General features: G+C 68.9%; 59 protein-coding genes (1 of these 59 running past the window's edge). 30 read left to right on the forward strand and 29 right to left on the reverse strand.

Annotated features, from left to right (window positions below):
* Nucleotides 1-91 precede the first annotated feature (91 nt).
* The 4 genes from QO010_RS21985 to QO010_RS22000 form a co-directional block, all read right to left on the reverse strand.
* Complete coding sequence (locus tag QO010_RS21985; RefSeq protein ID WP_307352743.1) at nt 92-502, reverse strand: VOC family protein; 411 nt, start codon at nt 500-502, stop codon at nt 92-94.
* An 8-nt stretch (nt 503-510) separates the two neighbouring features.
* Nucleotides 511-1,512 carry an NAD(P)H-dependent flavin oxidoreductase gene (locus QO010_RS21990; RefSeq protein ID WP_307352744.1) on the reverse strand — a complete coding sequence of 334 codons (1,002 nt, stop codon included), beginning with the start codon at nt 1,510-1,512 and terminating at the stop codon, nt 511-513.
* Between the two features lie 70 nt (nt 1,513-1,582).
* Nucleotides 1,583-2,194: a glutathione S-transferase family protein gene (locus QO010_RS21995; protein ID WP_307352745.1), complete on the reverse strand. Its 612-nt coding sequence runs from the start codon at nt 2,192-2,194 to the stop codon at nt 1,583-1,585.
* Nucleotides 2,191-2,631, reverse strand: a complete 441-nt coding sequence (locus QO010_RS22000) for a lysozyme inhibitor LprI family protein (protein ID WP_307352747.1) — start codon at nt 2,629-2,631, stop codon at nt 2,191-2,193. The genes QO010_RS21995 and QO010_RS22000 overlap by 4 nt, the downstream gene beginning before the upstream one ends.
* Nucleotides 2,632-2,788: 157 nt before the next feature.
* Here QO010_RS22000 and QO010_RS22005 point away from each other — a divergent pair, with 157 nt between their 5' ends.
* Nucleotides 2,789-3,667, forward strand: a complete 879-nt coding sequence (locus tag QO010_RS22005; protein WP_307352748.1) for a CPBP family glutamic-type intramembrane protease — start codon at nt 2,789-2,791, stop codon at nt 3,665-3,667.
* Here the strand turns inward: QO010_RS22005 and QO010_RS22010 are convergent.
* The 9 genes from QO010_RS22010 to QO010_RS22050 all read right to left on the reverse strand — a co-directional run bounded on the left by QO010_RS22010 (nt 3,660) and on the right by QO010_RS22050 (nt 13,012).
* Entirely contained in the window at nt 3,660-4,745 is a 1,086-nt protein-coding gene (locus QO010_RS22010; protein ID WP_307352749.1) for a hypothetical protein, read from the reverse strand. The genes QO010_RS22005 and QO010_RS22010 overlap by 8 nt on opposite strands.
* Before the next feature lie 70 nt (nt 4,746-4,815).
* Nucleotides 4,816-5,853: a hypothetical protein gene (locus tag QO010_RS22015; RefSeq protein WP_307352750.1), complete on the reverse strand. Its 1,038-nt coding sequence runs from the start codon at nt 5,851-5,853 to the stop codon at nt 4,816-4,818.
* A gap of 35 nt (nt 5,854-5,888) precedes the next feature.
* Nucleotides 5,889-6,851 carry an acetyl-CoA carboxylase carboxyltransferase subunit alpha gene (locus QO010_RS22020; RefSeq protein WP_307352751.1) on the reverse strand — a complete coding sequence of 321 codons (963 nt, stop codon included), beginning with the start codon at nt 6,849-6,851 and terminating at the stop codon, nt 5,889-5,891.
* A gap of 37 nt (nt 6,852-6,888) precedes the next feature.
* Nucleotides 6,889-7,842, reverse strand: coding sequence for an L-histidine N(alpha)-methyltransferase (gene egtD / locus QO010_RS22025; RefSeq protein ID WP_307352752.1), 954 nt, complete (start codon nt 7,840-7,842; stop codon nt 6,889-6,891).
* Nucleotides 7,839-9,089 carry an ergothioneine biosynthesis protein EgtB gene (gene egtB / locus QO010_RS22030; RefSeq protein WP_307352753.1) on the reverse strand — a complete coding sequence of 417 codons (1,251 nt, stop codon included), beginning with the start codon at nt 9,087-9,089 and terminating at the stop codon, nt 7,839-7,841. The genes egtD and egtB overlap by 4 nt, the downstream gene beginning before the upstream one ends.
* A gap of 191 nt (nt 9,090-9,280) precedes the next feature.
* On the reverse strand, nt 9,281-9,727 hold the full coding sequence (locus QO010_RS22035; protein ID WP_307352754.1) for an acyl-CoA thioesterase: 447 nt from the start codon (nt 9,725-9,727) through the stop codon (nt 9,281-9,283).
* Between the two features lies 1 nt (nt 9,728).
* A complete protein-coding gene (locus tag QO010_RS22040) occupies nt 9,729-10,778 on the reverse strand; it encodes an HpcH/HpaI aldolase/citrate lyase family protein (RefSeq protein ID WP_307352755.1) in 1,050 nt (349 codons plus the stop codon).
* Between the two features lie 54 nt (nt 10,779-10,832).
* Nucleotides 10,833-11,738, reverse strand: a complete 906-nt coding sequence (locus tag QO010_RS22045; RefSeq protein WP_307352756.1) for a site-specific tyrosine recombinase XerD — start codon at nt 11,736-11,738, stop codon at nt 10,833-10,835.
* On the reverse strand, nt 11,735-13,012 hold the full coding sequence (locus QO010_RS22050; protein ID WP_307352757.1) for a hypothetical protein: 1,278 nt from the start codon (nt 13,010-13,012) through the stop codon (nt 11,735-11,737). Before QO010_RS22050 ends, QO010_RS22045 begins: the two co-directional genes overlap by 4 nt.
* 75 nt (nt 13,013-13,087) lie before the next feature.
* On the opposite strand from QO010_RS22050, the gene QO010_RS22055 reads away from it, so the two are divergent.
* From QO010_RS22055 to QO010_RS22070, 4 genes are all read left to right on the forward strand, one after another.
* Entirely contained in the window at nt 13,088-13,648 is a 561-nt protein-coding gene (locus QO010_RS22055; protein ID WP_307352758.1) for a shikimate kinase, read from the forward strand.
* Entirely contained in the window at nt 13,645-14,757 is a 1,113-nt protein-coding gene (aroB, locus tag QO010_RS22060; protein ID WP_307352759.1) for a 3-dehydroquinate synthase, read from the forward strand. The genes QO010_RS22055 and aroB overlap by 4 nt, the downstream gene beginning before the upstream one ends.
* Complete coding sequence (locus QO010_RS22065) at nt 14,754-16,043, forward strand: HlyC/CorC family transporter (protein ID WP_307352760.1); 1,290 nt, start codon at nt 14,754-14,756, stop codon at nt 16,041-16,043. Before aroB ends, QO010_RS22065 begins: the two co-directional genes overlap by 4 nt.
* Nucleotides 16,044-16,147: 104 nt before the next feature.
* The gene (locus tag QO010_RS22070; protein WP_307352761.1) at nt 16,148-16,516 is read left to right on the forward strand and encodes a response regulator; all 369 of its coding nucleotides are present in this window, start codon (nt 16,148-16,150) and stop codon (nt 16,514-16,516) included.
* Nucleotides 16,517-16,816: 300 nt separating this feature from the next.
* Here QO010_RS22070 and QO010_RS22075 read toward each other — a convergent pair whose 3' ends face one another.
* From QO010_RS22075 to QO010_RS22095, 5 genes are all read right to left on the reverse strand, one after another.
* Entirely contained in the window at nt 16,817-18,025 is a 1,209-nt protein-coding gene (locus tag QO010_RS22075) for a serine hydrolase domain-containing protein (protein WP_307352763.1), read from the reverse strand.
* A gap of 135 nt (nt 18,026-18,160) precedes the next feature.
* Nucleotides 18,161-18,664, reverse strand: a complete 504-nt coding sequence (locus tag QO010_RS22080; protein ID WP_307352764.1) for a CarD family transcriptional regulator — start codon at nt 18,662-18,664, stop codon at nt 18,161-18,163.
* A gap of 303 nt (nt 18,665-18,967) precedes the next feature.
* The gene (fdxA, locus tag QO010_RS22085) at nt 18,968-19,312 is read right to left on the reverse strand and encodes a ferredoxin FdxA (RefSeq protein ID WP_307352765.1); all 345 of its coding nucleotides are present in this window, start codon (nt 19,310-19,312) and stop codon (nt 18,968-18,970) included.
* Between the two features lie 91 nt (nt 19,313-19,403).
* On the reverse strand, nt 19,404-19,688 hold the full coding sequence (locus QO010_RS22090; RefSeq protein WP_307352766.1) for an RNA-binding S4 domain-containing protein: 285 nt from the start codon (nt 19,686-19,688) through the stop codon (nt 19,404-19,406).
* Nucleotides 19,685-22,213, reverse strand: a complete 2,529-nt coding sequence (locus QO010_RS22095) for a helicase-related protein (RefSeq protein WP_307352767.1) — start codon at nt 22,211-22,213, stop codon at nt 19,685-19,687. Before QO010_RS22095 ends, QO010_RS22090 begins: the two co-directional genes overlap by 4 nt.
* Before the next feature lie 326 nt (nt 22,214-22,539).
* On the opposite strand from QO010_RS22095, the gene QO010_RS22100 reads away from it, so the two are divergent.
* The 4 genes from QO010_RS22100 to thrS are packed head-to-tail and all read left to right on the forward strand — an operon-like array spanning nt 22,540 to nt 25,674.
* Nucleotides 22,540-23,004 carry an SRPBCC family protein gene (locus QO010_RS22100; RefSeq protein WP_307352768.1) on the forward strand — a complete coding sequence of 155 codons (465 nt, stop codon included), beginning with the start codon at nt 22,540-22,542 and terminating at the stop codon, nt 23,002-23,004.
* Nucleotides 23,001-23,462, forward strand: a complete 462-nt coding sequence (locus QO010_RS22105) for an iron-sulfur cluster assembly scaffold protein (protein ID WP_307352769.1) — start codon at nt 23,001-23,003, stop codon at nt 23,460-23,462. Before QO010_RS22100 ends, QO010_RS22105 begins: the two co-directional genes overlap by 4 nt.
* A gap of 56 nt (nt 23,463-23,518) precedes the next feature.
* Nucleotides 23,519-23,758 (forward strand): membrane protein insertion efficiency factor YidD, encoded by a 240-nt coding sequence (gene yidD, locus QO010_RS22110; protein ID WP_307352770.1) that lies wholly within the window; start codon nt 23,519-23,521, stop codon nt 23,756-23,758.
* Nucleotides 23,755-25,674 carry a threonine--tRNA ligase gene (thrS, locus tag QO010_RS22115; RefSeq protein ID WP_307352771.1) on the forward strand — a complete coding sequence of 640 codons (1,920 nt, stop codon included), beginning with the start codon at nt 23,755-23,757 and terminating at the stop codon, nt 25,672-25,674. The genes yidD and thrS overlap by 4 nt, the downstream gene beginning before the upstream one ends.
* Nucleotides 25,675-25,925: 251 nt before the next feature.
* On the opposite strand, the gene QO010_RS22120 is transcribed toward thrS, so the two are convergent.
* Both QO010_RS22120 and QO010_RS22125 read right to left on the reverse strand, forming a co-directional pair.
* Nucleotides 25,926-26,834 carry a hydroxymethylglutaryl-CoA lyase gene (locus QO010_RS22120; RefSeq protein ID WP_307352772.1) on the reverse strand — a complete coding sequence of 303 codons (909 nt, stop codon included), beginning with the start codon at nt 26,832-26,834 and terminating at the stop codon, nt 25,926-25,928.
* Nucleotides 26,831-28,606 carry an ArnT family glycosyltransferase gene (locus QO010_RS22125; RefSeq protein WP_307352773.1) on the reverse strand — a complete coding sequence of 592 codons (1,776 nt, stop codon included), beginning with the start codon at nt 28,604-28,606 and terminating at the stop codon, nt 26,831-26,833. Before QO010_RS22125 ends, QO010_RS22120 begins: the two co-directional genes overlap by 4 nt.
* Nucleotides 28,607-28,677: 71 nt before the next feature.
* Here QO010_RS22125 and QO010_RS22130 point away from each other — a divergent pair, with 71 nt between their 5' ends.
* The 3 genes from QO010_RS22130 to QO010_RS22140 all read left to right on the forward strand — a co-directional run bounded on the left by QO010_RS22130 (nt 28,678) and on the right by QO010_RS22140 (nt 30,607).
* Nucleotides 28,678-29,451 (forward strand): glycosyltransferase family 2 protein, encoded by a 774-nt coding sequence (locus tag QO010_RS22130; RefSeq protein ID WP_307352774.1) that lies wholly within the window; start codon nt 28,678-28,680, stop codon nt 29,449-29,451.
* A 294-nt stretch (nt 29,452-29,745) separates the two neighbouring features.
* Nucleotides 29,746-30,186 (forward strand): hypothetical protein, encoded by a 441-nt coding sequence (locus tag QO010_RS22135; RefSeq protein WP_307352776.1) that lies wholly within the window; start codon nt 29,746-29,748, stop codon nt 30,184-30,186.
* Nucleotides 30,187-30,307: 121 nt separating this feature from the next.
* A complete protein-coding gene (locus tag QO010_RS22140; RefSeq protein WP_307352777.1) occupies nt 30,308-30,607 on the forward strand; it encodes a helix-turn-helix domain-containing protein in 300 nt (99 codons plus the stop codon).
* Here QO010_RS22140 and QO010_RS22145 read toward each other — a convergent pair.
* Nucleotides 30,604-30,861, reverse strand: coding sequence for a hypothetical protein (locus tag QO010_RS22145; protein ID WP_307352778.1), 258 nt, complete (start codon nt 30,859-30,861; stop codon nt 30,604-30,606). The two genes, QO010_RS22140 and QO010_RS22145, sit on opposite strands and share 4 nt — an antisense overlap.
* A gap of 41 nt (nt 30,862-30,902) precedes the next feature.
* Nucleotides 30,903-31,514 carry a polyhydroxyalkanoate synthesis repressor PhaR gene (phaR, locus tag QO010_RS22150; protein ID WP_307352779.1) on the reverse strand — a complete coding sequence of 204 codons (612 nt, stop codon included), beginning with the start codon at nt 31,512-31,514 and terminating at the stop codon, nt 30,903-30,905.
* Nucleotides 31,515-31,732: 218 nt separating this feature from the next.
* On the opposite strand from phaR, the gene QO010_RS22155 reads away from it, so the two are divergent.
* The 3 genes from QO010_RS22155 to QO010_RS22165 all read left to right on the forward strand — a co-directional run bounded on the left by QO010_RS22155 (nt 31,733) and on the right by QO010_RS22165 (nt 34,598).
* Complete coding sequence (locus QO010_RS22155) at nt 31,733-32,920, forward strand: acetyl-CoA C-acetyltransferase (protein WP_307352780.1); 1,188 nt, start codon at nt 31,733-31,735, stop codon at nt 32,918-32,920.
* A gap of 39 nt (nt 32,921-32,959) precedes the next feature.
* Nucleotides 32,960-33,685, forward strand: coding sequence for a beta-ketoacyl-ACP reductase (locus QO010_RS22160; RefSeq protein ID WP_307352781.1), 726 nt, complete (start codon nt 32,960-32,962; stop codon nt 33,683-33,685).
* Nucleotides 33,686-33,818: 133 nt separating this feature from the next.
* Entirely contained in the window at nt 33,819-34,598 is a 780-nt protein-coding gene (locus tag QO010_RS22165; protein ID WP_307352782.1) for a DUF4908 domain-containing protein, read from the forward strand.
* On the opposite strand, the gene QO010_RS22170 is transcribed toward QO010_RS22165, so the two are convergent.
* Nucleotides 34,595-35,017: a cupin domain-containing protein gene (locus tag QO010_RS22170; protein WP_307352784.1), complete on the reverse strand. Its 423-nt coding sequence runs from the start codon at nt 35,015-35,017 to the stop codon at nt 34,595-34,597. The two genes, QO010_RS22165 and QO010_RS22170, sit on opposite strands and share 4 nt — an antisense overlap.
* Complete coding sequence (gene gloB, locus QO010_RS22175; RefSeq protein WP_307352786.1) at nt 35,014-35,775, reverse strand: hydroxyacylglutathione hydrolase; 762 nt, start codon at nt 35,773-35,775, stop codon at nt 35,014-35,016. Before gloB ends, QO010_RS22170 begins: the two co-directional genes overlap by 4 nt.
* A gap of 76 nt (nt 35,776-35,851) precedes the next feature.
* On the opposite strand from gloB, the gene QO010_RS22180 reads away from it, so the two are divergent.
* Genes QO010_RS22180 through QO010_RS22190 form a run of 3 tightly spaced genes read left to right on the forward strand, consistent with a single transcriptional unit; the run spans nt 35,852 to nt 38,649 of the window.
* Nucleotides 35,852-36,679: a class I SAM-dependent methyltransferase gene (locus tag QO010_RS22180; protein WP_307352787.1), complete on the forward strand. Its 828-nt coding sequence runs from the start codon at nt 35,852-35,854 to the stop codon at nt 36,677-36,679.
* Nucleotides 36,676-37,020, forward strand: coding sequence for a P-II family nitrogen regulator (locus QO010_RS22185; protein WP_307352788.1), 345 nt, complete (start codon nt 36,676-36,678; stop codon nt 37,018-37,020). Before QO010_RS22180 ends, QO010_RS22185 begins: the two co-directional genes overlap by 4 nt.
* Nucleotides 37,021-37,068: 48 nt before the next feature.
* Nucleotides 37,069-38,649 carry a phospholipase D-like domain-containing protein gene (locus QO010_RS22190; RefSeq protein ID WP_307352789.1) on the forward strand — a complete coding sequence of 527 codons (1,581 nt, stop codon included), beginning with the start codon at nt 37,069-37,071 and terminating at the stop codon, nt 38,647-38,649.
* Here the strand turns inward: QO010_RS22190 and QO010_RS22195 are convergent.
* From QO010_RS22195 to metX, 3 genes are read right to left on the reverse strand one after another with little or no spacing between them, the layout of a single operon-like run.
* The gene (locus tag QO010_RS22195) at nt 38,567-39,316 is read right to left on the reverse strand and encodes an endonuclease/exonuclease/phosphatase family protein (protein WP_307352790.1); all 750 of its coding nucleotides are present in this window, start codon (nt 39,314-39,316) and stop codon (nt 38,567-38,569) included. The genes QO010_RS22190 and QO010_RS22195 overlap by 83 nt on opposite strands.
* The gene (gene metW / locus QO010_RS22200) at nt 39,313-39,966 is read right to left on the reverse strand and encodes a methionine biosynthesis protein MetW (protein WP_307352791.1); all 654 of its coding nucleotides are present in this window, start codon (nt 39,964-39,966) and stop codon (nt 39,313-39,315) included. Before metW ends, QO010_RS22195 begins: the two co-directional genes overlap by 4 nt.
* A complete protein-coding gene (metX, locus tag QO010_RS22205) occupies nt 39,963-41,090 on the reverse strand; it encodes a homoserine O-acetyltransferase MetX (RefSeq protein ID WP_307352844.1) in 1,128 nt (375 codons plus the stop codon). The genes metW and metX overlap by 4 nt, the downstream gene beginning before the upstream one ends.
* 134 nt (nt 41,091-41,224) lie before the next feature.
* Here metX and QO010_RS22210 point away from each other — a divergent pair, with 134 nt between their 5' ends.
* The 4 genes from QO010_RS22210 to QO010_RS22225 all read left to right on the forward strand — a co-directional run bounded on the left by QO010_RS22210 (nt 41,225) and on the right by QO010_RS22225 (nt 44,673).
* Nucleotides 41,225-41,728, forward strand: a complete 504-nt coding sequence (locus QO010_RS22210) for a SixA phosphatase family protein (RefSeq protein ID WP_307352793.1) — start codon at nt 41,225-41,227, stop codon at nt 41,726-41,728.
* Nucleotides 41,725-42,060 carry a DUF952 domain-containing protein gene (locus QO010_RS22215; RefSeq protein WP_307352794.1) on the forward strand — a complete coding sequence of 112 codons (336 nt, stop codon included), beginning with the start codon at nt 41,725-41,727 and terminating at the stop codon, nt 42,058-42,060. Before QO010_RS22210 ends, QO010_RS22215 begins: the two co-directional genes overlap by 4 nt.
* Entirely contained in the window at nt 42,057-43,100 is a 1,044-nt protein-coding gene (locus QO010_RS22220; protein ID WP_307352796.1) for a quinone-dependent dihydroorotate dehydrogenase, read from the forward strand. The genes QO010_RS22215 and QO010_RS22220 overlap by 4 nt, the downstream gene beginning before the upstream one ends.
* 70 nt (nt 43,101-43,170) lie before the next feature.
* A complete protein-coding gene (locus QO010_RS22225) occupies nt 43,171-44,673 on the forward strand; it encodes a sensor histidine kinase (RefSeq protein WP_370873844.1) in 1,503 nt (500 codons plus the stop codon).
* 201 nt (nt 44,674-44,874) lie between these two features.
* Here QO010_RS22225 and ggt read toward each other — a convergent pair whose 3' ends face one another.
* Nucleotides 44,875-46,599, reverse strand: a complete 1,725-nt coding sequence (gene ggt, locus QO010_RS22230; RefSeq protein ID WP_307352798.1) for a gamma-glutamyltransferase — start codon at nt 46,597-46,599, stop codon at nt 44,875-44,877.
* 151 nt (nt 46,600-46,750) lie between these two features.
* Nucleotides 46,751-48,178 carry a metalloprotease TldD gene (tldD, locus tag QO010_RS22235; RefSeq protein ID WP_307352799.1) on the reverse strand — a complete coding sequence of 476 codons (1,428 nt, stop codon included), beginning with the start codon at nt 48,176-48,178 and terminating at the stop codon, nt 46,751-46,753.
* Nucleotides 48,179-48,417: 239 nt separating this feature from the next.
* On the opposite strand from tldD, the gene coxB reads away from it, so the two are divergent.
* The 8 genes from coxB to QO010_RS22275 all read left to right on the forward strand — a co-directional run.
* On the forward strand, nt 48,418-49,329 hold the full coding sequence (gene coxB / locus QO010_RS22240; RefSeq protein ID WP_370873845.1) for a cytochrome c oxidase subunit II: 912 nt from the start codon (nt 48,418-48,420) through the stop codon (nt 49,327-49,329).
* A 17-nt stretch (nt 49,330-49,346) separates the two neighbouring features.
* On the forward strand, nt 49,347-51,002 hold the full coding sequence (ctaD, locus tag QO010_RS22245) for a cytochrome c oxidase subunit I (RefSeq protein WP_307352801.1): 1,656 nt from the start codon (nt 49,347-49,349) through the stop codon (nt 51,000-51,002).
* Nucleotides 51,003-51,084: 82 nt separating this feature from the next.
* A complete protein-coding gene (cyoE, locus tag QO010_RS22250; RefSeq protein WP_307352802.1) occupies nt 51,085-52,086 on the forward strand; it encodes a heme o synthase in 1,002 nt (333 codons plus the stop codon).
* The gene (locus QO010_RS22255) at nt 52,086-52,238 is read left to right on the forward strand and encodes a cytochrome c oxidase system small membrane protein (protein WP_307352803.1); all 153 of its coding nucleotides are present in this window, start codon (nt 52,086-52,088) and stop codon (nt 52,236-52,238) included. The genes cyoE and QO010_RS22255 overlap by 1 nt, the downstream gene beginning before the upstream one ends.
* Nucleotides 52,239-52,287: 49 nt before the next feature.
* Complete coding sequence (locus QO010_RS22260; protein ID WP_307352846.1) at nt 52,288-52,809, forward strand: cytochrome c oxidase assembly protein; 522 nt, start codon at nt 52,288-52,290, stop codon at nt 52,807-52,809.
* A gap of 62 nt (nt 52,810-52,871) precedes the next feature.
* Nucleotides 52,872-53,753, forward strand: a complete 882-nt coding sequence (locus QO010_RS22265) for a cytochrome c oxidase subunit 3 (protein ID WP_307352804.1) — start codon at nt 52,872-52,874, stop codon at nt 53,751-53,753.
* Nucleotides 53,750-54,112, forward strand: coding sequence for a DUF983 domain-containing protein (locus QO010_RS22270; protein WP_307352847.1), 363 nt, complete (start codon nt 53,750-53,752; stop codon nt 54,110-54,112). Before QO010_RS22265 ends, QO010_RS22270 begins: the two co-directional genes overlap by 4 nt.
* Nucleotides 54,102-54,227, forward strand: partial view of an SURF1 family protein gene (locus tag QO010_RS22275; protein WP_307352805.1) — the beginning only. The gene runs 594 nt beyond the window's last position; only the first 126 of its 720 coding nucleotides appear in the window; its start codon is at nt 54,102-54,104; its stop codon lies beyond the right edge, outside the window. Before QO010_RS22270 ends, QO010_RS22275 begins: the two co-directional genes overlap by 11 nt.

A 54,227-nucleotide genomic window follows, 5' to 3' on the forward strand; every position in this document is an offset into this window, starting at 1 on the left:
GCCACCCGATACGATCGACGAGCCATACACTTCCTGGCCTTCACTCACCTCGCCGCAATCGTCATCTGGCTACGCTGAATGTCGATACGACCTAGCCCTGGTATTCCGTCTCTTCGGGCTGGTCGGTTTCGCTCTCGAACTCGACCCGATAGCCGTCCGGATCGGTGAAGCCGGTGACCCAAAGCCCATTGCCGACGAACGGCCGGTCCGGCTGCAGGCCCCGGCCGAGCGCCTCGTGATAGATGGCCAGGGCGTCGTCGCAGAAGATGACGATGGAGACGCCCAGGCCGCGCTCGCCCGCCGGCGGGTGCGAGATCCCGTCATCGTGGCGATAGTCCTGCAGCATCAGAGCCAACCCGTCCCGTTCGATCCGGCACCAGCGGATCGAGCCTTGCGGCGTCCAGCTGATCGCGACCTCGAAACCCAGGCCGTCGCGCCAGAAGGCCAGGGCGCGCTCCATGTCGAGCACGCGCAGGAACGGGACGGTCTGACGCAGCGCCATGGCCCGGCCTATTCGACCGCCACGCGGGCGCTGGAGCTGACCATGCCTTCCAGCCGGCCACGGATCAGCACCTCGGCCTCGCTGACGATGCGGTCGATCAGCTCCTTGCAGGTCGGGATGTCGTGGATCAGGCCCTGGATCATCCCGGCCGACCAGATGCCGCCATCGGTGTCGCCGTTGGCCAGGGCGTCGCGGCCACGGGTGCCGGCCACCAGATGCATGACGTCCTCGAACTTGGCCCCGCCGGCCTTCTCGATGGAGACGACCTCCTGGCTGACGGCGTTGCGCATGACCCGGGCGGTGTTGTGCAGGGTGCGGAAGATCAGGTCGGTCTGGCGCTCGTCGTTGGCGACCATCTGCTCCTTGAAGGCCATCGGGATCGGGGCTTCCTGGGTGACGCAGAAGCGGGTGCCCATGTTGATGCCGTCCGCGCCCAGGGCCAGGGCGGCGACCAGGCCGCGCGCATCGCCGAAACCGCCCGAGGCCAGCATCGGGATCTTGATCCGGTCGGCGGCGGCGGGGATCAGGATCAGGCCGGGGATGTCGTCCTCGCCCGGGTGGCCGGCGCATTCGAAGCCGTCGATGGAGATGGCGTCGACCCCCATCCGCTCGGCCGAGGCGGCGTGGCGCACGGCGGTGCATTTGTGGATGACCTTGATGCCGTGTTCCTTGAAGTGGTCCACATGCTCCTGCGGCTTGTAGCCGGCGGTCTCGACGATCTTGATGCCCGCATCGATGATGGCGGCGCGATACTCCGCATACGGCGGAGGCTTGATGGCCGGCAGGATGGTCAGGTTCACCCCGAACGGCTTGTCGGTCAGGTCCTTGGTCCGCTGGATTTCCTTGGCCAGGTCCTCGGGGGTCGGCTGGGTCAGGGCGGTGATGAAACCCAGCGCCCCGGCATTGGCCACCGCCGCCACCAGTTCGGCCTTGCCGACCCACTGCATGCCGCCCTGGGCGATGGGATGCTCGACCCCGAACAGCTCGGTGAAGCGGGTGCGAATGGCCATGGACGTCCTCCCAAACGGTCGTTTGACAGCACTATGGGAAGATCACGCGACGTCAGGCAAGACGTGGATTTCAGGTGACGTCGAACAGCGCTCCGGCCCGGCTTCGCAGCCGCTCGACATAGGCCAGGACCGCCGGCAGGTCCGGATGCTCGATCGGCGTGCGCAGCCAGCGGTTGGCCGAGAGGCCCAGCCCGATGTCGGCCAAGGTGAAGGCCCCGCCCACGGCGTAGCCGCCGCCGGCGGCCAGATGATCCTCCAGGATGGCCATGGTGGCGTTCCATTTGGCGGCCGCCTCGGCGATCTGGACCGGGTCGGGATTGGGCGGCTCGCCCCGGGCCAGGGCCGGGAAGACATAGCGCCAGGACATGTTGAGGTCGGTGGCCTGCCAGTCCATCCAGCGCTCGACCTGGGCCCGCGCCCAGGGCTCGGCCGGCAGCAGGTCCTCACGCCCTTCGCGGGCGGCGAGATAGCGGCAGATGGTGTTGGATTCCCACAGCACCCGATCCCCCTCGATGATCACCGGCACCTGGGCGTTGGGGTTGAGGGCCAGGAAGTCCGGCGTCTGGGTCGAGGCGAAGCCCTTGCCCCAGTCCTCGCGCTCGAAAGGAAGGCCCAGTTCGGCGCAGGTCCAGGCGACCTTGCGGACGTTGATCGAGGAAATCTTGCCCAGCAGGCGGATCATTCGTCTGTGTCTCCGGGCTCCGGATAGCCCTCGAGGTCGATGGTCCGCTCCACCGTGCGGCGCAGCACGCAGGCGTTGGCGGTGATGCGAGAGAGCGTGCCCCAGTCCTCGTCCTGGCGGCTGGCGCAGTCGGCGTCGCGGAAGGCCAGCCACGCCCGCTGAGCGGCGCGGAGCCGGGCCTTCTGGCGGTCGTTCAGGTCGCCCATCGCCCTGGCGTAGGCGGCGTTCAGCGCCTTGTCCTGCACCGTCAGCTCCTCGCCGATGCAGCCGATCATGCCGGCGGTCGACTGACCCTCGGGGCTTTCCAGGCATTGGTCGTAGGCGGGGCTGTAGCGGGCCTGGACGGGGTCGGCGTCGGTGTCGCCGGCCAGCGCCGTTCCTGCCGTTCCCACGAGGAGGAACAGGGCCGCCAGGATCGGGAGACGCTTCACGGTCATGGGAATCCTTCGGGGAGGCGGTGATCCGGGGCTGCAAGTCTGGCCCCAGGTCCGACGGCGGCGCAAGGGCGTGCGGCCCACTTGCATTGGCCCGAGTAATTAGCTACCTAACGAATTAGTTTATGCACTAATAAGTGAACTCGCTAAGGAGCTGACCATGACTGAGCAGCCTGCCGTTGCCTGGGGCCGCGTCGCCTGGTTCGTCGTGCTGGCCTTCGGCCTGGCCTGGACGGCCGAATTCTGGGGCATCGCCCAGGGCATGAAATTCGACAGCCTGGATATCAAGGCCACCCTGCTGCTGGGCGGGGTGATGTTCACCCCGGCCCTGGCGGGACTGATCATGCGGTTGGCCGGGCGCGAGGGTTTCGCCACCGCCGGCCTGAGGTTTGGACCCTGGCGCTACTACCTGGCGGTCTGGCTGGGCGCGCCGCTGCTGATCGTGGCCATCTATGGCGCCACCCTGGCGCTGGGCCTGGGGCGTCTGGACCCCACGCTGTCGGGGCTGATGGCCAGGATTCAGGCGATGGGCGGCGTGGCGCCGCCCGCCCACCTGCTGGGGCCGGCGATCCTGGCCCAGACCCTGACGATAGGCCTGTTGATCACCTCGGTGGCGACGTTCGGCGAGGAGTTCGGCTGGACAGGCTATCTGCTGGTCAAGCTGCTGCCGCTGGGACGCTGGAAGGCGGCGCTGATCTACGGCTTCATCTGGGGCGCCTGGCACGCGCCGGTCATCGCCTTCGGCTTCAACTATCCGGGCTATCCGGTGCTGGGACCGCTGATGATGTGCGGACTGGCCATGGCCTTCGCCCTCACCCAGACAGCCCTGCGCCTACGCGCCCGCAGCGTGCTGCTGACCAGCTTCGCCCATGCCAGCCTCAACTCCCAGGGGCTGGGCCTGGCGCCAGTGCTGGTGGTCGGAGTCTCGCCCGTGCTCGGCGGCGTCACCGGTCTGGTCGGCATAGCCGCGTTCGGGATCGTCGGGGCGATCCTGCTGGCGACGACGCCCGCCGCCGCTCAGACCAATCGGGTCATTTGAGGCGCTCATCTAGATTGGGGTCGTTTTCGAAATCGATTGTCCGTGCGTCCGATGGCTTGGTCTGGGTGCTGCCGACGGGCGACTGGTAGGCGCGGGCGCTGACCGCCTGAATCTCCGCCAGGATCGAATTCAGCTTGGTGGCGTGGGCGTTGTAGGCCTTCAGGTCGGCGTCGTTGGTGAAGGTCATGGCGTCCCCACGCAGCGACCAGCGCCCGTTGGGACGGCGCAGCTGTCGGATCATCTGCTGCATCTCGAAGGCGCTCGAATAGAGCAGGTCCCAGTAGCGGGTCCGGTCGAAGCGGGCCGTCTCGACCAGGCTGTCATAGTCGCTCAGCACCTTTTCCCTCAGCGAGGACCTGATGGTCAGGGCCTCCAGCCCCGCCCGCGCCTGGGCCAGCCGCATATCTTGGCGGGCCCGGAACTGCTCGATCAGGACCTTGATCCTGACGACCTTCTGCTCCGACTTCGGCAGGACGCCGGGAACGGCCAGGGCCGCCGGTTTGACGAAGTTGGGAAAATCCAGGTCTTTCAGCGCGGTCTGCAAGGCCTTCTCGTCGGCGATCCGCCCGGCGATCAGCGTGCGCAGAACCCGTTCGATCTGGCCGGTGTCGCCACCGGCCCGAGGGGTGGTGCTCAAGGCCGGCCCGTTCGGACCAAGCGCGGCCTGGACATCGGCGGTCATGGACCGCTCGGCCGTCTGGATCGGGCCCGCGCCGAAGGTCAGCATCGCGCCAACGATGAGGAGGGGAGCAGCCGAGCCCAGGAGGGCCGCCAGCCAAAGGATGCCCAGGTTGCGGCCGGCCCGATCTTCCTTGACCTTGCGCAGGAAGACAAAGGTCATAACGACCCATACGACCATGGCGGCCAGGGTCACCTGCAGCAGGGCGCCGCCCAGCCAGCCGGCCACGAACAGGTCCAGATTGCCCCCGGCCAAAGCGCTGCCCAGTTCGGCGCCTTGCCCCGGCTTGACGATGGTCCGCCATGCGCCCCAGGCGCCGACCACCAGGCTGGCGATGATGACCTGTGGCCAGGTATTGACCTTGCGCCTTGGCGGCCTGGCCTGCCCGAATTCCGTCACGCTGGATCCCCCCTCTACTGCGGAGCGGGAACTTCACCCGGCCGGCCCTCGCAGGCAAGGCTCACCATGGCTAGGGCGTCGAGCGCGCCTTGATGGAGGCCTGCATATCGCGCTTGATCTGGTCGGTCTCCGCGCCCATCGCTCGGATCTTCAGGATGTGCTGGTTGAAGACGTCGAGGTCGGACTGGCGGCTGAAGACAATCCTGTCTCCGGACGGCCCCCATCGTCCTCGCGCCCGGGCCAGGTCTTCGATGGCGCTCTGGAGTTCGACGATGGTCGCGGCGTCCAGCGTCCATACCCGCTCGCCGCGTTCACGGGTTTCCTCGAGGCTGCGGTCGATGCCCGCCAGGACCTGCCGCTTGTGGCGCTCGGTCAGAACGCTGCTGGCGCGCACCGCGGCCTTGAACTCCTCCAGACGCTGCTGGTTCAGGGTGCGATACTTGGCGACGGTCTTGAGAGCCTCAGCCAGACCAGCCCGGCTCTTGTTCAGGCTCCTGTCGCCGGCCAGCCATTTGCCGGAGAGGTAGCCCGGGTCGCTCAGGACATGCAGTTCCTCGAGATAGTGCTGACGGTCTGTCTGCACGGCGATGATCATCTGCTTGCTGAGCCGCTCGAGTTCGCCCGCCTCGCCCGTCGCCTTGACGGTGGGGTCCACCGTGCCGGTCTGGGTGGGATTCAGGGCCTCGACCAAGGCCGCGGCGATCTCCTTGTCGGCGATGGCGAGCTGGGCGGGGTCCTCGGGTGGCTGCGAGGCGATGGTCACGGCCAGCGGGCTGAGGCCGGCCAGCAATCCCACGGCGGCCAGCACCGCGAAATGCGCCATGCCACGCTCGGGGGCGACCCGGCGAACCACCAGCAGGAAGAGCAGCAGCCAGACCACGACGACTGGAATGAGGGCCGCCACCAGCATCTGGCCGGCCAGGTAGCCCAGGTCGGCATAGGGATCGATGCTGTTGGCCATGCCGCCCAGGCCGCTGTTGTCGGGATGGGCCATGGCGCCGATGGCGGCGATCAGAGCCCACAGGCCGACAAGGACAGCGCCGACCACCAGCCAGACCGTGGTCTTGGGCTTGGGTTTGGGCCGCCGCAGTTCCCAGAATTCAGTCATCGACGCCCCCCAGCGCGGACAGAAACACTAAACGATCAGACCAACCCCTGCCGGCCAATGGCGTAGAACCGCTCGGCCCGCTGCTGGCGCAGGCCCTCGGCGTCGAGGTTGGAGAGCCGCCGCAGCTCGTCCTCGACCGCGTCGCCCACGGCGGTGACCATGGCCTCGGGGTCGGAATGGGCGCCGCCGGCCGGTTCGTCGACGATGCGGTCGACGATGCCCAGGCCGATCAGGTCCTGAGCGGTGATCTTCATGGCCTCGGCGGCGTCCTTGGCCCGGGCGTTGTCGCGCCACAGGATCGAGGCGCAGCCCTCGGGGCTGATCACCGAATAGATCGAATGCTCCAGGATCAGCACCCGGTTGGCGCCGGCCAGGGCGATGGCGCCGCCCGAACCGCCTTCGCCGGTGATGGTGGCGATCATCGGGGTCGACAGGGTGAGGCAGCGCTCGGTGCAGCGGGCGATGGCCTCGGCCTGGCCGCGCTCCTCTGCGCCCAGGCCCGGATAGGCGCCGGCGGTGTCGACGAAGCTGATAACCGGCAGGTTGAACTGCTCGGCCATGTCCATCAGGCGCACGGCCTTGCGATAGCCCTCGGGCCGGGCCATGCCGAAATTATGCTTGAGGCGGGTGGTGGTGTCGTGGCCCTTCTCGTGGCCCATGACCACGACCGGCTGGCCGCGGAACCGGCCCAGGCCCCCGACGATGGCTTGGTCGTCGGCGAACTTGCGGTCGCCGCGCAGCTCGACGAATTCCTCGATCAGCTGGTTCACATACTGGGTGAAGTGCGGGCGCTCGGGATGGCGGGCGACCTGGGTCTTCTGCCAGGCGTCCAGGTTGGCGTAGGCCTTGCGGCGCATCTCGTCCATGCGGCCGCGCAGGGCGTCGATCTCGCTGTCGAAGGACCCCTCGCCGGCGTTGTCGGAGAGCTTGGACAGCTCCTCGATCTTGCCTTCGATCTCGGCGATGGGTCGTTCGAATTCGAGGTAGTGGTGGGCCATGAGTCGTGAACGCTCGCCGTGACAGAAGGTGGCGAAACTAAGCGGTCAGGATCGCGAGCGCAAACCAGTCCTTCGGATCGGTCCAAAGCTGCTGGAGTTTCCAGCCGGCTTTTTCGGCCAGGTCCTGCAGGGACTTGGGGGTGAACTTGTAGGAACTCTCAGTGTGAATGGTCTCGCCGGCCGTGAAGGCGAAGGCCTTGCCGGCCAGGTGGACGGTCTGGTCCTTCAGCGAGCGCAGGTGCATCTCGATGCGCGAAGCTTCGGGGTTCCAGCGGGCTTCATGGGCGAAGGCCGTGAGGTCGAAATCGGCCCCCAGGTCGCGGTTGGCGCGGGCCAGCAGGTTGAGGTTGAAGTCGGCCGTCACGCCCTTGGCGTCATCATAGGCCGCTTCCAGCACGGCGGCGTCCTTGACCAGATCCGCGCCCAGCAGGAGGGCCGCGCCGGCCCCCAGGTGGCCCCGCATGTCACTCAGCAGGGTCTGGGCTTCGGCAGGGTCGAAATTGCCCAGGGTCGAGCCGGGGAAGAAGCCCAGGCGCGGGCCACGCGGCAGGGCGGGCGGGTCCTGGGGCAGGTGGGTGAAGTCGCCGGCGACGCCTCGGGTCGGCAGGCCCGGGAAGCGGGCGGCGACGGTGTCGGCGGTGGCCTGGGCGGCGCCCGGGTCGATCTCCAGGCAGACATAGGCGGCCGGCGCGGTCAGGGCCGACAGCAGCAGGGCGGCCTTGTCGCCGGAGCCGGAGCCATACTCGACCACCACCCGGCCGGGGCCGGCGGCCTCGGCGATCTCAGGACCCACCTGCTTCAGCAGGGCCATCTCGGTGCGGGTGGGATAGTATTCCTCAAGCCGCGTGATCTCGCCGAACAGGCGTGAGCCCTCGGCGTCGTAGAACCATTTGGGCGGGGTGGTCTTGGGCGTGGCGGAAAGGCCCTCGACCAGGTCGTTGGCGAAATGGGCGCGGGCCACGATGGGCCCCATGGCGGCGAGCTGGTTCATGCGCAGTCCCTGGCCAGGCGCAGACCGGCGAACATCCAGCGCAGCTGCGGTTCGAAGAAGTTGCGATAGCTCGCCCGGACATGGCCGCGCGGGGTGATGCAGGCGCCGCCCCGGAGGACGAACTTGCCCGACATGAACTTGCCGTTGTACTCGCCCACCGCGCCGGCTCCTGGCTGAAAGCCGGGATATGGGCTGTAAGCGCTGGAAGTCCACTGCCAGACATCGCCAAACAGCGAACCGTCGCGGGACGGCGCCGGTCGCAGGATGTCGTTTTCGAGGAAATTGCCGGTGAAGTCGGCGGGATGAGCGATCGCCTCCCACTCGGCCTCGGTCGGCAGGCGGGCGCCGGCCCAGCGGGCGAAGGCCTCGGCTTCGTAGTAGCTCACGTGGCAGACCGGGGCGGCCGGATCGACGGGTTCGAGGCCGGCCAGGGTCACCTGCCGCCAGCCGTCGCTGCTCTCCCGCCAGTGGAATGGCGCGGCCCAGGATTCGCGTTTCACGGAGTCCCAGCCGTCGGACAGCCACAAGGTCGGCGTCGCGTAGCCTGCGTCCGCCATGAAGGCCAGCCAGTCGCCGTTGCTGACCAGCCGGTCGGCGAGGCTGAAGGGCTCCAGCCAGACCTTGTGGCGCGGCCGCTCATTGTCGAAGGCGAACCCCTGCGGGCCCGCCCCGATCTCGACCAGCCCGCCCTCATGGCGGATCCAGCCCTGTTCGCGGTCCGGCCCGGCGGCGGAGGCCAGATCTGTGCGGTAGGCCGGCGCGGCCGGGTGGCGGGCGAACAGCGAGAGGATGTCCATAAGGATCAGCTCCTGATGCTGCTCCTCATGGTTCAGGCCCAGCTCGATCAGCGGGGCGGCGGCGGCGAAGGCGGCGGCCGGGGCGGTCTCGCAGAAGCGGTCCAGGGCCGCGTCCATGGCCCGGCGCCAGTCGAGGATCTCGGCCACGCCCGGCCGGGTGACCAGGCCGCGGTCGGGACGCGGATGCCGCTCGCCGACGGTCTCGTAATAGGAGTTGTAGAGATAGCGGGTCCCCTCCGGCGCCGGCGGGCTGGCGCCGGCCGGGCCCAGCACGAACTCGTCGAAGAACCAGGTGGTGTGGGCCAGGTGCCACTTGGCCGGGCTGGCGTCGGCCATCGACTGGGCCTGCATGTCTTCGGGGGATAGGGGCGCGGCCAGGGCCAGGGTCCGGGCCCGGACCTGCGCCACGGCGGCGCGCCAGTTCTGCCGATCGTCGGAGTCAAACGCCACAGCCAGCCCCGTCCCAAAGGCGCCATGGCGCCATTCGCCATCCGAGGACGGCCAAATGCCCTTGGCGCACGTCATAGCAGCAAACGGCATGAGAACAAAACACGAATAGTTCGCCAATCCGTGATATTTGCGCCCGCCGCTGGGACCTGCGCCCGAGGGGCAAACGTCGCCGGCCGCCCTGCGTTCCGACTCTAGGCGGGGGGAATCGCCTCGTTCCGGGCCACCACGTCCCGGAACGGCTGGGGGACGGGAACCGGTTTGCGCTCGTCCGGCGTGGCGCAGACATAGGTGGTTTCGATCTCGCTCAGCAGGTCCTCGCCCCGGAAGATGGCGATCCTGAAGACCATGCTGGTGTTGCCGATCCGCCGGACGCGGACGCCGATGGTCAGCAGGTCGTCGAACTTCGCCGGGCTGCGGAAGTCGACCTTGCTGGAGACGGCGAAGATGTCGGCGCCGTAGGGCAGCAGCGCCTCGGGATAGGGGAACCCCGCCCAGCGCAGGTATTCGGTCATCGCCACATCGGCATAGGCCAGGTAGTGGGGATTGAAGACAATCCCCTGCATGTCGCACTCGCCCCAGCGCACTCGCAGCGGTTCGGTGAAGGCGAAGTCGGCCAGGGTCGAACGCTCGTCCGCCATCCTACAGGCCGTAGGCGGCGGCGAGGTCGGGGTCGCGGGCCGCGATCTGGCGGCCGCAGTCGACCAGCACCTTGGCCTGTTTCCAGGTCGCGTCGTCCTGCATCTTGCCGTCGAGCATGGCCACGCCCGTGCCGTCGGGCATGGCTTCCAGGATGCGTTTGGCGAAGGCGATCTCGGCCGGGTCTGGCGAGAACACCTTCTTGGCGATGGCGATCTGGCTGGGATGCAGGCTCCAGGCCCCGGCGCAGCCCAGCAGGAAAGCGTTGCGGAACTGCTGCTCGCAGGCCTCCGGATCGTCGATGGCCCCGAACGGTCCGTAGAAGGGCTTGATGCCGTGGGCGGCGCAGGCGTCGACCATCTTGGCGAAGGTGTAGTGCCAGATGTCCTGCTGGGCGGCCACGCGGGGGCCGCCGTCGGCGCGGGGATCCTCGATGACCTTGTAGAAGGGATGGCCGCCGCCGACCCGGGTGGTCTTCATCTGGCGGCTGGCGGCGAGATCGGCGGGTCCCAGGCTGATCCCCTGCATGCGCGGGCTGGCCCCGGCGATGGCCTCGACGTTCATCACGCCCTCGGCGGTCTCGAGGATGGCGTGCAGCTGGATGGGCTTCTTCAGGCCATGGCGGGCCTCCAGCACGGCCAGAAACTGGTCCATGTAGTGGATGTCCCAGGGCCCCTCGACCTTGGGCACCATCATCACGTCCAGCCGGTCGCCGACGCCCTCGACGATCTGGGTGACGTCGTCGAAATGCCAGGGCGAGTTGAGGCAGTTGATCCGCGTCCACAGGCCCACGCCTAAGCCTGCGAAGTCCGTGGCGTTGGCCATCTCGATGAAGCCGGCGCGGGCGGCGTCCTTGGCGTCGGCCGGGATGGCGTCCTCCAGGTTGCCCAGGATGACGTCGACGGTGGGGGCGATCTCCGGGACCTTGGCCCGCACCTTGTCCAGGTGCGGCGGTACGAAATGGATCATCCGCTCCACGCGGACCGGCAGGTCGCGCAGCGGGGCCGGGGCGCCGATGGCGAGCGGCTTGAAGAAGCCTCTGGCGGTTTTCATCAGGCGGTCCCTTCGCAATTGCGAACGGATGTTTGAAGCTGGCGCCGCGGTGCGTCAATCCTTGCGCGACAGAGGATGCTTGGTCTCGACCACCTCGCGCAGCCGCTCGCCCGCCACGTGGGTGTAGATCTGGGTGGTGGCGATGTCGGCGTGGCCCAGCAGGGTCTGCACGACCCTCAGGTCCGCGCCGCCTTCCAGCAGGTGGGTGGCGAAGGCGTGGCGCAGGACATGGGGGCTGACCTTGGCCGGGTCGATGCCGGCGTCGGAGGCGGCCTCTTCGAGCAGTTGCGAGAACCGGCGGGGAGTCAGGCGGCCGCTCTTGCCGCGTGAGGGAAAGAGCCAGGGGCTGTCCTTGGCGCCCTCCGGCAGGAAGGCCTTGCGCAGGGGCAGCCAGGTCTTCACGGCCGTCCGCGCCGCCTCGCCCAGCGGCGCCAGCCGTTCCTTGCCGCCCTTGCCCTTGATCATCAGATAGGCCGGATCGCGGGCCAGGGCGGCCAGGGGCAGGGCGGTCAGTTCCGAGACCCGCAGGCCCGAGGCGTAGGTCAGTTCGATCAGGCAGGCCAGGCGGGCGCCCTGGCCGCCGTCTCTGGCGGTGGCGGCGGCGATCAACGCCTCCACCTCCTGGCGGCTGAGAATCTTGGGCAGCGGGCGGCCCTGGCGAGGGGCCTCGACCCGGCGGGAGGGATCGTCGGCCCGCCAGCCTTCGCCCAGCACGAAGCGATAGAACTGCCGGATGGCCGCGCGGCGGCGGGCGGCGGTGGAGGGTGAAAGGCCCCGCGCCCCGATATCGGCGAACCAGGCCTCGATGTCCTCGTTCGACGCGTCCTGCAGCGAGCGGCCCCGGCCCGATAGGAATCCTTCCGCGTCGGCCAGGTCCTTGCCGTAGGCGGTGACGGTGTTGGCGGCGGCGGCCCGCTCGACCGCCATCATCTCCAGGAAGGCCTCGGTCCAGCCGGTCACTTAAACGACAGCGCCATCAGCCCTTCGACCGCGAAGTCCCGCGCGGCGACTTCGAGACCCACCTTGCGCAGGGCCTGGATGATCCGGGCCCGGTCGGCGGGGGCCGGGCCCGCCGCGCCGGCGTCCTGGGCAATCGAGAGAACCAGCAGGGCGGTCTCGCCCTTCAGGCCGGCCTCGGCGGCGCGGTCGAGGGCGGCCAGTCGGGCCGGCGAGGCGGCGGTCTTGCCGACATCGAACCGGGCGAACTCGGCGCGGGCGTCGGGACTCGTCGCGCCGCCCAGGGCCGCCAGGATGATGGCCGCAGGCTGGGCGGCGGACTTGGGGCCGCCCAGGTCGCCGCGCTCGATCAGCCGGTCGAGGGTGGGGCCGAGATTGTCGCCGGTGGCCGCGGCGATCAGGGCGTCCAGCATAGCCAGGGTGTTGGCGGTCAGGCCCGCCGCGGCGTCCTGGACCAGGCCGGCCCGGCTGGCCTTGGCGCTCTGCGGATCGCCCAGGGCGATGGCCTCGCGAACCTCGTCGACTCCGGCCATGCCGGTGGTGGGCGGGATGGGATCGATATGGGGCGCGGGCGGCAGGGGGAGGTTCAGCCGGCGCGACAGGGCCCGCTCCAGGCCGTTGCGGTCCGAGGGCGCGCCGGGATCGCCGGCCCCGGCGACCAGGGCGGCCATCAGCCGGGCATAGACCGGGTCCTTGGCCTTTTCGAGCGCCAGGGTCAGGGTCAGGGAGGCGCCGGGCTGGTTGGCGATGGCCTGGCAGTAGGCCCGCAGCTTCAGCCAATAGACGCCGTCCCGACCGCTCTGCAGGGCCTCGCCGATGGCGCAGGCGCGGGCGTCGTCGCCGACCAGCAGGGCCGCTTCGGCGGCGGCCTGGGACAGCGGCTCGTTGGCCGCCATGTTGGGCGCGCGCTCGACCGAGGCGTTGGCGGCGGCCGGCTCGCCCAGCGCGATCAGCGCCCGGGCGCGGGCGGCGGCGAGGGCGGGGTCCGATCCGGCCCCCTCCGGAGCGTTGGCGCCGGTCGACAGCAGGCGGATGGCCAGCCGCCGGGCCGCCGGCGACAACGGCTTGGTTCCGATGGCGGGGATGGTCGCCCTGGCGATCTCGGCCGAAGACCCTCTCCACAGGTCGGCGCCCAGCCCGGGATTGCCGGCCGAGAACAGGTCCAGCCCGCTCAGAGGCGTGGTCTCGATCCGCGACTGGTCGGCCGATACGGCCAAGGTGGCGGTGAGGCTCGCGGCTGTCAGGACCGCCGCCAGCAGGGGGGCTCGAATGCGCATGGGGCCATCCTAACCCGGCCTCCGTCTTCAGGAAACTTGGCTCGCCGGGCAGGCGGCGTGTAAAGCCAGGAGAACATGTCCGCCATATCGAACCTCCCCCCAGGACTTCCCAGGAAGACCATCGCCCTCGTCGGGCTGATGGGTGTCGGCAAAAGCAGCATCGGCCGGCGGCTGGGCGCGGCGCTGGGCATGCCCTTCGTCGACGCCGACGCCGAGGTCGAGGCCGCCGCCGGCCGCAGCATCCCGGAGATTTTCGCCGCCTATGGCGAGCCGGCCTTCCGCGATGGCGAGCGGCGGGTGATCGCCCGGCTGCTGGAGGGCGAGCCGCATGTGCTGGCCACCGGCGGCGGAGCCTTCGTCAACGCCGAGACCCGGGCCCTGATCAAGGCCAAGGCCATTTCCATCTGGCTGAAGGCCGACCTGGAGGTGCTGGCCCGCCGGGTGGGCCGCAAGGACAACCGTCCGCTGGTCCGCGACCGCGACCCCATGGCCGTGCTGCAGGAACAGGCCGCCATCCGCTATCCCTTCTACGCCGAGGCCGACCTGACCGTGCAGACCGGCGACACGCCGCACCAGGAGGCGGTCGTCGCCATCCTCGACGCCCTGCGCAGCCACTATGCCGGGAGCGCGGCATGAGCCGGACTATCCGGGTGGGGCTGGGCGAGCGGGCCTATGACGTGGTCATCGGGCCGGGCCTGGTCGACCGGGCCGGGAGCCTGATCGCCCCGCTGCTCAAGCGGCCGCGCACAGCCATCGTCACCGACGAGACCGTCGGCGCCCATCATGGCGAACGGCTGGCCGCCTCGCTGGAGCGGGCCGGGATCGCCTGTAACCTGATCGCCCTGCCGCCCGGGGAGGAGACCAAGAGCTTCGCCGGCCTGGAAGACCTCTGCGACCGGCTGCTCAGCCTGGAGCTGGACCGCGGCGACCGCATCGTCGCCTTCGGGGGCGGGGTGATCGGCGACCTGACGGGGTTCGCGGCGGCCATCTTCAAGCGCGGTATGGACTTCATCCAGGTCCCCACCACCCTGCTGGCCCAGGTCGACAGCTCGGTGGGCGGCAAGACCGCCATCGACACCCCGCGCGGCAAGAACCTGATCGGCGCCTTCCATCAGCCGGCCCTGGTGCTGGCCGATCTCGACATCCTGGCCACCCTGCCGGTCCGCGAGATGCGCTGCGGCTACGCCGAGACCATCAAATACGGCATGCTGGGCGACGCGGCCTTCTTCGCCTGGCTGGAGGACAATGGCGCCAAGGTTCTGGACCGCGACGTGGCGGCTTTAACCCACGCCGTGGGACGTTCCGTGGAGATGAAGGCCGAGATCGTCGAGGAGGACGAGCGCGAGGCGGGCCGCCGGGCCCTGCTCAACCTTGGCCATACCTTCGGCCATGCCCTGGAGATCGAGATGGGCTTTGGCGAGAGCCTCAAGCACGGCGAGGGCGTCGCCGCCGGCTGCGCGCTCGCCTTCCGTTTCTCGGCGGCCCTGGGCCACTGCCCGCAGGCCGACGCCGCCCGGGTCGAGGCGGCCCTGATCGCCGCCGGCCTGCCGACCCGGCTCTCCGACATCACCAACGCGCCGATGAGCGCCGACCGGCTGATCGCCCACATGGTCCAGGACAAGAAGGCCGAGGGCGGGGCCCTGACCCTGGTCCTGGCCCGCCGCATCGGCGAGGCTTTCGTGGCCAAGGGCGTCGATCCCGCCCCGCTGCGCGACTTCCTGGTTTCCGAAGGAGCCACCCCTTGAGCGTTTCCGCGGCCCTGATCGCCCTGGCCCCCATCGTCTTCGGCCTGCTGGCCGTCTCGGCGCTGTTCTCGGCCGCCGAGACCGCCCTGACCGGGGCCAGCCGGGCGCGCATGCACCAGCTGGAGCGGGAAGGCGACCGCGCCGCCGGCCGGGTCAACAAGCTGCTGGAAGACCAGGAGACGATGATCGGCGCCGTCCTGCTCGGCAACAACATGATCAACATCCTGGCCTCGGCCCTGACCACCCAGGTGCTGACCGCCGCCATCCCCGGCGGCTGGGGCGTGGCCGTCGCCACCGCCACCATGACCGTGCTGGTGCTGGTGTTCGCCGAGGTGCTGCCCAAGACCCTGGCCATCGTGAAGTCGGACGATGTCGCCCGCTTCCTGTCGGCCCCAACCCTCCTGGTCGTGCGGGTGTTCGGCCCGATCATCTACACCATCCAGTTCATCGTCCGCCGGACCCTGCGGGTTTTCGGGGTCAATCTGTCGATGGAGATCGACGTGCTGGCCGCGCACGAGGAGATCCGCGGCGCGGTCGAGTACCACCACTCCGAAGGCCTGGTGGAGGGCCGCGACCGGCGCATGCTGGGCGGGGTGCTGGACCTGTCGGAAATGGACGTCAGCCAGGTCATGGTCCACCGCAAGTCCATCGCCATGCTGGACGCCGCCAGGCCGCCGCGCGAGCTGATGAACCAGGCCCTGGCCCTGGGCCACAGCCGCATGCCCCTCTACCGCAACGACCCGGAAAACATCATCGGCATCCTGCACACCAAGGACCTGCTGCGGGCTCTGGTCGAGATCGGCCCGGTCGACGCCCTGGACGTCGTGCCCCTGGCCCGCGAGCCCTGGTTCGTCCCCGAAACCACCAAGCTCAAGGACCAGCTCAACGCCTTCCTCAAGCAGAAGAGCCATGTGGCCCTGGTGGTCGACGAGTACGGCGCCCTGATGGGGCTGGTGACGCTGGAGGACATCCTGGAAGAGATCGTCGGCGAGATCGACGACGAGTACGACACCACCGTCCAGGGCGTGCGCCGCCAGACCGACGGCTCGGTGCTGGTGGATGGCAAGGTCACCGTCCGCGATCTCAACCGGGCGATGGACTGGACCCTGCCGGACGATCACGCGGTGACCATCGCGGGCCTGGTCATCCATGAGGCCCAGACGATTCCCGAGCCCAAACAGACCTTCAACTTCTATGGCCACCGCTTCACCGTGCTGCGCCGGCAACGCAACCAGATCACCGCCCTGAAGGTCAGCGCGCGCGAGCCGGTGGAGGAACACGGATAGATACCCAAAATGGGTTTTTGGCCGCATTGTGTGTTTGGCGCGGGATGGCCTATGAGTTGCGTCGGGGCGCGTGTGCAGCGGCCGTGCAGGCTGGAGCAGAACGGATGAGTGGATCGGGGTCCCTGGAGGGGCTGAAGATCCTTGTGGTCGAGGACGAGATGCTGGTCTCGATGCTGGTCGAGGACATGCTGGGCGACCTGGGCTGCACTGTGGTTGGTCCCGCCGCCTCCCTGGAAGAGGCGCTGGCCCTGGCCCAGGACTCCGAGATCGACATCGCCCTGCTGGACGTCAACCTGGCCGGCAAGGCCATCTATCCGGTGGCCGATGTGCTGAAGGCGCGGGGCGTGCGCTACGTCTTCGCCAGCGGCTACGGCGATCCCAACACCGACGGGCCGCACCAGGGCGTCCCGACCCTGCAGAAGCCGTTCCGGATGGGGGATTTGGAACAGGTGCTGCGGGGGTTGGCGAGGTAGCCGGTTTTCTTGCAGATACGCCGCCGTCGTTGAACCAATTTTAGACGGAACGAGAAGTGTCAGACAAGCTTACCAAACTAGATCGTGATGTCCTGCGCGTCATAGGTGCGGCGGCTATCATGATATGCAGTATGGGCCTTTCAGAACTTTTGATCTACATCTTTCATAGTGCATTTAATATTGCCTCTATAGTCTTATTCGTTATCGGATTGGCGGCGGCAATTTGGGGCGGGGGCATCCTCCGAAGGAGAGTTTCTGTCTGGATATCCGGAGAGAAGGACTGAGGAGGCCGCCGGCCCGCTAGCCAACCAGAAGAGCCTTGGCGATCAGCCGCTGGGTCATCGGCTGGACCAGGGGCATGCCGGCGACCGCCATGCGCTGGATCAGGCCGACGAACAGCAGGTCGTTCACCGGATCGATCCAGAACCAGGTTCCCGCCGCCCCGTCCCACAGATAGGTCCCGGCGCCGACCGGCAGATCGGCGGCGGCGGGGTCGTAGATCACGACGCCATTGAAGCCATAGCCGTAGCCGGGCCGGATCTGCTGGACGCCGATGCCGTGGCCGGCGGCCAGCAGCGCCTCGCTCAGATGATTGGTGGTCATCAACGCCACGGCCTGAGGGCTGACGATCCGCTGCCCCGCCCATTCGCCGCGGTTGAGCAGCATCTGGGCGAAGCGGGCATAGTCGGCGGCCGTGGAAAACAGCCCGCCGCCGCCGGATGGCAGGGCAGGCGTCGTCTGGTGATCGCGGCCCAGCAGCGAGCGCGCCTCCCGCAGCCGGCCTTCGGGGCCCATCTCATAGAGGCCGGGCAGGCGGTCCTGTTTTTCCGCCGGGACGAAGAAGCCGGTGTCGGCCATGCCCAGGGGCTCGAAAATGCGGGTGCGCATGAAGTCCGGCAGGCTCTGGCCGCTCAGGCCCTCGATGACCGCCCCCTGCACGTCCATGGCGATGCTGTAGCGCCACTGGCTTCCAGGCTCGTAGGCCAGCGGCAGGGCGCCCAGCCGCTCGGCCATTTCGGTCATCGATGACGCCCGCAGCGGATGGGACTGCAGATAGAGGGCGTCGACCGGGTCGTCGGGCGTGAAGCCGTAGCTGAAGCCGGCGGTGTGGGTCATCAGGTCGAGCATCGTCGGCTGACGGCCGGGCGCCGAACCGTCGGCCAGCTTCAGGTCGGCTAGGGCGGGCAGGTGTCTGGCGATGGGATCTTCCGGTCGCCACAGGCCCTGGTCGTAGAGGATCACCATGGCCACGGCGGTGACCGGCTTGGTCATCGAGAAGATGCGGAAAATGGTGTCGGCGGCCAGGGCCTCGCCCGTGGCCAGAGACTTCACCCCCATGGCGTTGGTGTGGACCAGCCGCCCATGCCGGGCGACCAGGGTGACGGCCCCGGCCAGTTCGCCGGCGTCGATCAGGGCCTGCAGGGCCGCATCGGTGTTCGCCAAGCCCTCCCGCGACAGTCCGACCTCTTCTGGGCTGGCCGGCGCCAGGGTGCGGTCAGAGCTGGGCATGGGCGACTCCGGGTTTGCGGAGGAAATTTGGACCGAGGGTGGCGTCCACGGCCAGGGTAAATAGGCCGCCACCATGGAAAAGGCCCCGGACATCGCTGCCCGGGGCCTTTCCGTTTCGACTACCGAAGGCGCCTCTTACGCGGCCTTCTGCAGCGACTTGGTCAGCATGTTGACCGCTGCGTCGCGGTCGATGCGCTCGATGGCGGCGACTTCGCGGGCCATGCGGTCCAGGGCCGACTCATAGAGCTGGCGTTCGCTGTAGGACTGCTCGGGCTGGTTTTCAGCCCGGTGCAGGTCGCGCACGACCTCGGCGATCGAGATCAGGTCGCCGCTGTTGATCTTGGCTTCGTATTCCTGGGCCCGGCGCGACCACATGGTGCGCTTGATGCGGGCGCGGCCCTTCAGGGTGGTCAGGGCCTTGGTGACGACGTTGCCTTCGGCCAGCGGGCGCAGGCCCGAGGTGATGGCCTTCTTGGTCGGCACGCGCAGGGTCATCTTCTCGTGGTCGAAGGTGATCACGTAGACTTCGAGCGAATAGCCCGCCACTTCCTGGGTCTCGACAGCCTGGATCGTACCCACGCCATGCGCCGGATAGACCACGTGGTCCCCGACCGAGAATTCCAGACCTGTCTTGCTCATCGCTCGTCCTTTTCTTTGGCCCGCACCCCCGCGGGCCGGATACGTCGCTCCGTGGGCGCGAGGCGAAACCGATGGCGAACAGGGCCCCCTCCGCGGAAACGGTCGCGGGCCACGTCGGATCGGTTTCAATAGACCTCTAGGACACCCTTCGCCTTCGAATGGGGCGAGCCGACAGGAGCGGCTGTTCTTGAACCAGGCGCGACGGTTGACCGTCACGTCGCTGGCGACCCTATCACAAAAATGAAGCGATTGAAAGGATTGCGACAATCGCCGCGCCACCGGGCGGGCGTTTGGGGGTCGAAATCAGCTGCCTTTGCCGGGTTTTTCGCTGAAATGGCCCGCTTCCAGCTTGCCGGTGACCCGTTCCCAGTCCTCGGCGTCGGCGGGGGGCGCGCCCTTGACGGTGATGTTGGGCCAGACCTTGGCGTAGTCGGTGTTGATGGTCAGCCACTTGCCGTCCGGATCGTCCTCGGTGTCGGGCTTGATGGCGTCGACGGGGCATTCCGGTTCGCAGACGCCGCAGTCGATGCACTCGTCCGGGCTGATGACCAGGAAGTTCTCGCCCTCATAGAAGCAGTCGACGGGACAGACCTCGACGCAGTCCATGAACTTACATTTGATGCAGGCGTCGGTGACGATGTAGGTCATGGGCTTCTGAAGGACTTTGGGCGGTCTCGGCGGGGCTGCGTTTTCGGGTTCCGGCGGCCTGATGTCAACGTCCCGTGCTCAAAGGCCGCTGTCAGTTATTCTCCAAGTCGCGATAGAGGCCTCTGGCTTCGGCCGGCGGGCCGCGGCGTTCGCCGATGGCCGCCACCTCGACGGCGATCAGCCGCCCGCCCAGGGCGAAGACCAGGCCGTCGCCGGGCTTGATGGCGCGCGAGGCCTTGTCCAGCCGGGTTTCCACGCCGCCCCGCAGCATCCGCACCCGGCCCTCGTCGAGGAACCTGGCGGCCAGGGTGCGGGTCTTGAAGAACCGCGCCCGCCAGAGCCATACGTCACACCGGCAGCCCGCAGAATCGCTCACGCCGTCCTCGTCTTGCGACGGGGCCGGCGACGGCGGCGGTTGGCAGGCGCGGCGGGCGGCGCGGTCAGCTGGGCCAGGGCGGCGAAGGGCGAGCCGGCGGGCGGCGGCGAGGCGGGCTGGACGGCCTTGTCCTGGCGGCGGCGCCAGCCGATCGGGGCTTCGCGGTTGACCGGAACGTAGCCCAGGGCCTTGAGGATGGCGCGCGTGTCCGCTTCGCCCCAGCCGAGATCCTGGCGGGCCGCCTCGGTCAGCACCTGGCCGCCGCTCTGTTTGGGGCCGGCGCGGAGCAGGCCGTCGAGCCGCTCGAGTTGGTCGACGGGCACGGCGAGAGCTCCGACGGCCCGCAGCGCTCGCGCCGACAGGGCCTTGGCCGAGGGCGGCGGGGCGGGCAGGCGGCTGATCCTGCCGACGGGCGGGCGCCAGGCGCCGCCTTCCAGGGCCTGGGCGAAGGCCAGGGCCTCGGGGCGGGTCAGGCTTGGCATATGCAGGCTGAAGGCGCCGATGCGGACGCCCAGGCTGCGCAGGGTGCGGCGCTCGGCCTGGCTGAGGGCGCGCAGGTCGGCCTCGACCGACTTTCGGTCCATGACGCCGCCGGCCTCGATCAGCCGGTGGGCCAGGCCGCGGGGCAGGCCGCGCAGCTGGCCGTCGGCCATGGCTGCCTGCAGGGTCCGCATGGGCGCCAGCCGTCGGCCGCCCTCGGCCGCCAGCCAGGCCTCCAGGCGTCTCGCGGCGCGTTCACGGGCCGGTTCGGGGCCGAGTTCACCCAACAGCCGCACCCGCTCGCCCCCACCATCTTTCGCGACCACGCCAGCCGCCGCGCCCCGCCAGAGCACCGCGCCGTCGGGGGTCAATGAGAAGGCTTCGTCCGGTTCGGCGGCGAGTTGTCCAAGCCGCCGGGCGACTTCCGGCCCGACCGCGCGCTGGGCGGCGCCGCGCAGGGCCTTCTCCTCCAGCGAACTGGCGGCCTTGGGGGCCTGGAAGACCAGGCCGTCCAGCCTGCCGACCTCATGGCCCTCGACGGTGACCGTGCCGTCGGCGGCGACCCCGGCTAGCATCTCGCCCCGCTCGCCCAGCTGGCGCATCAGCACGCTGGTCCGCCGGTCGATGAACCGGGCCATCAGTTTCTGGTGCAGGGTGTCGGAGAGGCGGTCCTCCAGCGCCCGCGTGCGGCCCTGCCAGTGGGCGGGGTCGGCCAGCCAGTCGGGGCGGTTGGCGATGTAGGTCAGGGTTCGCACCCCGGCCAGCCGCGCGGCCAGGGTGTCGATCTCGCCGTCGATGCGGTCCAGGGCGGCGACCTGGCCGGCGATCCAGTCGTCGGGGATGCGGCGCTTGCCGGTGGTCAGCCGCAGGAAGAGGCCGCGGATCATCGACAGGTGCTCGTCCAGGGCCAGCTTGCGGAAGTCGGGCGTCTGGCAGACCTCCCAGAGCTTTTCCAGGGTGTCCCTGGCGCGGGCCCGGCCGGTGACCTCGGGGTCCTCGGCCAGCTTTTTCAGCGCCGTCTCGTCGATCGCCTCCTCGGCCAGCTTCAAGCCTTCGCGGGGCGGCAGGGCGTCCAGAGAGCGGATCAGGTTGGGGAGGTTGGAGAAGTCGAGCTTGTGGTTGCGCCATTCGGCGGCGGCGACGGGTTGGAACTGGTGGTCCTCGACGGCGGCGACCAGGTCCTCGTCCATCTCCTCCGCTTCGCCGGTGACCCCGAAGGTGCCGTCGCGGATGTGGCGGCCGGCCCGGCCGGCGATCTGGCCGATCTCCTGGGCGTGCAGCCAGCGGGTCTTCTTGCCGTCGAATTTGCGGAGGCCCGCGAAGGCGACATGGTCGACGTCCATGTTCAGCCCCATGCCGATGGCGTCGGTGGCCACCAGGAAGTCGACCTCGCCGGACTGGTAGAGGGCGACCTGGGCGTTGCGGGTCCGGGGGCTGAGACTGCCCATGACCACGGCGGCCCCACCGCGCTGGCGGCGGATCAGTTCGGCGATGCCGTAGACCGCCTCGGCCGAGAAGGCGACGACGGCGCTGCGGCGGGGCAGGCGCGTCAGCTTCTTGGGGCCGGTATAGATCAGGCTGGAGAACCGCTCGCGGCTGACGATCTCGGCGTGGGGCAGCAGCCGGCGGATCAGCGGGGCCATGGTCCCGGCGCCCAGCAGCATGGTCTCGGACCGGCCGCGCGCATGCAGCAGGCGGTGGGTGAAGACATGGCCGCGCTCGGGGTCGGCGCAGAGCTGGATCTCGTCGACCGCCAGGAATTCCACCTCCCGGTTCAGCGGCATGGCCTCGACGGTGCAGACAAAATACTGCGGGCGGGGTGGGACGATCTTCTCCTCGCCGGTGATCAGGGCGACAGACCGTGGGCCTTTCTGGGCGACGATACGGTCATAGATTTCCCGGGCCAGCAGGCGCAGGGGCAGTCCGATCATCCCCGACGCGTGGCCCAGCATCCGCTCGACGGCCAGATGGGTCTTGCCGGTATTGGTCGGCCCCAACACCGCGACCAGCCGCGGGGGAGCGGCGCCGGTCGAACGATCACTCATGTGTCGAAGGTGGTGGCGATTCCGGGCGTGGGCAAGGGGATTTGGCGTCACAGAGGCGAGGTTTCCAGGGTTTGATCACCGCCGGCACAACCTGCTCTCCCTTCCTCCTCGATGGAGGAAGGGCGGGGATGGTGGTGGTGGCAGTGCGTTTCCGGAAGAGCGCGGGGAGGCGACCACGCCACCCTGAGCCAGTCGCCCATATCCCGAGCGAACACCACCAACCCTGCCCTTCCTCCATCGAGGAGGAAGGGTTCTGTGGAGGTGGCGCAGCCCTCGCCCATCCGTTTTCTGAATGCTAGACGACCCGAGAGCCGTTGAGAGTCCGCATGCCCATCTACATCGAAAACCGCACCGGCGTGGCCGCCCCGGCCGAGATTGTCTGGGAGGTCCTGACCGACCTCGCCCACTGGCCGGACTGGAACCCGCTCTACGCCAGGGCCGAGGGCCAGGTGAAGATCGGCTCGGTCTGGACCCTGGCGCTGAAGCTGCCGGGCCGGCCGGACGAGGTCCAGCGGCCCAAGGTGCTGGACTGGGCGCCCAACGACCACATCCATCTGCAGAGCAAGAACTTCTTCGTCGCCACCCTGCGCTATCTGGAGATCGAGGCGCTCAGCGAGGTGGGCTGCATCTTCTCCAACGGCGAGGCGTTCAGCGGCATGCTGGCCGGACCGATCATCAAGCCGTTTCGCCGCGATCTGCAGAAGGGCTTCACCGCCATGGGCGAGGCCATGCGGACCAAGGCCGAGGCGCTCTGGCAAAGCCGGGGCGGAAAGCCCACTTCTTCCTCATGATCGACGACCTCTATTCGGCGAAGATCCTGAGCCTGGCCGCCAACATGCCGCGCGCCGGGCGCCTGGCCGCGCCGGACGCGTCGTCGGAGAAGGTGGCCAAGCTGTGCGGCAGCCGCATCGTCGTCGATGTCGTGCTGAAGGACGGCGCCGTCGCCGACTTCGCCCAGGATGTGAAGGCCTGCGCCCTGGGCCAGGCGGCCGCGGCGGTGCTGGGCGCGAACGTCATCGGGGCCGATCTTCAGGAAATCGAAACTGCGCTGGGCCAATTCCGTGCTATGTTGAAGGCCGGTGGTTCGCCGCCGACCGGTCGTTTCAAGGATCTCGCCGTGCTGGAGCCCGTCAAGGATTACGCGCCCCGACACGCTTCGACGCTCTTGGCGTTCGAGGCGGCGGCCGACGCTGTCCGTTCGGCGGCGAAACGAGCTGGAACGCGAACTAGCGGCGCCGACGCGGCTTGATCGCGGCGTGACGCCTGCGATAAGCGCCGGGCTTCGTTCACCCAGAATGCGTCGGCATGTCCCTCTATGAACGCAGTGTCCGTGCGGCCCTCCGGGGCTACAAGCTGACCCTGTCCCCGTGGATCGGGCGCCAATGCCGTTTTCTTCCGACCTGTTCGGAATACATGGCCGAGGCCCTGATCACGCACGGTCCCGCCGCAGGCGCCTGGCTGGGCGTCAGGCGACTGTGCCGCTGTCATCCCATGGGCGGCTCGGGCTATGACCCGGTGCCGCCCCGAAAGTCGCTGGAACCATGATCGATCTGATTTTCCCTGACGGCTCGGTCCGTCAATATCCGCCGGGATCCTCGGGGCGCGACGTCGCCTCGGCGATCTCCAAGTCGCTCGAGAAACGCACGCTGCTGGTCCGCCTGGACGGCAAGCTCTACGACTTCGACCGCCCGCTGCCGCACGGCGGCAAGGTCGAGTTCGTCGACCGCACGGACCCGCAGGCCCTCGACACCATCCGCCACGACACGGCCCACGTCCTGGCCGAGGCGGTGCAGGAGCTGTTCCCCGGCACGCAGGTGACCATCGGCCCGAACGTCGAGGACGGCTTCTATTACGACTTCGCCCGCAACGAGCCCTTCTCCACGGACGACTTCGGATCAATCGAAAAGCGCATGCGCGAGATCGTCGACCGCGATGAGAAGATCATCCGCGAGGAGGTCGACCGCGACGCCGCCATCGCCGACTTCCAGGCGATGGGCGAGGGCTACAAGGCGCAGATCATCGAGGGCATCCCGGCCGGCGAGACGGTGACCATCTACCGCCAGGGCAAGTGGAAGGATCTCTGCCGGGGCCCGCACCTGCCCTCGACGAAGCATGTCGGTAAGGCCTTCAAGCTGACCAAGCTGGCGGGCGCCTACTGGCGCGGCGACCAGAACAACGCCCAGCTGCAGCGCATCTACGGCACGGCCTGGGCGACGGAGGAAGACCTCGCCGCCTATCTCAAGCGGGTCGAGGAGGCCGAGAAGCGCGACCACCGCAAGGTGGGCCGGGCCATGGACCTCTTCCACCTGCAGGAAGAGGGCAAGGGGATGATCTTCTGGCATCCCAAGGGCTGGACGCTCTACCGCACGCTGGAGGCCTATATGCGCCGGCGGACGGAGGAGGGCGGCTACAACGAGGTCAAGACGCCGCAGATCCTCGACCGCTCGCTGTGGGAGCGCTCGGGCCACTGGGCCAAGTTCGGCCACGCCATGTTCACCTGCGAGACGGACGAGGGCGAGACGCTGGCCGTCAAGCCGATGAACTGCCCCGGTCACATCCAGATCTTCAATGTCGGCCAGAAGTCCTATCGCGACCTGCCGCTGCGCATGGCCGAGTTCGGCTCCTGCCACCGCTATGAGCCCTCGGGCGGGCTGCACGGCATCCTGCGGGTGCGGGCCTTCACGCAGGACGATGGCCACATCTTCTGCCGCGAGGACCAGATCGAGGACGAGACGACGCGGTTCGTCAAGCTGCTGCATTCGATCTACGCCGACCTGGGCGTGGAGCTGCACAGCGTGAAGCTGGCCCTGCGGCCGGAACTGCGCCTGGGCACGGACGAGCAGTGGGACATCGCCGAATCCAAGCTTGAGCGGGCCGCCAAGGCCGCCGGGGTCGAGGTCGAACACCTGCCGGGCGAGGGCGCCTTCTATGGTCCCAAGCTGGAGTTCCACCTGAAGGACGCCATCGGCCGCACCTGGCAGTGCGGCACGCTGCAGCTCGACTATGAGACGCCCGGCCGGCTGGGCGCCGAATATGTCGCCGAGGACGGCTCCAAGCAGGAGCCGGTCATGCTGCACCGGGCCATCCTGGGGACGTTCGAGCGGTTCCTGGGGATCCTGATCGAGAACTACGGCGGGGCCTTCCCGCTGTGGCTCGCCCCGGTCCAGGTGGCGGTCGCCACGATCACCTCCGACGCCGACGACTACGCCGAAAAGGCCCGCGCGGCCTTCAAGGCGGCCGGTCTTCGGGTCGAGACGGACCTGCGCAACGAGAAGGTCGGCTACAAGATCCGCGAGCACAGCCTGGCCAAGGTCCCGGTCATCGCCGTGGTCGGCCGCAACGAAGCGGAGGAGGGCAAGGTCGCCATCCGCCGCCTGGGTTCGCAGGACCAGACGATCGTCACCCTGGAGGAGGCGGTGAAGCTGCTGTCTGCCGAGGGGACGCCGCCGGATTTGAAGTAGCTACCCTCCACCGGGAGATGGAATGAGGAGGCGAGGTCCGTGCACGGGCCTCGCCTTTTTTTAAATCCTCCCCCGGAGGGGGAGGGGGACCATGCGGAGCATGGTGGAGGGGGTTTACGCTGCCTCAGGCTGTCAGGAAGGGGCGCGGCGGGATCGGCTGAGTGTTTGCCTTCAGGCGTGGTTGGCGGCGGCAACCCCCTCCACCACCCTTCGGGCGGTCCCCCTCCCCCTCCGGGGGAGGATTTGTGTAGCTAGGCTGCGGCCGGCGGAAACACGCCAGCCCGGGTCAACGAAGACGCCGGCGCCTTGCCGATCCGCTCGCCGGCCCACTTCGCCGTCTCGATGAGCCTGCCCAGGTCATACCCCGTCTCGAACCCGGCCCGCTCCAGCATGTAGACCAGGTCCTCGGTGCCGATATTGCCGGTCGCCGCCGGAGCGAAGGGGCAGCCGCCCAGGCCGCCGACCGAGGCGTCCAGGACGTCGACCCCGGCCTCGACGCCGGCGAAGGCGTTGGCCAGGCCCGTGTTGCGGGTGTCGTGGAAATGCAGGCGCAGCTTGATGTCGGGCGCGACCTTGCGGACGGCCTCGATGCGGCGGCGGACCAGCCAGGGATCGGCCGCGCCGATGGTGTCGGCCAGGGCCAGTTCGGCGACGCCCATGCCGGCGACGGCGCGGGCGATGTCGACGACGCGTTCTTCGGGAACCTCGCCCTCGAAGGGGCAGCCGAAGGCGACGGAGATGGTGATGCTGATCGGCGGGCCGCCCTCGGCCTTCTGGCGGGCGGCGATGGCGGCGGCGGCGGTGACCTGCTCGGCGGCCGAGGCGCCCTGGTTGCGGATGCCGAAACTGTCGGTGGCGCAGACCACGACGTTGGCTTCATCGCAATTGGCGGCGACGCAGCGGTCCCAGCCGCGCTCGTTCAGCACCAGGCCGATGCGCGAACGCGTCGGGTCGGCGGGCAGGGCGGCCATGATTTCCTCGGCCCCGGCCATCTGCGGCACCCGCTTGGCGTTGACGAAGCTGACCACCTCCTGGCGGCGCGCGCCGGCGGCTTCGAGACGCGTGATCAGCTCGACCTTTTCGGCGACCTCGAGAATGGCCTTCTCGTTCTGCAGCCCGTCGCGGGCGCCGACCTCGACGATTTCGATGAAACGGCTCATGGCGAGACTCTAGATGGGGCTGGAGCGACCGGTTCGCCACGGTAGAAGGTCAGCACCATGGTGTGGTTGTTGGTGTAGTCCTTGCCGGTGAAGGTCCCAACCGGACGCGGGGTCAGGCCCCGCTGCGCCATGGCGGCCAGGAAGCTTGGCATCTGCTTGCGATCGACCACGGCGGGCCGACCCTCGGAGATGGCCTCGGCGGCGTCGGGGCCGTTGCCCAGGCCCGTGGCGGTGCCCAGGGCGAAGACCAGGCTGGGCTCGTTGAAGCCGGCGATTTCCACCGGCCCCGGCACGATGCCGCCGCGCGGGTTGAGGCCGTTCTGGTCCAGGGTCCGCACGATGCCGCGCGACACCCATAGCGGCTCCAGGCGCGGAGCCAGGCCGCTGAAGAGGGCGGTGTGGGCCAGCACGCCCAGGGCGCCGGCCACCACGATGGCGGTGACCGCCGCGCGGTTGAGCAGCAGATAGGCGCCGATCAGGGCGGTCAGCACGAAGAGGCCGGCGGTGACGGCCGTCCAGGGCGTGTCGGTCGGGTCGCCGAACTGGCTCATCAGATAGACGGCGGCGATGGCCAGGATGCTGCCCATGAACACCGCCAGCCCGGCCCCGGCCCACCGCACCTTTGTTCCCAAGGCCTCGCGCAGGGCGGCGGCCATCATCCAGGCCAGGGCCCCGTGGGCGGGCAGGGTGTAGTGGAAGAGCTTGGTCGGCAGCAGCTCGAACATCAGCCAGGTCGGGATCAGCCAGCAGAGGGCGAAGCGCAGGCCAGGCTCGACCCGTTTCTGCCAGGCGGTGACCAGGCCGGCGGGCAGCAGCAGGGTGGCGGGGAACAGCAGGATGCCGGCGATCAGCGTGTGGTAGCCGAACAGGCCGCCGTGCCGCTCGTGGCCGCCGGCCAGCTTGGGGGCCAGGTCGCCGGTGATGGCGCTGCCCCAGAAGCCGCCGTCGGTGCTGACGGTGATCGCCCAGGCCCAGGGCCCGCAGACCAGCAATACGAACAGCAGGCCCCAGCGCCAGCCCAGCTGCCGCAGGAAGGCCATTTCCGAGCCGACCGCGGCGGTGAATTCACCGAACTCCTGTCCGGTCGGTGCGCGGAGCTTGGCGGGGCGATGGGCCCACAGGTAGCCGCCCATCGCCGAGACCCACAGGGCCAGTCCCGTCAACAGGGCCACAAGCGGCCCGACGGGTCCCTTGACCAGCGTCCCCAGCGCTATGCCGACCCAGAAGAGGGTCTTGGTCCGCCAGCCGACCGGCGGTCCGCCCCGGGTCGACAGGTAGAGCCTGGCCATGGCCGCCAGGGCCAGGGTGACGGCCCCGGCCAGCACCGCGTCGGTCTTGGCGGTCAGGGCTTCGGTCGACAGCAGCAGGCTGGAGCCCAGCATCGCCCCGGCCAGCAGGGCGAATCGCGAGCGCATGAAGCCGGCCGCCCCCCAGGCGCAGGCCGCCGCCGCCAGGGCCGCGCCCAGCAGCGAGGGAATGCGGTAGGGCCAGATGTCGCGGTTCTCGACGCTGGAGAAGGCCGCCACGCTGACCGCCTGCAGCCAGTGGATGCCCACCGGCTTCTTGTCGCGCGGCCGGTCCTGCAGGCGGATGTCGACGAAGTCGCCGGTCTCGAACATCTGCGAGGTGGCCTGGACGAAGCGCGATTCGTCGCGGTCCATCGGCGGCATGGTGAAGGCGCCGGGCAGGCCGGCCAGGAAGGCGACCACCGCGGCGATCAACGGGCCGCGCCAGCCCTGGCTCCAGGCGTCGAGACGGGATTCGAGCGTCATGTGCGCCTGTGTAGCATGAACCCCGTCCCGCCAACCCGTTCCCGAAGCGCGCAATTGCGCTATGAGGGGCCATGGCCTCCGCACCGAAGAAAACCCCCGCCGCTGCTTCCAGGAAGCCGGCTTCCGACAAGCCCGACTACTCCGTCGTCGTCCCGGTGTTCGACGAGGGCGAGGCCGCGCCGGTCCTGGCCCGCGAGATCGCCGCCGCGTTCAAAGGCCAAAGTTACGAGATGGTCTTCGTCGACGACGCCAGCCGCGACGACACCCGCGCCCGGCTGGTGGCGCTGAAGGCCGAGATTCCGCAGCTGCGCGTGCTGGCCCACCGTAAGAACAGCGGCCAGAGCCGGGCGGTGCGCACCGGCGTCATGGGCGCGCGCGGCGACATCATCGTCACCCTGGACGGCGACGGCCAGAACGACCCGGCCGACGCCCCGCGCCTGGCCGAACGGCTCAAGGCCAGTCCGCCGGAGATGGCCCTGATCGGCGGCGAGCGCGTCAAGCGCCAGGACAGCGCCGCCAAGCGCCTGGGCTCGCGGTTCGGCAACGGGGTGCGCAAGCGCCTCTTGAAGGACGAGTGCAACGACACCGGCTGCGGGCTGAAGGCCTTCCGCCGCGAGGTCTTCCTGCGGCTCCCCTATTTCGACCACATCCACCGCTACCTGCCGGCCCTGGTGGTCCGCGAGGGCTTCAAGACCGCCTTCGAGCCGGTCAACCACCGCCACCGCGAGACGGGGGTGTCGAAATACACCAACTGGGGCCGGCTGAAGGCGTCGGTGTCCGACCTGCTGGGGGTGATGTGGTTGCAGTCCCGGGCGCGGAATCCCGAGGGCGTGGACGAGGTTTGAAAACAGCGTTCCTCGCCCGTTGGGCGAGGGGGACCACGAAGTGGTGGAGTGGGCTCTTGGGAGCACACGGAGTTTCAGGCACGTCCACGCCGACAAAGCTCAATCCGGACCCCCCGTGTGTTTCACGGCCCACTCCGTCGGCTTCGCCGCCACCTCGCCCAAGGGGCGAGGAACTGGGAAATCGAGACGGGTGAGCTTTCCAAACTCGCCTGTTGAACCACCCGCGCTTTGCCCTGCCGAAAAAAGGCGTTAACCCTTACGCTTCCGGACCATCCGGATGGGGGAGGTCGCCTGATGTTCGCCGCGTTTCCGCTGCTGGCTCTGCCGGTGCTGATCTACAACCTGATCGCCCTGACCCTCAGCGGCGGTTTCAAGTCGGGCATGGCCGCGGACCGGTTCACCCAGCCGCTGTTCAATATCGGCATGACCTCGGGCGCGTCCTGGCCGGTCACCCTGTCGGACCTGTTGCTGGCCGGCTCACTGGTGGTGCTGTTCATCGAGCTGTTGAAATCCACCACCAGCCGGCGGGTGGCCATCATCAATCACTCGCTGTCGATGGGCCTGTTCATCATCTGCCTGATCGAGTTCCTGCTGGCCCCGGCCTTCGCGACCTCGACCTTCTTCCTGATGACGCTGATGGTGCTGCTCGACGTTCTGGCCGGCTTCATCGTCACCATCGTCGCCGCCCGCCGCGATATCGACCTGGCCAGCGGCGTGGGCGGCCTCGACCACTAGGTGAGGATCGTAAAGATCAGGGCGACGACGGTGACGTCCAGGATGCGAACGATAAGGGCCAAGACAGGCCTCCAGGCTAGGATTCACCTCTCGTAAAGCAAGACTGGCGCCAGTTCGGGACATGGCCCTCTTCTTCGACGCCGCCTGGTTCGACGCCCGCCTCGCCGAGCGCGGGCTTTCGCGCACCGTGCTGGCGGCGGTGGCCGGCATGGGCGAGGCGGACCTGGCCCTTGTCTTCAAGGACCAGCGGGAGCTGTCGGCCGCCGAAGTGACGGCCTTCGCCGAGCTGTTGGGCGTCACCCCGGGCGAAATTGCCCACCATGCGGGGGTGTCGACGCCCGTCCCGGCCGTGGACCGGCTGGCGGCGCTGGAGGCGCGGGTGGCGGCGTTGGAGGCGGAACTGGCGCGGCTGAAGCGCTAGATTTCCTTCTTCCGCAGCAGCCCCTTGGGCGGCCGGCGGTCGTCGGGGCCGGAGTATTCGGTTTCCAGATAGGCCGCCCGGGCGTGGTCCAGCACCTCGGGGCCGCCGCGCAGGCCGCGTTTCTGGCCGGGCTGGCCCAGCAGCTGGGCGTCGAAGGTGGAGTCGCGGCGGCGGCCGGCCGCACTGCCGTAGGGGTGCTCCTTGCGGGGCTGCGGCGGCTCGGTCGGGACGGGCAGGCGGCGGTCGTCGCTCATGAACCCGATGATGCCCAATACGGGTTAAGAACGGGTGGCGATCAGCTCTTGTTGGCCAGCTTGTCGATCTGGGCCCGCATGGCCTCGACCTGCTTTTTCAGCTCGTCCAGCGAGTCGTTGCTGGCCGGAGCCTGAGCCGGCGCCGCTTCCGGCTTGGCGGCGGCCTCGCCCTCGTCGCCGCGGAAGGCGAAGGGGGTGAACATCTTCATCGCCCGCTCGAACAGCACCATGTTCTGGCGAATGGTCTCGTCATAGGCGCCGATCCCGGGCGGAGTCAGGACGCCCAGCTGCGAGCGCATGCGCTCCTGCTGCTTGGCGAAACTGGCCAGGCTCATTTCCAGATAGCTGGGCAGGAAGGTCTGCATCTGGTCGCCGTAGAAGCTGATCAGCTGGCGCAGGAACTGGATGGGCAGCAGGTTCTGGGCCCCGGTCCGGTTCTCTTCCTCGAAGATGATCTGGGTCAGCACCGAGCGGGTGATGTTCTCACCGGTCTTGGCGTCATAGACCACGAAATCGACCCCGCCCTTGACCATGTCGGACAGGTGTTCGAGCGTCACGTAGCTGCTGGAGGCGGTGTTGTAGAGACGCCGGTTGGCGTATTTCTTGATGACCACGCGGTCCCCGGTCTCGCCGGCGTCGGTGTTCTCGGTCATTTCATCCCCGGAATCGGGCGGGCAAGCCGCTTATCTTGCGCCGCAGTATCGCGAAAGCGAAGGCGTTACGCCAGCCTTAGTGGTTGTGACGAAAAAGCCAACCACTTCAAAGTCTCTCCGTGACGAACGGCGCGCCTTTAGGCATGGTGCGCGCGCACAACAATCAGGACGGCCCCCGGATTCAACCGGCGCCGCAGCAAGACAGCCGGAGCCTCACCATGAGCGACCCCAAGAGCGACGTCGTCATCGTTTCCGCCGCCCGCACCCCCGTCGGGTCGTTCAACGGCGCCCTCTCCAGCCTTCCGGCCCACGAACTGGGCAAGATCGCCATCATGGCCGCCGTCGAGCGGGCCGGGATCAAGGCGGGCGACGTCGACGAGGTGATCATGGGCCAGGTGCTGCAGGCCGGCATGGGGCAGGGTCCGGCCCGCCAGGCCGCCGTCAACGCCGGCATTCCGGTGGAGAGCCCGGCCTGGAGCCTCAACCAGCTGTGCGGCTCGGGCCTGCGCGCCGTGGCCCTGGCGGCCCAGCAGATCAGCGAGGGCGATTCCAGCATCGTCGTGGCCGGCGGCCAGGAAAGCATGAGCCAGTCGCCCCACGCCGCCCACCTGCGCAACGGCACGAAAATGGGCGATCTGGGCCTGGTCGACACCATGACCAAGGACGGGCTGATCGACGCCTTCCACGGCTATCACATGGGCCAGACCGCCGAGAACATCGCCGCCCGCTGGCAGATCACCCGGGCCGACCAGGACCAGTTCGCCGTCACCAGCCAGAACCGCGCCGAGGCCGCCCAGAAGGCCGGCAAGTTCGACGCCGAGATCGCGCCGGTGACCATCAAGGGCCGCAAGGGCGACACCATCGTCGACAAGGACGAATACATCCGCCATGGCGCCACGCTCGACAGCGTCTCGGGCCTGCGCCCGGCCTTCAACAAGGAAGGCTCGGTCACCGCCGCCAACGCCTCGGGCCTCAATGACGGGGCCGCCGCCCTGGTGCTGATGAGCGCCGACGAGGCCAGGAAGCGCGGCCTGACCCCCCTGGCCCGCATCGCCTCCTGGGCCCAGGCGGGCGTGGAGCCGGAAATCATGGGCACCGGCCCGATCCCGGCCATGAAGAAGGCCCTGGAAAAGGCCGGCTGGAAGGTCAGCGACCTGGACCTGGTCGAGAGCAACGAGGCCTTCGCCGCCCAGTCGCTGTCGGTGGTCCGCGAGCTGGGCCTCGACCCGGCCAAGACCAACGTCAACGGCGGCGCCATCGCCATCGGCCATCCGATCGGCGCGTCGGGCGCGCGCATCCTGACCACCCTGCTGCACGAGATGAAGCGGTCGGGGGCCAAGAAGGGCGCCGCAACCCTTTGTGTTGGCGGCGGGATGGGCGTGGCCATGTGCGTCGAGGCGCTCTAGGGTCGACCCAACAGAACACCTCAAAAAGGGCTCGAGGAAATGACCAGGGTTGCATTCGTCACCGGCGGCACGCGCGGGATCGGCAAGGCCATCTGCGAGCGGCTCAAGGCCGACGGCATGAAGGTGGCGGCCGGCTACAGCGGCAATGACGAGGCCGCCAAGGCCACGGCCGATGAGCTCGGCATCATGGTGGTCAAGGGCAATGTCGGCGTCTGGGACGACTGCGTCCGCGCCGCCAAGGAGGTCGAGGCGGAACTCGGCCCCATCGACGTCCTGATCAACAACGCCGGCATCACCCGCGACGGCTTCTTCCATAAGATGACCCAGGAGCAGTGGGGCGAGGTCATTCGCGTCAACATGGACAGCGTCTTCAACATGACCCGCCAGGTCATCGAGGGCATGCGCGACAAGGGCTGGGGCCGGATCGTCAACATCTCCTCGATCAACGGCCAGAAGGGCCAGGTCGGCCAGACCAACTATTCCGCCGCCAAGGCCGGTATGATCGGCTTCACCAAGGCCCTGGCGCTGGAGAACGCCAAGAAGGGCGTGACGGTCAACTGCATCTGCCCCGGCTACATCGACACCGACATGGTCTCGGCGGTGCCCGAGAACGTGCTGGCCGGCATCATTGCCGGCATTCCGGTGGGCCGCCTGGGCAAGGGCGAGGAGATCGCCGACATGGTCTCCTTCCTGTCGGGCGAGCGGGCCGGCTTCGTCACCGGCTCGACCCTGACGCTCAACGGCGGGCAGTATATGGCGGCCTGAGGGCGCGCTGAACGGGGCTTCCAGGACGGTGTTGCTTCAAGGCCGCACTCGCGGGCTGGCTTTTGGCCGCCCGCGAACCGTCCAAGAATCGCCCTACTCCACCCGCATGCCCGTTCGAATGGCAGGTACGCACATGCGGCTCCCGGCCGTCGCCCTGCTTATTCTGGCGGCGATGACGGGCAGCCCGGCAATCGCGCAAACGAAGACGTCTCCGCGCCAGAAGGCCGCCGAGGCGATCTCGCCCCTGCGCGACTTCCTGTTTCCCGACAAGCCCGACACCACCCGCCGGGCCTCCGCCCCGCCCATCGCCCGCTACGTCTCCGAAAGCGGCATCGGCTTCACCTTCGACCGCGCCGCGCCCCGGCCGCTGCTGCGCTTCGAGGACAGTTCGGAAATCTGGGTGCTGCGGGCCGAGGCCGGGCCGCGGGGCGACACCCTCTACAAGAACGACACCGGCCGGGTGGTGCTGCGCGACACCAAGGTCGGCGGGCTGATCCTGTTCACCCCCCAGCACCGCGAGGGCGAGGCCGCCGCCATGACCGGCGCGGCCGGCGCCATCAAGCTGCCCCTGCTGGGCCCCAAGCAGCTGTTCCAGCGCCTGGCCGTGGCCAGCTCCAAGGTCAGCACCGCCCTGCACCGCCAGATCGCCTTCGAGGCCGACGTCGAGACCCCGCTGGGCACCGCCATGGTCGGCGACGCGGTGATGGTGGTGGCCACCAGCCTGATCCGCATGGCCGAGCGCCCGGGCGGCCCCCAGGCCCTGGCCCGGATCACCAAGGTCTACATCACCGAGGGCCCCAAGCCGGTCAGCGAGATCCGCAACGGCGTGCTGGTGATCATCGTGGCGCCGGGGATGGGGCTGGCGAGCCGGCCGTCTTCGGAGCGGGTGGCTTACGTGGCGAGCAGCCGCTAGCCCGGCGACCAGCCCGGTTCCGCCATCTCGAAGCTGTCGAAACTGAAGGCCGGCGCCACGACGCAGGAGACCAGCGTCCAGTCGCCGCCGCTGACCGCGCTCTGCCACCAGCCGGTGGGGACCACCACCTGCGGTCGCTCGCCCGCGGTCAGGTCGGGGCCCAGGCGGTGTGTCTGCGGCGCATCGTGGTCGGTCGCCGCCAGGCTCAGGCGCAGCGGGGCGCCCGAGTGGTAGAGCCAGACCTCGGCCGCATCGATGCGGTGCCAGGCGCTGACCTGGCCGGCCTCCAGCAGGTAGTAGATGGCGCTGACCGCCGGGCGCTCGTCCGCCGTGGCGGGATCCCGCCAGGTTTCGCCGTACCAGCCGCCTTCCGGATGGGGGATCAGGCCCAGCGCGGCGATGACCTCCGCCGCCGTCATCCGCGGAAGCTGTCCTTGGCCGCCCGCACCGCGCCGAAGGCTTCGTAGTCCGGCTTGCCGGCCGCCCCGACGTTCGCGGCCAGGACCGGCGCGCGGAGGAAGGGGTTGGTGGCCTTTTCCAGGCCGATGCTGGTGGGGACGGTCGGCTGGTTCTTTTCGCGGGCGGCGAAGACCGCCTCGGCCCGAGCCTTCAGCGCCGCCGAGTCATCGACCGACAGGGCGAATCTGGCGTTGGACGCGGTGTATTCGTGGGCGCAGTAGACGGTGGTGGCGTCGGGGAGAGACGCCAGCTTCTGCAGGCTGGTCCACATCTGTTGCGCGGTGCCTTCGAAGAGGCGACCGCAGCCGAGCGCGAACAGGGTGTCGCCGACGAAGGCGATGTCGTCGGCGGCGTCGTAATAGGTGATGTGGCCCAGTGTGTGGCCCCCGGTATCGATGACCTTGAAGGTCGTTTCGCCCAGTTCGACCGTGTCGCCGTCGGCGACGACGCGGTCCGGCGGGCCGATGCGCTCGACCTCCTGGGGCCCGATCACCGTGCAGCCGGTCGCCGCCTTGACGGCCGCGTTGCCGCCGGCGTGGTCGGGGTGCCAGTGGGTGTTGAGGATCAGGGTCAGGCCCCAGCCCAGCTTTTCCAGTTCGCGAAGGATGGCCGCCGCGTCCGGGGTGTCGATACAGGCGGTCTGGCCCGAGGCTTCGTCGCGGACGAGGAAACCGTAGTTGTCGGAGAGGCACGGGAACTGGTGGACGGTGAGGGGCATGGGATTTCCTGGCGAATGCAGTGACGGGCGGCCCTCCCGCACCTTACATTGATGACTGCCGCTTACGGGAGCCCTGATGCGCCGGGACGTTCTGGAACTTCGCGCCTTCTACGCCTCGCCGCTCGGCCGGGCGGCGCGCGAGATGCTGGGCCGCAAGGTCTCGGAGGCCTGGGGCGATGTGCGCGGCCTGGACGTGCTGGGCCTGGGCTATCCCACCCCCTGGCTGGAGCCACTTCGGGAACGCGCCCGCCGGACCGTGGCCGTGATGCCGGCCGGGCAGGGGGTCGAGGTCTGGCCGGGCGGCGAGGACCGCAACCTGGCCTGCCTGGCCGACGAGCTTGCCCTGCCCCTGCCCAACGCCCTGTTCGACCGGGTGCTGTGCGTCCACGCCCTGGAGGAGAGCGACGATCCGGCCGAGCTGCTGCGCGAGGTCTGCCGGGTGCTGGCGCCGTCGGGCCGGGTGATCGTCGCCGTCGCCGCCCGCAACGGCCTGTGGTCGAACGCCGAGCACACCCCCTTCGGCCACGGCCGGCCCTTCACCCGCCGCCAGCTGGAATCGCTGCTGCGCGAAGCCGAGTTGGAACCCTCCGGCTGGACCCGCGCCCTCTATGCGCCGCCCTTCGCCTGGTGCGCGGGCTGGGCGGAGGGGTTCGAGCAGGTCGGGGCCTGGCTGTGGCCCAACTTCGCCGGGCTGATCCTGATGGAGGCGGTCAAGCAGACCTTCGCCGTCAAGCCGCGCGGCCAGCGGGCAAGGGCGCGGGTCTTCGCGCCCGGAAGTTTGGCGCCCGCGCCGGTCGGGGCCGGAATGACGGCGGAAGGCTTTGACAACCGTGAGGCGGCGCCTAGCTTTGAGACGGTCCCACGTGCCACATGGCCTCACCAACCTTGGGGATTCGACCGATGAAGATGATCGTCGCCATCATCAAGCCCAGCCGTCTGGACGCCGTGCTCGAGGCGGTGACCGAGGCCGGGGCCTCGGGCCTGACGGTCACCGAGGTGCGCGGCTACGGCCGCCAGAAGGGCAAGACCGAGGTCTATCGCGGGGCCGAATACGAGGTGAAGCTGCTGCCCAAGGTCAAGCTGGAGATCGGCGTTCCCGACGACGTCGCCCCGGCGGTGATCGAGGCCATCACCCGCACCGCCAACACCGGCAAGATCGGCGACGGCAAGGTCTTCGTGCTCGACCTGGAACAGGCCCTGCGCATCCGCACCGGCGAGCGCGACGCGGCCGCCATCGCAGGCTAAAGTCCCAGGACTTTTTTGACCCGGGACCTTTTTCGAGATCGGGCGTTCATGCCGTTCGTGGCTGACGATCGACCTATCCTGCGCGAAGGCGACAACTGCTGGCGGCTGGCCATGGCCGACCGCGTGGCGATGCTGATCGACTGCGCCGACTATTTCGCCGCCGCCAAGGCCGCGATTCTGCAGGCGAAGCATTCCATCTGGCTGCTGGCCTGGGTGTTCGATCCGCTGACCCGCCTGACCCCCGACCAGCCGGTGCGCAGTTCCGATCCCGAGCACGCCGACCGGCTGGGCCTGTTGCTGCTGCGGCTGGCGACCCTCAACCCGGCCCTGGACGTGCGGGTGCTGACCTGGGACATGCCCCTGCCCATCGCCGCCTCGCAGCTGCGGGCCCCGCAGCGGGGCGTCAGCTATTTCGCCGGCTCGCGGGTCAAGTTCCGGCTGGACAACACCCTGCCGGGCAGCGCCTGCCACCATCAGAAGATCCTGGTCATCGACGGCCGGGTGGCTTTCCTGAGCGGCGGCGACCTGGGAGTCGACCGCTGGGACACCGTCGACCACACCGACCGCGACCCGCGCCGCCGCCGGCCGGACGGTCGCAGCTATCCGCCCCGCCATGAGGTCTCGATGGTGGTCGACGGCCCGGCCGCCCAGATGCTGGCTGAGCAGTTCGCCCTGCGCTGGAAGCGGGCCACCGGCGAGACGCCGCCGGACCCCCCGGACATGACCGAGGACGACCACATCCCCTGGCCGCCCGACCTGGCCCCGGACCTGCGCCAGCACCCCGTCGCCCTGGCCCGCACCGACCCGCGCTGGAAAGACAATCCGGGCGTCCGCGAATGCCTGGAACTGCACCTGGCGGCCATCGCCAAGGCGCGCAACCTGATCTACCTGGAAAACCAGTACCTGACCTCGCCGGTCATCGTGGCGGCGCTCAAGCGGCGGCTGGGTGAGCTGGACGGACCCGAGGTGGTCACCGTGCATCCGATGCACAGCCCCAGCTATTTCGACCAGATGACCATGGACAGCGCCCGCACCTGGGCGATCGGCCAGCTGAAGAAGGCCGACCGCTATGGCCGCTTCTCGGCCTTCACCCCGCGCACGCCGCAGGACCAGCTGGTCATCATCCATTCCAAGGTGGCGATCATCGACGACGACTTCCTGAGGATCGGCTCGGCCAACCTCAACAACCGCTCGCTGGGCCTGGACAGCGAATGCGACCTGGCGCTGGAGGCGATCCAGGGGCCCAAGGGCATGGAGACCCGGGCGGTGATCCGCGCCTTCCGCGACCGGCTGGTCGGCCACTACATGCACCGCCATCCGGGCGAGGTCTCCGACGCCGAGGATGCGCTGGGCGGGCTGGCGACGGCGATCAATGGGCTGGACGACGGGCCGTGCCGCTGTCTGCCGCCGTTCGAGGTCAAGCCGCTGACCAAAATCCAGAAGTTCATCGTCCGCTGGCGGCTGGGCGATCCTCTGGCCACGGACGACGCCTGGCGGCCCTGGATCCGCAACCGCCGGGTCGAGAAGGCCCTGGCCGAGGTCGCCGCTAGGCCAGATCCAGTTCGACCACCAAAGGCAGGTGGTCCGAGGCGGCCCGCGCCTTCGCGTCGAAGGGCGACTCGACGCTGACCACCCTGATCTCGCCGGCCAGGAAGACGTGGTCGATGCGCAGCAGCGGAAAGCCCGAGGGGAAGGTGGCGGTCGGGGGCCGGCCCCCACCCGCCAGACCGAAGTCGGCCTGGGCGTCGCGCAGCACGCTGCACAGCAGCCGGTAGGTGGCCGAGAACGGCGTGGCGTTGAAATCGCCCAGCAGCACGGCCGGCGGGGTGAAGTCCTCGCTGGCCAGCCATTTCTCGCCGATCAGGGCGGCGGCCTGGATCTGCTGCTCGCGCGGCACCAGGCCCAGATGGGTGTTGATCACCTGCAGCTGACGGCCTTCGCCCAGGTCCAGTTCCACCCACAGCGCCCCGCGCGGTTCCAGCCCCTTGAGCCGGTGATAGCCGGGCAGGGCGCCGGCCTTGACCAGCCGCTCGGGGATGGCGGTGAGGATGGCGTCGCCATAGCGTTCGTTCTCGACGCTGAGGGCGGCGTTGAAGTGCCAGCGCATGTTCAGCAGCTCGGCCAGCCGGTGGGCCTGGTCGACCCCGCCGGTGCGGCGGCGGCCGACGTCCAGCTCCTGCAGGGCCACGACGTCGGGCTTCATGTCGGCGATGACCTCGGCCACCCGTTCGACATCCAGCCTTCGGTCCACGCCCACGCAGCGGTGGACGTTGTAGGTCATCAGGCGGAGCTTCATCGACTGAAGAGATCGCGCGGGCCGTCCGTGGGTTCCACGAAATCAGGGCCGGGCCGCCGCGAGAGCAGAAACAGCGCCTGCTCGGCCCGCCAGTTCTCGATGGCCTTGCGCGGGTCGATCTGCCGGGCCGGGCGGTCGGCCGACAGGGCCGCGCAGGCCTCGATCCGCAGGCCCAGCTCGTCGCAGAGGGCGGTGAAGTCGGCCAGGCTGCAGAGGTGGATGTTGGCCGTCGCCCACCAGGGGTCGGGCAGGGCCCGGGTCTCCGGCATCCGGCCGCGCGACAGCAGCGACCAGCGCACCCGCCAGTGGCCGAAATTGGGGAAGGAGACGATGGCCCGCTCGGCCAGCCGCAGCATGGCCTCCAGCACCGCCTTCGGCCGGTGGGTGGCCTGCAGGGTCTGGCTCAGCACCGCATAGTCGAAGGCCTTGGCCGGGAACTGTTCCAGGTCGCGGTCGGCGTCGCCCTGGGCCACCGCCAGGCCGCGCGCCAGGCAGGCGGAGACGCCCTGGGCGCTGATCTCGATGCCGCGCCCGTCGGCCTGTTTCTCGCGGGCCAGAAGTTCGAGGAGCTCGCCCTCGCCGCAACCGATGTCGAGCACGCGGGCGCTGGGGCGGACCAGCCGCAGGATCTCGCGGAAGTCCTCTCTCATTTCAGGCCCCGCGCGGCGGCGGCGGCTTCGAAGAACCCGCGCAGGGCCGACAGCATCACCGGCTCGTCGAGCAGGAAGGCGTCATGGCCCTTGTCGCTCTCGATTTCCATGAAGCTGGCCCGCGCTCCGGCCGCATTCAGCGCCCGGACGATGTCGCGGCTCTCCGGGGTCGGATACAGCCAGTCGGAGGTGAAGGACAGCACGCAGAAGCGCACGTCCCGCGCCTTGCGGAAGGCCTCGGCCAGCACCCCGCCATGCGGGGCGGCCATGTCGAAATAGTCCATGGCCCGGGTGATGTAGAGGTAGCTGTTAGCGTCGAAGCGGTCGACGAAACTGGCGCCCTGGTAGCGCAGGTAGCTCTCGACCTGGAAGTCGGCGTCGAAACCCCAGCTGAGCCCGTCGCGCCGCAGTTCGCGGCCGAACTTGCGCTGCAGGGCGCCTTCGGAGAGGTAGGTGATGTGGGCGGCCATCCGCGCCACGGCCAGGCCCTTGTCGGGCCGCACCCCGGCCCTGACATAGTCGCCGCCGCGCCAGTCGGGGTCGGCCATGATCGCCTGGCGGCCGACCTCGTGGAAGGCGATGTTCTGGGCCGAGTGCCGGGCCGCCGAGGCGACGCAGACCGCCGCGAACAGCCGCTCGGGATAGTCGGCCGCCCATTGCAGCACCTGCATGCCGCCCATCGAGCCGCCGACGACGGCGAACAGGGTTTCGATGCCCATGGCCTCGACCAGCATGGCCTGGGCCCGCACCATGTCGGCGATGGTGATCACCGGGAAGCTGAGGCCGTAGGGCTGGCCGGTGGCCGGGTTGATCGAGGCGGGACCGGTCGAGCCCATGCAGCCGCCGATGACATTGGCGCAGAGGATGAAATGCCGATCCGGATCCAGCGGCTTGCCCGGACCGACCAGCAGGCTCCACCAGCCGGGCTTGCCGCTGACCGGATGGGTTCCGGCCACATGCTGGTCCAGGGTCAGGGCGTGGCAGATCAGGACGGCGTTGGAGCGGTCGGCGTTCAGCGTCCCGAAGCTGCGCCAGGCGATCTCCAGTCCCGCAATCTCACCGCCGGAGTCCAGACGCAGCGGCGCGGAAGCGGGGAACCGCCAGGTCCCGCTGTCCTCGACCATCGCTATGTGCGCGCCATCCTCGGCCATGGCGCCTTAGGACCGTCCGGGCGGCGCCCTGTCAACCGCCCCCCGCAAACTGCACGGCGCCAACATCCGCTTTCGGCGCGGGGCCGGGGCGGGTAAGAGACCGGCCCATGCAGCGCCTCATCCTCATGCGACACGGCAAGGCCGAACGGTCCGCGCCTGGCGGCGACGCCGCCCGGGCCCTCACCGAGCGGGGCCGTTCCGACGCGGCGCTGATGGCGGCGCTGCTGGTCAAGGAAGACCTGATTCCGGACCTGGCCCTGGTCTCGCCGGCCTTACGCACCCGCCAGACCTGGGAAGCCGCCGCCCCGGCCTTCCCCAAGGCGCGGGCCGAGGTGCTGGACGCCCTCTATCACGCCCCGGCCGCCACCATCTTCGCCGTGGCCGAGGCCTCCGGGGCCGACACGGTGATGGCCGTGGGCCACAATCCCGGCCTGCACAGCCTGATGGTCGCCCTGCTGCGCGAGGGCGGCTGTGGCCAGGCCCTGATCGGCCGGGCCGAATCGGGTTTCCCGACCGCCAGCGTCGCGGCCTTCACCTTCGATGCGGCCGGCCGGCCCAGCTATGACGGCCTGTTCCTGGCCAAGGACCATGGCGGCGGGGGCGGGGAATGAGCCTGATCTACAAGATTCTCCCGGCCGCGGAGTGGCGGGCCGCCAAGGCTGCAGGGGTGTTCGAGGGTTCGGCGGTCGACCACGCCGACGGGTTCATCCACTTCTCGACCGCCGGCCAGGCGCAGGAGACGGCGCGGCGCTATTTCGCTGGCCAGGCGGACCTCATGCTGCTGGCCGTCCGCACCGAGGGGCTGGGCGAGGCGCTGAAATGGGAGCCTTCGCGCGGTGGGGATCTCTTCCCGCACCTGTATGCGCCGCTGCCGGCGTCGGCGGTGGTCGACGCGCGGGTGCTGGAGCTGGACGCCGAAGGTGTGCCGGTGCTGGGGCTGTGACCCTCCACGATACCCTCGCCCGCGGCCTCCACGCCTTCGACGCCGAGACCGCCCATGGCCTCACCATCACCGGCCTGAAGCTGGGCCTCGGCCCCCGCGCCAAGGACCCCGAAGACCCCATCCTGACCATCGAGGTCGGCGGCCTGACCCTGACCAACCCCATTGGCCTCGCCGCCGGCTTCGACAAGAACGCCGAGGTCCCGGACGCCATGCTGGCCGCCGGCTTCGGGTTCGTGGAATGCGGCACGGTCACCCCGCTGCGCCAGGGCGGCAATCCCAAGCCCCGGCTGTTCCGGCTCTCCGAGGACCGGGCGGTGATCAACCGCATGGGCTTCAACAATCGCGGCCTGGGCCCCTTCGCCCAGCGGCTGGCGCGACGGAAACGGCGGGGGCTGGTCGGGGCCAATATCGGGGCCAACAAGGATTCGACCGACCGGGTCGGCGACTATGTGGCGGGTCTGACCCGGCTGTGGGGCCTGGCCGACTGGTTCACCGTCAACATCTCCTCGCCCAACACGCCGGGCCTGCGGGCGCTGCAGACCCGCGAGGCGCTGCAGGACCTGCTGGGCCGGCTCGCCGAAGCCCGGCGGTCGCTGGCCGGCCACGCCCCGGTCTTCCTGAAGGTGGCCCCCGACCTGGCCGACGATGAACCGGCGACCATCCTGGAGGTCGCCGCCGCCCATGGCCTGCAGGGAATCATCGTCTCCAACACCACCCTCTCGCGGCCCGACTCGCTGAAATCGCCGTTGAAGGATGAGGCCGGCGGCCTGTCCGGCCCGCCGCTGATGACCCTGTCGACCCAGATGCTGGCCCGCTTCCATGAGGCCAACAGCCAGGGCCTGGCTCTGATCGCCGCCGGCGGGGTGGCCAGCGGGGCCGACGCCTATGCCAAGATTCGCGCCGGGGCCCGGGCCGTGCAGCTCTATTCGGCCATGGTCTATGAGGGCCCCAGCCTGCCTGTGCGAATCCGCCGCGATCTGGCCGCGCTTTTGAGGGCTGATGGCTTTGCCACTCTCGGCCAGGCCGTTGGCGCTCAGTGAGGCGCCTCTCAAATTCCCCTGCCACGCGAACGGCCCTCGCGTTGCTCAGCGCGCCGGTGTGAAGTAACCCATGGGCATGGCCGACGACCGGTCGCTGCAGGAACCGGCAAAGCCGACGATCCGCCGATGGCTCTGGCCCGGCGGCCTGTCGGCGCGCCTGCTGCTGCTCACCGTGCTGTTCGTCATTGTCGGCGCCGCCCTGGTGCTGCCCCCGGCCCTGGCCGCCTTCGAGGAGCAGGAGCTGCTGGACCGGGTGCGGTCCGCGGAACTGGCCACCCTGGCCACCGCGGCCGCGCCCAACCGCAAGGTCACCCGCGAGCTCTCCAACCGCCTCCTGAACGGCGCCGAGGTGGTCTCGGTGGCGGTCAGCAGCGACGGCGCCCGCAGCCTGGTCCTCCAGGCGCCCCGATCGATGCCCACCCCCTATCTGGTCGACCTGCGCGACCAGGCCCCGGCCTCCTGGCTGGCCGGGCCGTTCCAGACCTTGTTCGGCGGGCCGGGCCGCATGGTGCGGGTGATCGCCAAGCCGCGTCTGCTGGACAACATCGACTTTATCGAGATCGTCACCCCGGACGCCCCGCTCCGCGCGGCCCTGCTGGAATATCTCGGCCGGCTGCTGGCGGTGACCCTGTTCGTCTCGGTCCTGGCCGGGCTGGCGGTCTATTTCTCGCTGAACATCTTCCTGGTCCGGCCGATCCTCAAGCTGACCCAGGCGATGGAGCGCTTCCGCGCCGACCCCGAGAGCCCGGCCGCCCGTATCGCCCCCTCGGGCCGCCGCGACGAGATCGGCCGGGCCGAGCGCGAACTGGACCTGATGCAGACCGACCTGATCGCCGCCCTCAACAGCCGGGCTCGGCTGGCCTCGCTGGGCGAGGCGGTGGCCAAGATCAATCACGACCTGCGCAACATGCTGACCAGCGCCCAGATCGCCTCCGAGCGGCTGGCGGCCATCGGCGATCCGCAGGTGGCCCGGGCCATGCCCCGCCTGGAGCGGGCCCTGGATCGGGCCATCACCCTCGCCACCGACGTCCTGACCTATGGCAAGACCCAGGAGGCCGCGCCCGAGGCCCGACCCATGGCCCTGGTCCCGGCCCTGACCGTGGCGGCCGAGGACGCCGGCCTCTCGACCCGGGGGGTGCGGCTGCGCACCGCCATTTCCGAGGAAGCCCAGGTCAACGCCGACCCCGACCAGCTGCACCGCATCCTGGTCAACCTGTTGCGCAACGCCCGCGAGGCTATCGAGGAGGCGGGACGAACGACCGGCGAGGTCGCGGTCACCCTGGTCCAGCACGACGGCGCCAGCCTGATCCGGCTGGCCGACGACGGACCGGGCGTGCCGCAGCGGGCCTTGGCGGCCCTCTTCCAGCCCTTCACCGGTTCCGCCCGGCGCGGCGGCACGGGCCTGGGCCTGGCGATTTCACGCGAACTGGCCCAGGCGCACGGCGGCGATCTGGAACTGGTCAAGACCGGGCCGCAGGGCTCGATCTTCGAACTGCGGCTGCCGGGGGCGCCGGAAGCCAGCGCGCCCGAGCAGAGGCCGAAACGCGTGCGCAAGAAAACCGCCGAGCTCTAGGGGGGCAGACTCAATTGAGCTTTAGACAATTCAATAACTTAGCATAACTTTTAATCCGCTCATCCCCGCGAAAGCGGGGACCCAGGCGTTTTTCGTAGCGGACTTGCAGTCGCCCGGGCCTGTCGGAAGCGCCCTCAACAGCAAAAAGCCTGGGTCCCCGCTTTCGCGGGGATGAGCGGTATTGAGTAATGGCTCCAGTTCTTAAGGGGCTCGGGCCACGCCCTCGCGCCGTGGGTCGGCGCCGCCTTCCAGCACGCCGCCCGGCCGCACGACGATCCCGTGCACCCCCGAATTCTCGCTCCTGTTGGGTCCCAGCAGGATGCCCCGCGCCGCCATGGCCTCGACCATGCCGGGGGCGAACAGGTTGGTGTCGCCGCCGATGGAGCCGCCCCGCGCCACCATGTTGGGCAGGTCGATGGCCTGCTGCATGGTGAGCTTCCAGTCGACGAAGCCGACGATGGTCTTCAGATTGTAGGAGATGATCGAGTTGCCGCCGGGGCTGCCCAGGGCGGCGAAGAATTTGCCCTCCTTGTCGAGCATGATGATCGGGGTCATCGACGAGCGCGGCCGCTTGCCGGGCGCCACCGCGTTGGCGGCCGGCCTGCCGTCCGGATCGGTCGGCGAGAAGGAGAAGTCGGTCAGCTGGTTGTTGAGGAAAAAGCCGTCGACCATCCGGCCTGAGCCGAACACGCTCTCCACCGTGGTGGTGATCGACACCACATTCCCCCACTGGTCGACGATGATGTAATGCGAGGTGCCGCCGGGCTCGACGGTCTTGTCGGGGCCACGGACGCCGGCGCCGGGCGGCGAGCCGAAGCTGGGCGGCGGGCCGGCCGTCTCGCCGATCAGCTTGGCGCGGCTGTCGACATAGGCGGGATCGAGCAGGCCCTTGACCGGCACGCCCGCGCCGATGTCGCCGACATAGCGGTCGCGGTCGGCGTACATCAGCCGCTCGACCTGGGCGAGTTGGACCCAGGCGACGGGGTCGTTGGGGCCCCGGCTGGCGATGTCGGTGCGCTCCAGCAGCATCAGGCCCTGGAGGAGACCGACCCCGCTCGAGGGCGGGTTGTTGGTGCAGACGATATAGACCCGGTACGAGCCGCAGAGGGCCTTGGCCTTGCGCGGCTTGAAGGCCTTGAGGTCGGCCAGGGTCAGGGTCCCGGGCAGGTCGCCGGCATGGGTGCGGGCGACGATGTCCTGGGCGATGGAGCCTTCCAGGATCGCCTTGGGGCCCTCGGCGGCGATCTTGCGCACCGTGGCGGCGTAGGCCGGGTTCTTCAGGATATCGCCGGCCTTGTATTTCGCCCCGTCAGGCTTGGTGAAATAGGCCTTGGCGTCCGGCGTCTGGGCCTGGGGGAAGGGGCTGACGATATACATGGCCAGGCGCGGCGACACGGCAAAGCCCTGATCGGCCAGCCGCTCGGCTTCGCTAAACAGGCTATTCCAGGGCAGGCGCCCGTGCTCCTTGTGGACCATGGCCAGCATGGCCACCGCGCCGGGGACGCCGGTGGAGCGGCCGCTCAGGATCGCCTGGATGACGCCCAGCGGCTTGCCGTCCGGTCCCAGGAACATGTCGGGCGTCGCGCCGGCCGGGGCGGTCTCGCGGCCGTCATAGGCGGTCACTTCGCCCGTGGCGCCGTCGTAATAGGTCATGAAGGCTCCGCCGCCGAGCCCGGACGACTGCGGCTCGACCAGGCCCAGCACCGCCTGGATCGCCACCGCCGCGTCGGCCGCCGTGCCGCCCCGGCGCAGAACCTGCAGCCCCGCCTCGACCGCCAGCGGATTGGCGGCGGCGACCATGGCGGGCTTGCCGGGGGCGGCGGCTTCCGCGGGCCTGGCCTGGAACGGCAGCCGCGCCGCCACACCCTGCGGGATGATCGAGCAGCCGGCGACAGCCAGGGCGGCGAGCAGGGCGATGGGGCGCATGGGGACTCCGCTTTTACTTCCGCTCATCCCCGCGAAAGCGGGGACCCAGGCTTTTTCAACGTCGCAACACAGGCGGGGTCAATTCTCCGCCGCGCCAGCAGGCACAAAAAACGCCTGGGTCCCCGCTTTCGCGGGGATGAGCGGAAAATAATTACAGGCTGGTTCCGCCCACGGTCAGTCCGGTGATCTTCAGCGAAGGCTGGGCGACGCCCACCGGCACGCCCTGGCCGGCCTTGCCGCAGACGCCGATGCCGGGGTCCATGGCGAAGTCGTTGCCGATCATGGTCACCCGGGTCAGGGCCGAGGGGCCGTCCCCGATCAGGGTGGCGCCCTTGACCGGGCGGGTGATCTTGCCGTCCTCGATCAGGTAGGCCTCGGTGCACTGGAAGACGAACTTGCCGTTGGTGATGTCGACCTGGCCGCCGCCCAGATGACCGCAATAGAGGCCGCGCTTGGTGGAAGCGATCATCTCCGCCGGATCGGCCGAGCCGCCCATCATCCCGGTGTTGGTCATGCGGGGCATGGGCATGTGGGCGTAGGACTCGCGGCGGGCGTTGCCGGTGGGGGTCAGGCCCATCAGCCGGGCGCTCATCCGGTCATGCATGTAGCCGACCAGGATGCCGTCCTCGATCAGGATGGTCCGCTCGGTGGGCGTGCCCTCGTCATCGACGGTCAGAGAGCCGCGCCGGCCCGGGATGGTCCCGTCGTCGAAGACGGTGACCCCGGGGGCGGCCACCCGCTCGCCGATGCGCCCGGAGAAGGCCGACAGGCCCTTGCGGTTGAAGTCGCCTTCCAGGCCGTGGCCGACCGCCTCGTGCAGCAGGACGCCGTTCCAGCCCGGACCCAGCACCACGTCCATCTCGCCGGCCGGACAGTCGGTGGCGTCGAGATTGACCAGGGCCTGGCGCAAGGCCTCGTCGACCTGGCCCTGCCAGGACTCCGGCGTCACCCAGGCGTCGAAGCTGGCCCGGCCGCCGGCCCCGGACGTGCCGGTCTCGCGCCGGCCGTCGCGCTCGACGGTGACCTGGACATTGACCCGCACCAGTGGGCGCACGTCGCGGACCAACCGGCCGTCGGCCCGCAGGATCTCGACCGTCCGCCGCTCGCCATGCATCGAGCTCATCACCTGCACGACGCGTGGGTCACGCTGGCGGGCGAAGGCGTCGATCTCCTGCAGCAGGGCGACCTTGTCGGAAAAGCCGGGGCGGGCGACCGGGTCGTCCTCGCCATAGAGCCTGGTGTTGGTGGCCCTGGGCCCCTCGGCCTGTTCGCCGCTATAGCCGCGCTTGGCCAGGCTGGCCGCGTCGGCGGCTCTGCGGATCGCCGCCGCCGAGATCTCGCTGGCATGGGCGTAGCCGGCGGTTTCGCCCGCCACCACCCGCAGGCCAAACCCCTCGCCCGAATCGTAGGAGGCGTTTTTCAGCCGTCCGTCGTCGAAGACGAAAGACTCGCTCTCGGACTTTTCCAGGAACAGCTCGCCGTCATCGGCGCCGGCCAGGGCCTGGTTCAGAATCGACTGGGCCTCGGTGGGATCGACACCGGCGGAGTCCAGCAGGGAAGGGGAAAAGGGCGCGTTCATCCCTCCGAGATAGGCGCTCGGACCGCTTTCGTCGAGGCGCGGGCGCGCCTTGTCGCGGGGTCAGGGCCCAGATCACCCGTTCTGGTCCGTCTAGCGGGTTGGCAATCCGGAAACGAGCGCGTATGGACCCCCTTGAAGACGGCAGGGTCGGGCGAAGGGGGCGCGCGTTGAATCGCGTGCGCATTCCGCAGCGCAGCGGCCATTTGGACGTGAGGCTCATGAGGGCGAGTTTGAAGGGTATGCGGAAACTGGCAGCCGGCCTGGGCGCCGGAATGCTGGCGTCATCGCTTGCGGCGAGCGCCTGGGCTGAAGACACGTTGGGTCAGCCCACGCCGAAAGGCATCGACTTCCAGCCGGCGGCGTCGGTGCTCAAGCACGACGCCATCTTCTTCCACAACGTGATCCTGCTGCCGATCATCACGGCGATCAGCCTGCTGGTGCTGGGTCTGCTGCTGTGGGTGATGATCCGCTACAACAAGAAGGCCAATCCGGTTCCGGCCAACTGGAGCCACAACACGGTGATCGAGGTCCTGTGGACCATCGTGCCGGTGCTGATCCTGGTCGGCATCGCGGTGCCGTCCTTCAGCCTGTTGTTCAAGTATCATGACATGCCGCCCGCCTACATGACGGTGAAGGCCACCGGCTATCAGTGGTACTGGGGCTATGAGTATCCCGACCAGAAGGTCGCCGAGGAGACCTCGCTGGTCCTTCCCGAAGACCAGGCCAAGGCCAAGGGCGTGCCCTACCTGCTGGCCGCGACCACCCCGATGGTGGTGCCGGTCAACAAGGTGGTCCGCGTGCAGGTGACCGCCGTCGACGTGATCCACTCGTTCGGTTTGCCCGCGTTTGGGCTCAAGACCGACGCAATCCCCGGCCGCCTGAACGAAACCTGGTTCAAGGCCGAGAAGATCGGCACCTACTACGGTCAGTGCTCTGAGCTGTGCGGCGTCGACCACGCCTACATGCCCATCGAGATCAAGGTGGTGAGCCAGGCCGATTTCGACGCCTGGGTGGCCTCCAAGACCACGCCCGCCACGCCGGCCGCCGCGCCGGCCCAGACCGCCGCAGCAGGGGCCGCCGCCGCTCCCGCCGCGCCCGCCACCACGACGCCGCCGGCCGCAGCTCCCGCTGCGCCCGCGGCCAAGCTTTGATTCGCGAAGGTAGACCGATGGCTTACGCCGCCGCCGCGCACGACGATCATGCCCATACGCCGGGCTTCTTCACCCGCTGGTTCTTCTCGACCAACCACAAGGACATCGGCACCCTCTACATCCTGTTCGCCATCATGGCGGGCCTGCTGGGTGGCGCCCTCTCTGGCCTGATCCGCTGGGAACTGGCCGAGCCGGGCATCCAGGTCTTCAAGGCCGGCAGCTGGCTGGCCCAGTACATGCCGCTGATCGAGGCGTCCAAGCACGGCTACAACGTGGTGGTCACCGGCCACGCCCTGATCATGATCTTCTTCATGGTCATGCCCGCCATGATCGGCGGGTTTGGCAACTGGTTCGTCCCGATCATGATCGGCGCGCCGGACATGGCCTTCCCGCGGATGAACAACATCTCGTTCTGGCTGCTGGTCGCCGCCTTCGTGCTGCTGGTGACCTCGATGTTCGTCGACGGCGGCCCCGGCCACGGCTTCGGCGGCGGCTGGACCATCTATCCGCCGCTCTCGACCATCGGCCATACCGGGCCCTCGATGGACCTGGCGATCTTCTCGCTGCACCTGGCCGGCGCCAGCTCGATCCTGGGCGCCATCAACTTCATCACCACCATCTTCAACATGCGCGCCCCGGGGATGACCATCCACCGCATGCCGCTGTTCGTGTGGTCGATCCTGGTCACCGTCTTCCTGCTGCTGCTGGCCCTGCCGGTCCTGGCCGGCGCCATCACCATGCTGCTGACCGACCGCAACTTCGGGACCCACTTCTTCGATCCCGCCGGCGGCGGCGACCCGGTGATGTTCCAGCACCTGTTCTGGTTCTTCGGCCACCCGGAAGTCTACATCCTGATCCTGCCCGGGTTCGGGATGATCAGCCACATCGTCTCGACCTTCTCGCGCAAGCCCGTCTTCGGCTACCTGCCCATGGCCTACGCCATGGTGGCCATCGGCTTCGTCGGCTTCCTGGTCTGGGCCCACCACATGTACACCGTGGGCATGGGCATCAACCTGCGGGCCTATTTCGTGGCCGCCACCATGGTCATCGCGGTGCCCACGGGCGTGAAGATCTTCTCCTGGATCGCCACGATGTGGGGCGGGTCGATCGACTTCAAGACGCCCATGCTGTGGGCGATCGGCTTCATCTTCCTGTTCACCATCGGCGGCGTCACCGGCGTGGTGCTGGCCAATGCCGGCGTCGACTACAGCCTGCACGACACCTACTACGTGGTCGCCCACTTCCACTACGTGCTCAGCCTGGGCGCGGTGTTCGCCATCTTCGCCGGCTTCTACTATTGGTTCGAGAAGATGTGGGGCGTGAAATACAACGAGGCCCTGGGCTGCATCCACTTCTGGATCACCTTCGTCGGCGTCAACGTGATCTTCTTCCCGCAGCACTTCCTGGGCCTGCAGGGCATGCCGCGCCGCGACATCGACTACACCCCGGCCTTCCGCTACTGGAACCACATCTCATCGATCGGCTACCTGATCACCCTGGTCGGCGTGGGGGTGTTCCTGGTCATGCTGCTCGAGGCGGCCATCCGCCGCCGCAAGGCCGAGGCCAATCCCTGGGGCGAAGGCGCCACCACCCTGGAATGGACCCTGCCTTCGCCGCCGCCGTTCCACCAGTTCAACGAGCTGCCCGAGATCAAGGCCGAGGACGGCCACTGATACCGAACGCAGCCAAAGCGTAACCTTCGGGGCGCGGGGCTTTTCAAGCGCCGCGCCCCCTTAGCATTCCGAAAGACCCGCCTTGACCAAGCCCGCCGCCATTACGCCAGCAAGCGCCTCCACGGCGTCGGCGCTGTGGACGGACTATCTGCAGCTGCTCAAGCCGCGGGTGATGAGCCTGGTGGTGTTCACCGCCCTGACGGGCCTGGTCTGCGCCGGCAAGCCGATCAACCCGATCATCGCCTTCGTGGCCATCCTCTGCATCGCGGTGGGGGCGGGGGCTTCGGCCTCGCTCAACATGTGGTTCGACGCCGACATCGACGCCAAGATGCGGCGCACCCGCGGCCGGCCGGTGCCGATGGGCAAGGTGGCCGGGGTCGAGGCTCTGACGCTCGGCGTGGTGCTGTCGCTGTTTTCCGTCATGTTCATGGGCATGACGACCAACTGGCTGGCGGCCGGCCTGCTGGCCTTCACCATCCTGTTCTACGCCGTGATCTACACCATGTGGCTCAAGCGCTGGACGGCCCAGAACATCGTCATCGGCGGCCTGGCCGGGGCGCTGCCGCCGGCCATCGGCTGGGCGGCGGCCTCGGGCTCGACCCCGCTCAACGCCTGGCTGCTGGTGGCCATCATCTTCCTGTGGACCCCGCCGCACTTCTGGGCCCTGGCCCTCTACACCAGCGACGACTACGCCAGGGTGGGCGTGCCGATGATGCCGGTGGTCAAGGGCGCGGCCTCCACCCGCCGCCAGATCCTCGGCTACAGCCTGGTGCTGATCCCCGTCTGCCTGGCCCCCGCCGTCACGGGCCTGGGCGGCCCGGCCTATCTGGCGGTCTCGGCCCTGGGCGGGGCGGTCTTCCTGCTGCTGGCCTGGCGGGTGTTCAGGTCGCGGGCCGGCGACGCCCCGGGCGAGCGTGAGGAGGGCCTCTACGACGTCAAGGCCGCCGCCAAGGACGCCCGCAACCTCTTTGCCTTCTCCATCCTCTACCTGACCCTGCTGTTCGCGGCCCTGCTGGTCGAGAAGTTCGCCGGCATCGCGCCGCTGCCCAACCTGACCGGCCCCTTCTTCAGTGGATTGGCCTGATGCCCAACCCCTTCAACGAGACCGACGAACAGGCCAAGGCCCGCAAGGGGCGCAGCCTCGCCATCGCGCTGGGCCTGGTGGTCTTCATCATCCTGATCTTCGTGGTCTCGATCGTGAACATGGGAGGGGCGATTGCAAACCGGCCCCTCTAAGCGCCGCAACGCCCTGGTCGCGGTCGTCTGCCTGGGCGTCTTCGCCGGCATGGTCGGCGCGGCCTATGCCGCCGTGCCGCTCTACAAGGCCTTCTGCCAGCTGACCGGCTATGACGGCACGGTGCGCCAGGCCGCCAAGGCGCCGGACAAGGCGCTGGACCGGACCATCGTCATCCGCTTCGACACCAACGTCCGGGACCTGCCCTTCGACTTCAAGGCCAGGCAGCTGACCCAGACGCTGAAGATCGGCGAGACGGGCCTGGCCTATTTCACGGTCACCAACACCAGCGACAAACCCTATACCGCCCGGGCCAGCTACAATGTGCTGCCCGAGCAGGCCGGGGCCTATTTCCAGAAGCTGCAATGCTTCTGTTTCTCGGACCAGACGATCGGGCCGCACCAGACCATGGAGTTCCCGGTGCTGTATTTCGTCGATCCGAAATACGCCGATGATTTCGAGACCCGCGGTTCAGGCGAGGTCACTCTGTCCTACACCTTCTTCCCGGTGGACCAGAAACGCGCCGAGAGCGCCTCTGGACCCCTTGGCGGAAAGGTGAAGGCAGGGCTATAGCAGGCAGGATTCGTCGGGACCCCCAGGGGGCCCGCGTGAGGGGAAGAAGGTTAAGGCACGACATGGCCCACGACGGCGTCAAGCACGACTACCATCTCGTCAATCCGAGCCACTATCCGTTGCTCGGTTCGATCGCCGCCACCGTCATGCTGATGGGCGTGGTCGTCGGCATGAAGGGATTGTTCGGCATTCCCAAGGGCAACTGGATCATGGCCATCGGCGGCCTGGCCGGCGTGCTCTACACCATGCTCGGCTGGTGGATGCAGGTGACCAAGGAAGCCAACCAGGGGGACCACACCCCGGTGGTCTCCATCGGCCTGCGCTACGGCATGATCCTGTTCATCGCTTCGGAAGTGATGTTCTTCGTCGCCTGGTTCTGGATCTTCTTCGAGATGGCCCTGTTCTCGGGCCACCGCGTCCTGACCCCCGAGGTCGGCAATTTCGAAGGCGTCGCCGAAGCCTGGAAGACCTGGCCGCCCAAGGGCATCGAACTGGTGCCGGCCTTCCACCTGCCGCTGATCAACACCCTGACCCTGCTGCTCTCGGGCACCACGGTGACCTGGGCCCACCACGCCCTGCAGCAGGGCGACCGCAAGAGCGCCAAGATCGGCCTCTTCCTGACCATCCTGCTGGGCGTGCTGTTCACCTCGATCCAGGCCTATGAGTACCACCACATCCTGACCGAGAAGCTGTTCTACTCCGAAGAGGCGGCCAATGCCGGCCTCTATGGCTCGTCCTTCTTCATGGCCACGGGCTTCCACGGCTTCCACGTGCTGATCGGGACCATCTTCCTGACCGTCTGCTTCCTGCGCCTGCTGGGCGGCGGCTTCAGCCCCAAACAGCATTTCGGGTTCGAGGCGGCGGCCTGGTACTGGCACTTCGTCGACGTGGTCTGGCTGTTCCTGTTCGCCTTCATCTACGTGATCTTCGGGACCACAAACTGAGCGTGACCAACCCGTACCTGGCGGGGGCGGCGGGCCGCTGTCCCCAGTGCGGCGAAGGGCATCTGTTCGAGGGCTTCCTCAAGGTGTCCCAGACCTGCGAGGCCTGCGGTTTCGACCTCTCCAAGGCCGACAGCGGTGACGGCCCCGCCGTCTTCGTGATCATGATCGCCGGCTTCCTGATGGCGTTCGGGACGCTGTTCTCGCTGTTCGCCTTCCATTGGCCGGTCTGGCTGGTCCTGGCCTTCTGGATGCCGATGACCGTGGTGACCTGCCTCGGCCTGCTGCGGCCCATGAAGGGCCTGCTGGTCGCCGCCCAGTTCGTGCACAAGGCCTCGCAAGCCGGACGCCATGACGTCTGAGACGTCCGAGCGGGGCAGCCGTTTTCCGATCGGCCTGACCATCGCCACGGCCATCGCCATGGCCATTCTGATCGGCCTTGGGGTCTGGCAGCTCCAGCGGCTGGCCTGGAAACAG

It is taken from the genome of Caulobacter ginsengisoli (assembly GCF_030814835.1).
Lineage (GTDB): Bacteria > Pseudomonadota > Alphaproteobacteria > Caulobacterales > Caulobacteraceae > Caulobacter > Caulobacter ginsengisoli.

Coding starts and splice junctions, on each gene's coding strand:
- QO010_RS21985 (WP_307352743.1), bottom strand. CDS start 502: ATGGCGCTGCGTCAGACCGTCCCGTTCCTGCGCGTGCTCGACATGGAG.
- QO010_RS21990 (WP_307352744.1), bottom strand. CDS start 1,512: ATGGCCATTCGCACCCGCTTCACCGAGCTGTTCGGGGTCGAGCATCCC.
- QO010_RS21995 (WP_307352745.1), bottom strand. CDS start 2,194: ATGATCCGCCTGCTGGGCAAGATTTCCTCGATCAACGTCCGCAAGGTC.
- QO010_RS22000 (WP_307352747.1), bottom strand. CDS start 2,631: ATGACCGTGAAGCGTCTCCCGATCCTGGCGGCCCTGTTCCTCCTCGTG.
- QO010_RS22005 (WP_307352748.1), top strand. CDS start 2,789: ATGACTGAGCAGCCTGCCGTTGCCTGGGGCCGCGTCGCCTGGTTCGTC.
- QO010_RS22015 (WP_307352750.1), bottom strand. CDS start 5,853: ATGACTGAATTCTGGGAACTGCGGCGGCCCAAACCCAAGCCCAAGACC.
- QO010_RS22020 (WP_307352751.1), bottom strand. CDS start 6,851: ATGGCCCACCACTACCTCGAATTCGAACGACCCATCGCCGAGATCGAA.
- egtD (WP_307352752.1), bottom strand. CDS start 7,842: ATGAACCAGCTCGCCGCCATGGGGCCCATCGTGGCCCGCGCCCATTTC.
- QO010_RS22035 (WP_307352754.1), bottom strand. CDS start 9,727: ATGGCGGACGAGCGTTCGACCCTGGCCGACTTCGCCTTCACCGAACCG.
- QO010_RS22040 (WP_307352755.1), bottom strand. CDS start 10,778: ATGAAAACCGCCAGAGGCTTCTTCAAGCCGCTCGCCATCGGCGCCCCG.
- QO010_RS22050 (WP_307352757.1), bottom strand. CDS start 13,012: ATGCGCATTCGAGCCCCCCTGCTGGCGGCGGTCCTGACAGCCGCGAGC.
- QO010_RS22055 (WP_307352758.1), top strand. CDS start 13,088: ATGTCCGCCATATCGAACCTCCCCCCAGGACTTCCCAGGAAGACCATC.
- aroB (WP_307352759.1), top strand. CDS start 13,645: ATGAGCCGGACTATCCGGGTGGGGCTGGGCGAGCGGGCCTATGACGTG.
- QO010_RS22070 (WP_307352761.1), top strand. CDS start 16,148: ATGAGTGGATCGGGGTCCCTGGAGGGGCTGAAGATCCTTGTGGTCGAG.
- QO010_RS22075 (WP_307352763.1), bottom strand. CDS start 18,025: ATGCCCAGCTCTGACCGCACCCTGGCGCCGGCCAGCCCAGAAGAGGTC.
- QO010_RS22080 (WP_307352764.1), bottom strand. CDS start 18,664: ATGAGCAAGACAGGTCTGGAATTCTCGGTCGGGGACCACGTGGTCTAT.
- fdxA (WP_307352765.1), bottom strand. CDS start 19,312: ATGACCTACATCGTCACCGACGCCTGCATCAAATGTAAGTTCATGGAC.
- QO010_RS22095 (WP_307352767.1), bottom strand. CDS start 22,213: ATGAGTGATCGTTCGACCGGCGCCGCTCCCCCGCGGCTGGTCGCGGTG.
- QO010_RS22100 (WP_307352768.1), top strand. CDS start 22,540: ATGCCCATCTACATCGAAAACCGCACCGGCGTGGCCGCCCCGGCCGAG.
- QO010_RS22105 (WP_307352769.1), top strand. CDS start 23,001: ATGATCGACGACCTCTATTCGGCGAAGATCCTGAGCCTGGCCGCCAAC.
- yidD (WP_307352770.1), top strand. CDS start 23,519: ATGTCCCTCTATGAACGCAGTGTCCGTGCGGCCCTCCGGGGCTACAAG.
- thrS (WP_307352771.1), top strand. CDS start 23,755: ATGATCGATCTGATTTTCCCTGACGGCTCGGTCCGTCAATATCCGCCG.
- QO010_RS22120 (WP_307352772.1), bottom strand. CDS start 26,834: ATGAGCCGTTTCATCGAAATCGTCGAGGTCGGCGCCCGCGACGGGCTG.
- QO010_RS22125 (WP_307352773.1), bottom strand. CDS start 28,606: ATGACGCTCGAATCCCGTCTCGACGCCTGGAGCCAGGGCTGGCGCGGC.
- QO010_RS22130 (WP_307352774.1), top strand. CDS start 28,678: ATGGCCTCCGCACCGAAGAAAACCCCCGCCGCTGCTTCCAGGAAGCCG.
- QO010_RS22135 (WP_307352776.1), top strand. CDS start 29,746: ATGTTCGCCGCGTTTCCGCTGCTGGCTCTGCCGGTGCTGATCTACAAC.
- QO010_RS22140 (WP_307352777.1), top strand. CDS start 30,308: ATGGCCCTCTTCTTCGACGCCGCCTGGTTCGACGCCCGCCTCGCCGAG.
- QO010_RS22145 (WP_307352778.1), bottom strand. CDS start 30,861: ATGAGCGACGACCGCCGCCTGCCCGTCCCGACCGAGCCGCCGCAGCCC.
- phaR (WP_307352779.1), bottom strand. CDS start 31,514: ATGACCGAGAACACCGACGCCGGCGAGACCGGGGACCGCGTGGTCATC.
- QO010_RS22155 (WP_307352780.1), top strand. CDS start 31,733: ATGAGCGACCCCAAGAGCGACGTCGTCATCGTTTCCGCCGCCCGCACC.
- QO010_RS22160 (WP_307352781.1), top strand. CDS start 32,960: ATGACCAGGGTTGCATTCGTCACCGGCGGCACGCGCGGGATCGGCAAG.
- QO010_RS22165 (WP_307352782.1), top strand. CDS start 33,819: ATGCGGCTCCCGGCCGTCGCCCTGCTTATTCTGGCGGCGATGACGGGC.
- QO010_RS22170 (WP_307352784.1), bottom strand. CDS start 35,017: ATGACGGCGGCGGAGGTCATCGCCGCGCTGGGCCTGATCCCCCATCCG.
- gloB (WP_307352786.1), bottom strand. CDS start 35,775: ATGCCCCTCACCGTCCACCAGTTCCCGTGCCTCTCCGACAACTACGGT.
- QO010_RS22180 (WP_307352787.1), top strand. CDS start 35,852: ATGCGCCGGGACGTTCTGGAACTTCGCGCCTTCTACGCCTCGCCGCTC.
- QO010_RS22185 (WP_307352788.1), top strand. CDS start 36,676: ATGAAGATGATCGTCGCCATCATCAAGCCCAGCCGTCTGGACGCCGTG.
- QO010_RS22190 (WP_307352789.1), top strand. CDS start 37,069: ATGCCGTTCGTGGCTGACGATCGACCTATCCTGCGCGAAGGCGACAAC.
- QO010_RS22195 (WP_307352790.1), bottom strand. CDS start 39,316: ATGAAGCTCCGCCTGATGACCTACAACGTCCACCGCTGCGTGGGCGTG.
- metW (WP_307352791.1), bottom strand. CDS start 39,966: ATGAGAGAGGACTTCCGCGAGATCCTGCGGCTGGTCCGCCCCAGCGCC.
- metX (WP_307352844.1), bottom strand. CDS start 41,090: ATGGTCGAGGACAGCGGGACCTGGCGGTTCCCCGCTTCCGCGCCGCTG.
- QO010_RS22210 (WP_307352793.1), top strand. CDS start 41,225: ATGCAGCGCCTCATCCTCATGCGACACGGCAAGGCCGAACGGTCCGCG.
- QO010_RS22215 (WP_307352794.1), top strand. CDS start 41,725: ATGAGCCTGATCTACAAGATTCTCCCGGCCGCGGAGTGGCGGGCCGCC.
- QO010_RS22225 (WP_370873844.1), top strand. CDS start 43,171: ATGGGCATGGCCGACGACCGGTCGCTGCAGGAACCGGCAAAGCCGACG.
- ggt (WP_307352798.1), bottom strand. CDS start 46,599: ATGCGCCCCATCGCCCTGCTCGCCGCCCTGGCTGTCGCCGGCTGCTCG.
- tldD (WP_307352799.1), bottom strand. CDS start 48,178: ATGAACGCGCCCTTTTCCCCTTCCCTGCTGGACTCCGCCGGTGTCGAT.
- coxB (WP_370873845.1), top strand. CDS start 48,418: ATGCGGAAACTGGCAGCCGGCCTGGGCGCCGGAATGCTGGCGTCATCG.
- ctaD (WP_307352801.1), top strand. CDS start 49,347: ATGGCTTACGCCGCCGCCGCGCACGACGATCATGCCCATACGCCGGGC.
- QO010_RS22255 (WP_307352803.1), top strand. CDS start 52,086: ATGCCCAACCCCTTCAACGAGACCGACGAACAGGCCAAGGCCCGCAAG.
- QO010_RS22260 (WP_307352846.1), top strand. CDS start 52,288: ATGGTCGGCGCGGCCTATGCCGCCGTGCCGCTCTACAAGGCCTTCTGC.
- QO010_RS22265 (WP_307352804.1), top strand. CDS start 52,872: ATGGCCCACGACGGCGTCAAGCACGACTACCATCTCGTCAATCCGAGC.